Annotated in this window: 22 protein-coding genes and 2 tRNA genes (2 of these 24 cut by a window edge); 15 read left to right on the top strand and 9 right to left on the bottom strand. The window is 71.0% G+C overall.

Annotated features, from left to right (window positions below):
- From FOF48_RS26000 to dnaK, 4 genes are all read right to left on the bottom strand, one after another.
- On the bottom strand, window positions 1–2,326 hold the 5' portion of the coding sequence (locus FOF48_RS26000) for an AAA family ATPase (protein WP_143905725.1). The gene continues 206 nt to the left of window position 1, outside the view; 2,326 of the gene's 2,532 nt are visible here — the first part of the coding sequence; its start codon is at window positions 2,324–2,326; the stop codon falls past the left edge of the window.
- 51 nt (window positions 2,327–2,377) lie between these two features.
- Window positions 2,378–2,785, bottom strand: a complete 408-nt coding sequence (locus FOF48_RS25995) for a thiol-disulfide oxidoreductase DCC family protein (RefSeq protein ID WP_143905723.1) — start codon at window positions 2,783–2,785, stop codon at window positions 2,378–2,380.
- A gap of 27 nt (window positions 2,786–2,812) precedes the next feature.
- Window positions 2,813–3,658, bottom strand: a complete 846-nt coding sequence (locus FOF48_RS25990; RefSeq protein ID WP_143905721.1) for a hypothetical protein — start codon at window positions 3,656–3,658, stop codon at window positions 2,813–2,815.
- Between the two features lie 218 nt (window positions 3,659–3,876).
- The gene (gene dnaK, locus FOF48_RS25985; protein ID WP_143905720.1) at window positions 3,877–5,790 is read right to left on the bottom strand and encodes a molecular chaperone DnaK; all 1,914 of its coding nucleotides are present in this window, start codon (window positions 5,788–5,790) and stop codon (window positions 3,877–3,879) included.
- A 407-nt stretch (window positions 5,791–6,197) separates the two neighbouring features.
- Between dnaK and FOF48_RS25980 the strand changes: the two genes are divergently transcribed.
- The gene (locus FOF48_RS25980; RefSeq protein WP_143905718.1) at window positions 6,198–7,286 is read left to right on the top strand and encodes a diacylglycerol kinase family protein; all 1,089 of its coding nucleotides are present in this window, start codon (window positions 6,198–6,200) and stop codon (window positions 7,284–7,286) included.
- A 57-nt stretch (window positions 7,287–7,343) separates the two neighbouring features.
- Here FOF48_RS25980 and FOF48_RS25975 read toward each other — a convergent pair whose 3' ends face one another.
- From FOF48_RS25975 to greB, 5 genes are all read right to left on the bottom strand, one after another.
- Window positions 7,344–8,105 (bottom strand): cyclopropane-fatty-acyl-phospholipid synthase family protein, encoded by a 762-nt coding sequence (locus tag FOF48_RS25975; protein ID WP_143905716.1) that lies wholly within the window; start codon window positions 8,103–8,105, stop codon window positions 7,344–7,346.
- Window positions 8,106–8,192: 87 nt separating this feature from the next.
- Window positions 8,193–8,510, bottom strand: coding sequence for a YbeD family protein (locus FOF48_RS25970; protein ID WP_143905714.1), 318 nt, complete (start codon window positions 8,508–8,510; stop codon window positions 8,193–8,195).
- 35 nt (window positions 8,511–8,545) lie between these two features.
- Window positions 8,546–9,865, bottom strand: a complete 1,320-nt coding sequence (locus tag FOF48_RS25965) for a PhoH family protein (RefSeq protein WP_143905712.1) — start codon at window positions 9,863–9,865, stop codon at window positions 8,546–8,548.
- 176 nt (window positions 9,866–10,041) lie between these two features.
- Window positions 10,042–11,037, bottom strand: coding sequence for a deacetylase (locus FOF48_RS25960; protein ID WP_143905710.1), 996 nt, complete (start codon window positions 11,035–11,037; stop codon window positions 10,042–10,044).
- 9 nt (window positions 11,038–11,046) lie between these two features.
- Entirely contained in the window at window positions 11,047–11,583 is a 537-nt protein-coding gene (gene greB, locus FOF48_RS25955) for a transcription elongation factor GreB (protein ID WP_143905708.1), read from the bottom strand.
- Between the two features lie 170 nt (window positions 11,584–11,753).
- Here greB and FOF48_RS25950 point away from each other — a divergent pair.
- The 14 genes from FOF48_RS25950 to FOF48_RS25885 form a co-directional block, all read left to right on the top strand.
- Window positions 11,754–11,826, top strand: a tRNA-Lys gene (locus FOF48_RS25950).
- 12 nt (window positions 11,827–11,838) lie between these two features.
- Window positions 11,839–11,911 (top strand) — tRNA-Glu (locus tag FOF48_RS25945).
- 591 nt (window positions 11,912–12,502) lie between these two features.
- Window positions 12,503–12,886, top strand: a complete 384-nt coding sequence (gene acpP, locus FOF48_RS37790; RefSeq protein WP_143905707.1) for an acyl carrier protein — start codon at window positions 12,503–12,505, stop codon at window positions 12,884–12,886.
- A gap of 656 nt (window positions 12,887–13,542) precedes the next feature.
- Window positions 13,543–14,586 (top strand): patatin-like phospholipase family protein, encoded by a 1,044-nt coding sequence (locus tag FOF48_RS25935; protein WP_143905705.1) that lies wholly within the window; start codon window positions 13,543–13,545, stop codon window positions 14,584–14,586.
- 77 nt (window positions 14,587–14,663) lie between these two features.
- Window positions 14,664–15,845, top strand: coding sequence for an ArsA family ATPase (locus FOF48_RS25930; protein WP_143905702.1), 1,182 nt, complete (start codon window positions 14,664–14,666; stop codon window positions 15,843–15,845).
- Between the two features lie 75 nt (window positions 15,846–15,920).
- Entirely contained in the window at window positions 15,921–16,160 is a 240-nt protein-coding gene (locus tag FOF48_RS25925; RefSeq protein ID WP_143905700.1) for a hypothetical protein, read from the top strand.
- Window positions 16,161–16,218: 58 nt separating this feature from the next.
- Window positions 16,219–23,985 carry a type I polyketide synthase gene (locus FOF48_RS25920; protein ID WP_143905698.1) on the top strand — a complete coding sequence of 2,589 codons (7,767 nt, stop codon included), beginning with the start codon at window positions 16,219–16,221 and terminating at the stop codon, window positions 23,983–23,985.
- Entirely contained in the window at window positions 23,985–28,343 is a 4,359-nt protein-coding gene (locus FOF48_RS25915; protein WP_143905696.1) for a type I polyketide synthase, read from the top strand. The genes FOF48_RS25920 and FOF48_RS25915 overlap by 1 nt, the downstream gene beginning before the upstream one ends.
- Window positions 28,340–33,223, top strand: coding sequence for a type I polyketide synthase (locus tag FOF48_RS25910; protein WP_143905694.1), 4,884 nt, complete (start codon window positions 28,340–28,342; stop codon window positions 33,221–33,223). Before FOF48_RS25915 ends, FOF48_RS25910 begins: the two co-directional genes overlap by 4 nt.
- A 9-nt stretch (window positions 33,224–33,232) precedes the next feature.
- Entirely contained in the window at window positions 33,233–37,942 is a 4,710-nt protein-coding gene (locus FOF48_RS25905; protein ID WP_143905692.1) for an SDR family NAD(P)-dependent oxidoreductase, read from the top strand.
- 10 nt (window positions 37,943–37,952) lie between these two features.
- Window positions 37,953–43,979: a type I polyketide synthase gene (locus FOF48_RS25900; RefSeq protein ID WP_255442723.1), complete on the top strand. Its 6,027-nt coding sequence runs from the start codon at window positions 37,953–37,955 to the stop codon at window positions 43,977–43,979.
- A gap of 32 nt (window positions 43,980–44,011) precedes the next feature.
- Window positions 44,012–48,868 (top strand): type I polyketide synthase, encoded by a 4,857-nt coding sequence (locus FOF48_RS25895; RefSeq protein WP_143905688.1) that lies wholly within the window; start codon window positions 44,012–44,014, stop codon window positions 48,866–48,868.
- A gap of 17 nt (window positions 48,869–48,885) precedes the next feature.
- The gene (locus FOF48_RS25890) at window positions 48,886–55,524 is read left to right on the top strand and encodes a type I polyketide synthase (protein WP_143905686.1); all 6,639 of its coding nucleotides are present in this window, start codon (window positions 48,886–48,888) and stop codon (window positions 55,522–55,524) included.
- On the top strand, window positions 55,521–57,671 hold the start of the coding sequence (locus FOF48_RS25885) for a type I polyketide synthase (protein ID WP_143905684.1). Its footprint extends 3,477 nt past the window's final position; the window shows 2,151 of its 5,628 coding nt (coding positions 1–2,151); its start codon is at window positions 55,521–55,523; the stop codon falls past the right edge of the window. Before FOF48_RS25890 ends, FOF48_RS25885 begins: the two co-directional genes overlap by 4 nt.

The following is a 57,671-nucleotide window of genomic DNA, read 5'->3' as shown; positions in this document are numbered from 1 at the left end:
AGGTGCGCTCCGCGTCGGCGCGACCATTCAGCGCCTCCGGGGCGGGCAGCGCGGACAACAGCTGCGTCAGCCAGCTGCGCAGGTACTTGATGCGCGACTGGAGGAAGGACAGCTCCGCCTCGGCCACCGCGGCGCGCACCGTGTCGGAGAGGAAGGCCGCCGCCGACGGGGGACGCGCCGCCATCAGCTGTCCATCCAGCCCCACCAGCGCCGCCATCTCGCCATCGGGGGCCTGCGCGGACAGCTCGCCCCGGTAGTAGGTGTACGCATCCCCGTTGAGCACGGCGTTCGGGGCGGGGGGCGGGCTGGCCACCTCGCGCGACAGCACGCGGGCATGCTCGCGCAGGCGCGTCTCCATCAGGTCGCGGCACTCGGCCAGCACCGGCTCGGCGGTCACGCCCTCGCGCCGCAGGTTCTCCGCCACTGCCTGCACCGCGCGGCCGTACTGCTCGATGCGCTCGAATGGGGTCGCCCCCAGCACCTCGCGCGCGTACGCCACGCTCAGCGGACGCAGCAGCTCCTGCTTCAACCCGACCTGCGCCGGGTCCAACGCCGTCAGCGCTTGCTCCAACTGGGAGAGGCGCCGCGAATCCGCGGAGAGCGCATCCAGCGGATCCTTGCGGCCCCGGGGGGCGCCCGCGGGGAATGCCGCCGACACCCTGCGCCGGAGCGCGGCCACCACCCGCTGGCGCGTGTCCCGGTCGGCATCGCGCAGCCGCTCGTGGAGGGAGGGGACGGCCTCGGTGATCGTCGCGGCCAGCGCCCCCATCACCCCCAGCTCCTCCTCCAGGTTCTCCGCGAGCCCGGCCAGCCACTCCATCTTCACGCTGTCCTCGAAGGCGAGCCCCTCCGCCGCGGACGCGCTCATCTCCAGCGCCTGCTCCAGGAACCGCGCGGACGCCTCGCACAGCGCGGAGTATCCCGGCCGCAGCTCGGGGACCGTCCGGCTCAGCTCCAGGACATCGCGGATGGCGACGAGGAGCGCCACGCCTCCTCGCCCTTCGCCCTGCCCCACCGTCATGCCCCGCGACAGCCGCTGCTCCAGCGCGGCCACCAGCGCGCGCGCCGCCACCAGCAGCGGGGCCCGGTTCTGGCCGTGGCGCGGCCCCGGCACCAGCTTGCCCAGGACGCCGCGCGCGGTGCTGGACACCACGCCCGCCTGCCAGTTGCGACTCAGCCCCTCCGCGGCGTTCACGTCATCGGCCGCCGCCAGCGCCGTCGCCTCGCGCTCCACGCCGCCGCCCAGCTCCTGGCGCACCTTGCCGAGCACTTCGTCGAAGGTGCGCTGCTCCAACCGGACGATCTCCAGCTGCGCCCGCTCGCGCGGGTCCACCGCGGCCTTGAGCAGCGCGTCCGCCTCCGCCGCGGGCGGGCCGCCCAGCAGGAAGAACCAGCGCAGCGCGTCCAGGTCCTCCACCGTCGCCTCGAGCGGCCGGTCCGGGCGGCGATAGATTTGATCGCGCACCACCGCCGCCTTCAGCGTCCACAGCGCCTTCACGATCGAGCGCTGCGAGAAGTACTTCGTGGGCACGTAGTCCGGCAGCTTCGACACCTGCGCCACCAGCGCGCGCTCCAGCGCGTCCGTCAGCATCTCCACGCCCTCGAGCACGTGGCCGGGCACCCGCACCTGGGCCACCGCGTCCTGGAGCAGATCCAACTGCTGGAGCGTCAGCGTGGCGCGCAGGTCCGGCCGCGTCCCGTGGACGAAGCGGTGCATCATCGCGGCCCGGCTCTCCCGCCGCGCGAAGGCCTTGGGCACGAAGCTGATGAAGCTCAACCGGTCCGCGAACGCCAGGAGCAGCTCCGGCGAGCGCGCGAGCACCTCCGTGAGGTACCGGTTGCTCGTCATCACCACGCACTCGGTGCGCCCGGCCGTCACCTTCCGGCCGTGCTTCAGCTCCCGCTCGTACATCACGTTGAGGATGGAGCGCAGCAGCATGTCCCGGCCGTCGAAGACCTCGTCCAGGAACGCGTGCACCGAGCCCAGCATCCCCTCGTCGGTGAGGTATTCGGTGCGCCCCGTCTCCGTGAGCACCTTGAAGTCCACCGGGCCGATGAGGTCCGTCTGCAGGGTGGTCTCCGCGATCTGCTTGGAGAACAGCGAGGGCAGCCCGGACACCTCGTCCGTGATGCGCCCCAGGACGGCGCTGGCGACCGCGCTCTTCGCCGTCCCGGGTGGCCCCACCACCAGCACGTGCTCGCGGCAGAGCAGCGCCAGCTCGATCTGCGTGAACAGCGTTTCCCGCTCCAGGTACGTCTCTCTCAGCTCCCCGAAGAAGCGGCGAAAGGACTGGGCGGCCTGCAGGTTGGGAGGAGGCGAGGTCACGGAGGGCCAGGAGCGAACGGGGAAGGACGCATGCTACCCGCCCCCCTTCCCCTATTTGAAGTGCACCGCGCAGGCCTCGTCGGGGCAGTTGCGACCCGCGATGCGGAAGCGGTAGCGGGCCACCACCCCATACACCGCATCCGCGAGCTGGCGCAGGCCCGGCACGTAGTACACGTAGAGGAGGCGGCCCAGCGGCCGCCGGCCCAGCGCGCGAACGATGGCCTCCGCCCCTTCGAAGACGCGGCCGTCCGCCTGGATGAGCTGCATGGCCTTCTCGCACCGCTCCAGCGCCACCCCTGGAAAGGCGTCGAGCACGCCCTCGTCGCGGAACGAGAGCAGCCGCGTGCCCTGCCCGCCCACCAGCTTGCGCATCTCCCGTGCAGCCCCGCTGCAGATGCGGCAGTGGCTGTCGTAGAGGACCACGTCATGTCCCGGCGGTGTCGTCTGGAGCGTCGTCACGCGTCACCTCCCCACGGACCCAGTATGTCAACGCGGCCGGAGCATCTCATGCAGTTGTCCGTGCACCGCGCGCCAGATGTCGTGTTGCCGCTCAATGGGATCCATCAGCGCGAGCCCCACCGACGTCGCCGGGGAGCTGCCCTGGAAGGCGGAGTACTGTCGGATGCGCGTCCCTCCGGTGCCGTCATCATCGAAGATGAACTGGTTGGTGCCGCGCAGCGGGTGGCCGTCCAGGGTGGTGATGTGGACCGTGCGCTGGGTCTCGTTGAGCTTCACGGTGATGGGGGCCCACACCGGCGGCGGCCCCTGCTCCTCCAGGAAGAGCCGGGCACCATCGGTCAGCGCGCTCGCCGCCGGCCGCAGGGAGATGCCCGCCGCGCCGAAGAGCAGCTCCGGGTTGCTCACGAACGCGGCGTAGGCCTCCCGCGCCGACACGCCGGGAATGCTGCTGGCGTAGTCGGTGAGGGATGTGGGGGCTCCCGGGATGGGCGGGCTCGGATCCAGGTGGCCCAGTTGCTTGCGCGCGTACGTGTCCATCGCCGTGCCCTTGTCCAGCGTCACGCTGAAGGCGGCGGCCTGGGTCTGCTCCAGGAGCAACGCCCCCTGCTTCACCTGCTCCTTCAGGGAGCCGGTGGGCCTCGGTGGGAACGCGCCCCCCACCCCGAAGTCGAAGCCATTGCCCTCCCGCGCCCGGGCCGGCCGCGCGGGAGGCGTGGCCGGCGCGCTGGCGCCCTGGAACACCTCCACGGAGTTGGCTGGGGCCGCGGGCGCACGGGACGCCGCCTCCGGGCGCATGGGCAGGGGGCTCAAGCCCACCTCGGAGGCGCCGAGGTCGGGGAGCACACCGGACAGCAGGGATTCGATGCGGGACATGGCGGGACACCTTCTGGAGACAGCGAGGAACCCGCCGGCTCCTTGCAGTGCCTCCGCCAATGGCCGCGCACGTGAAATCGCGCGGTTGCCTCCGCCCTGCATCCCGCATCCGGAACGCCCGTCCAGCGGCGCGGAAGAAAAGAGAAGGGCCGGCGCCCCTCGTCGGAGCACCGGCCCTGGAGTCTCAGCCCCCGCCTCGCGGTGGGGACCTCACGGCCTTACGACTGGCGGAACTCGGCGTCCACCACGTCGTCCTTCGCGGACGGCTGGGCGCTGGAGCCCGGCGCCGCGGAGGGCTCACCGCCCGGAGGAGGCGTGGCGCCCGGCGCGCCGCCGGTGGCGCGGTACATCTCCTCCGCCGCCTTGTAGCTGGCCTGCTGGAGCTTCTCGAGGGCCGCCTTGATGGCGTCCTTGTCCTGGCCCTCGCGGACCTTGTTCAGCTCCGCCACCCCGTCCTCGATGGCCTTCGCCACGTCGGGGGTGAGCTTGTCCTTGTTCTCCTTGACCATCTTCTCCGCGGCGTAGGCCTGGCTCTCCGCCTGGTTCTTCACCTCGACCAGCTCGCGGCGCGACTTGTCGGCGGCCTCGTTGCTGCGCGCGTCGGTGACCATCTTCTCCACTTCGTCCTTCGACAGACCGGACGAGTGGCTGATGGTGACCTTCTGCTCCTTGCCGGTCGCCTTGTCCTTGGCGTTGACGTTGAGGATGCCGTTCGCGTCGATGTCGAACGTCACCTCAATCTGCGGCACGCCGCGCGGCGCCGGGGGCATGCCGGTCAGGTGGAAGCGGCCGAGGCTGCGGTTGTCGCCCGCCATCTCGCGCTCACCCTGCAGCACGTGGATCTCCACCTGCGTCTGGCCGTCCGCCGCCGTGGAGAAGGTCTCCGACTTGCGCGTGGGGATGGTCGTGTTGCGCTCGATGAGCTTCGTCATCACGCCGCCCAGCGTCTCCACGCCCAGCGACAGCGGCGTCACGTCCAGCAGGAGGATGTCCTTCACCTCGCCGGAGAGCACGCCCGCCTGCACCGCGGCGCCCACCGCCACGACCTCGTCCGGGTTCACCGTGCGGTTCGGCTCCTTGCCGAACAGCCGCTTCACCGCCTCCTGCACCATGGGGATGCGCGTGGTGCCGCCCACGAGCACGACCTCGTTGAGGTCCTTGGGCTCCAGGCCCGCGTCCTTCAGGCACTTGCGGCACGGCTCCAGCGAACGCTCCACCAGAGGGCCAATCATCTGCTCGAACTTGGCGCGCGTGAGCTTCACGTTCAGGTGCTTGGGACCGGACGCGTCCGCCGTGAGGAACGGCAGGTTGATGTCCGTCTGCATCGCGCTGGACAGCTCGATCTTGGCCTTCTCCGCCGCCTCCTTCAGGCGCTGGATGACCATCTTGTCCTTGCTGACGTCGAGCCCGGTGTCCTTCTTGAACTCGCTGATCAGCCAGTTCATGATCTCCAGGTCGATGTTGTCGCCGCCCAGGTGCGTGTCGCCGTTGGTGGCCAGCACGTCCACGACGCTCTCGCCCACCTCCAGGATGGACACATCGAAGGTGCCACCGCCGAAGTCGTAGACGGCGATCTTCTCATCCTTCTTCTTGTCCATGCCGTACGCGAGCGCGGCCGCGGTGGGCTCGTTCACGATGCGGCGGACGTTGAGGCCGGCGATCTCACCGGCGTCCTTGGTGGCCTGGCGCTGGGCGTCGTTGAAGTACGCCGGGACGGTGATGACCGCCTCCGTCACCTTCTCCCCCAGGTAGTTCTCCGCGGCGCGCTTGAGCTTGAGCAGCACCTGCGCGCTGATCTCCGGCGCGCTGTACTGCTTGCCGCTGATGTCCACGCGAGCGTCGCCGTTGGGGCCCCGGGCGACCTTGTAGGGGACGAGCTTCGCCTCCTCGCTGGTCTCCTCGAACCGGCGGCCCATGAAGCGCTTCACCGAGTAGACGGTCTGCTCGGGGTTGGTGATGGCCTGGCGCTTCGCCACCTGACCGACCAGGCGCTCCCCGTCCTTCGTGAACGCGACCACGGACGGCGTGGTGGGGGCGCCCTCTTCGTTGACGATGACCTTGGGCTCGCGACCCTCCATGATCGCCACCACGCTGTTCGTGGTGCCCAGGTCGATTCCGATAATCTTGCCCACGGTTCCCATCCTCCGGAAATGACTGCGTTTTTCCTACGAAATCCCGATGTAAGCCCAACGTAACCACCCCCCCCGACGTGTCAAACGCCAGGACGGGTTTCCCCGTAGGCCCGGGCACCCAATGCAAAGGTGATGACGCCCCCTGCGTAGCGCAGTGCGCAGCGGCCCTCCGAGGGCCCGTCACCTGAACGCCATCTCCACGCCACGGGTGCGTAACGCGCTCTACACCGCCGTCACCCCGCGGTAGCAACCAGGCGGTCGCAGTGGGGACCAGCTGACCGTTCAACCCCTTGGAATCACATCAAGGTGCGGCGCTGACGCCTCGCGTCAGGGGTTGGCGAGAAAAGTGCACAGTCCCCACCGCGTCAGCGCTGTCATACCGCTCCCCGCCCCTTTGGAGTCGTCCCATGCTGGTTCAGCCCCTCCGTTCCACGGACTTCCGCCGCTCGCCGACGGCGCTTCCGTCCGCGGAACCGAAGGTCGCGGTGCTGCTGAACGCGAACGCCCGCAAGGTGGACGCCCGGGTGGTCAAGCTGATGTCGCACGTGGTGCCGGAGGAGGACCTGTTCCTGTCCCGCTCGCCGCTGGACGCGCGCCGCATCGCGCAGACGGTGCTGGAGCGGGGCTACCCCACGGTGTTCACCGGCGGCGGCGACGGCACCTTCATGGGCTTCGTCAATGAGGTCCTGCAGCAGGTGGGTCCGCGCGGGAAGTTCGCCGGCCAGACGGCGCCGCGCTTCGGCATCCTCAAGCTGGGCACGGGGAACGGCATCGCGGCGTTCGTCAACGCCTCCAGCACCCGGGGTGATGGCATCCTCAACGACGTGGTGCGTGCCCGCGCGGCGGAGGTCCCCGGCGTGCGCACCATGAACCTGGTGCAGGTGAACGGGCAGCGCGCGCCGTTCGCGGGCCTGGGCGTGGATGGCAAGGTGCTCAACGACTACATCGCCGTGAAGGAGTCGCTGGGCAAGGGCCTGTTCAAGCGGGTCATGTCCGGCGGTGGCGGCTACTTCTCCGCGGTGGCCTTCAAGACGGTGCCGCACTACCTCACCAGCTCCGTGCAGGTGGAGTGCGAGGTCGTCAACGGCGCGTCGGAGGCCTACCGCCTGGGCGCGGAGGGCCAGACGGTGGGCGCGCCGCTGGCGCCGGGCGCGGTGCTCTTCCGGGGCAAGCTGATGATGGCCGCCGCGGGCACCATGCCCTTCTATGGCTACGGCTTCCGCATGTTCCCCCACGCCAATGATCGCCAGGGCTACCTGCAGCTGCGCCTGGGCCAGGTGACGCCCACGCAGGTGCTGGCCAACCTGCCCCGCCTGTGGAGCGGCCGCTGGGCGCCGGAAGGCCTGCACGACTTCCACGCCCGCGAGGTCACCATCCGCTTCGCGCGACCCATGCCCTTCCAGGTCGGCGGCGACGCGGCCGGCTATCGCGAGCAGGTCACGCTGTCGGTGGCGCCCGAGTCCATCGAGCTGCTCGACTTCAACGGCGTGCAGTAGCGCCCGGCGGTTGAAGGGCCCTATCTTCCGGGCCCTCCCCCACGCCCAAGCACCGGCTCAGCCGCGGTCGCGCGACGCCGGGGGCTTCTCACCCGGTTCCTTGCGGCGTCCCACCGCGAACGCGTAGCTGACCCCTGGCTTCTGGTTGTGCTCGCGGTGCAGGGCCAGCTCCTCGCGCAGGGAGGCGCTCTCCTGCGAGGCGCCCTCTGGCAGGTGCGCCTCCAGGTCCTTGTAGAACGCGTCCAGCTCCGTGTCGTGCAGCGACTCCACGGACTCCGGCTCGAAGCCGGCGGTCTCCAACGCCTGGAGCAGTTCGCGGGGCAGCAGCAGCGGCGCGCCCAGGCGCTTCTCCCAGAAGTCCAGCACCGGCTTGGGCGTGAAGCGCCCCACGCGCGCCGGGAAGGTGAAGCCCACCCGTCCGCGCTTGCCCAGGAGCGGGCGGAACACACGCAGGGAGACGTCCAGCGGGTACTGCACCCGCCCCGGCACCAGGATGCCGTGGAACGGCCCATCCAGCATGCCCAGCGCGTCCGGCGCCACGCGGCGCACCTCGATGCGATCGGAGAGGCCCTGGGAGCGCACGCGCTCGCGCACGGGGGACACGAGCGCTTCGTCCGTGTCCACGGCCACCACGGAGCACTTCAGCTCCTGGGCCAACAGCACGGCGGCGCCGCCCTCGGGGCCACTGCCGAGCACCAATACCCGCGAGCCCGGCTCGAGCTGGGCCACCTTGGCGAAGCGGCGCGTGGCGTCGTCCGAACCGAACGCGCGCTGCGCCCCCGGCGGGAGGTACAGCGGGAAGTGCTCGGCGGGACTCATTCCACCCTCATATACGCACCCCGGCCGGACTTCCAGCCGCCGGAGGGCTCCAGCCCACCCTGGGGTGGTGCCCGCGCACCGCCTGCCTCACAGGTAGTAGACGATGCGGGGATCCTGGTGCAGCTCCGTGTAGATGGCCCGGCGCTGCTCCTCCGACAGCAGCAGCACCGACACGCTCAGGGACACGAACTTCCCCTTGCGGCTGTGCTGCACATGGATGGAGTCCGGGGACACCTCCGTCCCCATCTTCCGGCGGAAGAGCGAGCGCACGTGCTCCTCGAATTCGGCGGTCTCCTCGACCGTCGCCTTGCCCATCACCTTGTACTCGTAGACAGCGGGGTACTCGATGAGGGGCTTCTTCTCTTCGCCGGGAGCCTCGGGCTTGTCGGTGCCGTCCTGGGTCATGACACGTCTCTATCAGGCGGAGGGCGTCGGGCGCCTCACAACAGGTTGGCCGCCAGCTCGGCCAGCATGCTGCGCTCGCCCTTGGCCATGGTGATGTGGCCGGCGATCTTCTCGTTCTTGAAGCGGTTGACCACGTGAACGAGCCCGTTGTTCGTCGAGTCCACGTACGGGTTGTCGATCTGGAACGGGTCGCCGGTGAGGATGATCTTCGTGTTGTCCCCCACGCGCGTGAGGATGGTCTTCACCTCGTGGGGTGTGAGGTTCTGCGCCTCGTCCACGATGATGAACTGGTTGGGGATGCTGCGGCCGCGGATGTACGTGAGCGGTTCAATCTCCATCAGCCCCAGGTCGATGAGTTCGTGGTGGCCGCGCCCGGCCTTCTTGTCCGCGCGGCTCAGGTTCATCAGGAACTCCACGTTGTCGAAGATGGGCTGCATCCACGGATTGAGCTTCTCCTCGACGCTGCCAGGCAGGTAGCCGATGTCTCGGCCCAGGGGGAAGATGGGACGGCTGACCAGCAGCTTGTGGTACAGCCCCTCCTCCGTCACCTTCTGCAGGCCCGCGGCGATGGCGAGGAGCGTCTTGCCCGTGCCCGCCTTGCCCACGATGGTCACGAGCTTGATCTCGTCGTTGAGCAGCAGGTCCAGGCAGAAGGCCTGCTCCATGTTGCGCGGACGGATGCCCCAGGTGCCCTCCTTGCTCTGGCGCGCGAGCGGCACGAGCCGCGCCTTGGCTCCATGGAAGCGGGCCATGGCGGTGTGGGACGGGTTGAGTTCGTCCTTCAGCAGCACCAGCTCGTTGGGGAAGAGCCGGTCCTGGGCCGGCACCTCCACCTCGCCACCGGGCTTGTAGAGCTGATCCACCATGTCCCTGGGCACGAGCAGTTCGGTGAAGCCCGTGTAGAGGTCGGTGATCTCCACGCGCTCGGTGTCGAAGTCCTGGGCGGACAGGCCCAGGGCGTCGGCGCGGATGCGCAGGTTGGTGTCCTTGGTGATGAAGACGGCCTGGGTCTCCGGCTCGGTCTCCATCAGGTCCAGGGCGACCGCGAGGATGCGGTTGTCCACCAGGTTGCTGTCCGCCATGGACGACGGCAGCGCACGGTCGGTGAAGGCCACCCGGAGCATCCCACCGTGCGGCAGCGGGACGCCCTCCTTCAACGAGCCTTCCGCGCGGAACGAATCCAGGTAGCGCGCCACCAGTCGCGCGTTGCGCCCCAGCTCGGAGAGATCGCGCTTGAACTGATCGATCTCCTCGATGACGTAGATGGGGATGATGACGTTGTTGTCCTTGAACCCGTAGATGCTGCGGGGGTCATGGAGGAGGACGTTCGTGTCGAGGATGAAGTTCTTTCGCATCGAGGGCTTCGCGACCTGACCTGGTTCGGGTGCGATTGCTGACGGCGAGCGACGACCTTGGAGGACTGCTTCCTCCAATATAGACACCGAACGAGGGGGCACCAGCCGCATTCCCGCCCGGAACGACGAAGCTCCGTCCGATAGAGCACGGCCGGGACGGGCCTCGCCAAGAGGCGTCAGGAGGTCGCGCTGGCCCGGAGGAAGGATGACCCAGGTTCTTCCCCGTCCAGCCCCGGCGATGGGGGCGACAGCGGATCATATCCGAGCATCTCCACCACCCTTTCGGGCGGAGGGCCGGAGGGCATCCGGGCCCAGGGGAAGCGCGCCTGCAACGCCTCCTCGTCGAGCGTCATTCCCTGCTTCGCCTGGAAGCGCTGTGCCCGGTGCCAGCCGCGCGTGTCCAACCGCCGCGCCAGCCGCCGCGACAGGGGGCTGATCATCGGCGAGGGCGCGTAGAGGGCGGGCTCGCCCTGCGCATCCCGCATGCAGCCCAGCTCCACCGCCCAAGCCAGCAGCCAGCGGGGCCAGCCACGTCCGGAGCGGCGCATGGCGCTGAAGCGGCCCTGGGCGGCGCCGTCCACGAAGGTGAAGCGCGGCTCGTAGATGCACGCGGCGGCGAACGTCGCGGGCATCAACGCCACGGCCTCCGCGCCGATGCGCCGGGCCATCAGGTGCAGCAGCTCCAGGATGTCGCGGGACAGCGAGAGGCCGGGGTGGAGCTGCCCGGGCAAGGGGGGACGGTTCCAGTCGAAGGGGCGCCCCGGATGCTGGAGCAGGAGGCTGTCCAGGTAGAGCAGCGGCGCCTCCGCCGCTGCATGGGTGAAGCCGACCTCCGCGCCCGTGGCCCGGCGCAGGGACAGGTCTGCGACGGGCGCGTGGTAGCGGCGGCTCAGGAAGGTGATGCGCGGCTGGAAGGGGTCCTGGCAGGACAGGCGCAGCTCGAAGGGGCCCACCCGCTCTCGCAGACGCTGGGCGAAGCCGTAGGCGTGGAGGGCGCGCTCCAGGCCCTCGCGGCTGTAGGTACCGAAGGCCAGGCCCACGCGGTCGCCCCCCGCCTCCAGGCCCAGGTCATCCAACGAGAGGGACTCGCCCGCGGAGGCGGAGAGGTCCAGGCCGCTCAGACGCGAATAGGTGCGGCGCGAGTGGGGACTGAGCGGTGGCGGCCGAGGCATGGGTGCGTCCTAGTCGTAACGGATGTCCACCAGGGTGAGCTCGATCTCCCCCCGGGGGCGCCGCACCTCCACGGTGTCACCCGGTGCCTTGCGCAGGAGCGCACGGCCCATGGGTGATTCGACGCTGATGCGGCCACCTGAAGCGTCGATCTCGTCAGAACCGACAATCTGGTAAGTGCTGCGAATTCCGCCCTCGTCCTCCAGGGTGACGGTGGCGCCGAAGTAGACTTTCGAGCGGTCCACCTGTTCGGCGGGGGTGACGATGGTGGCGGTGTCCAGACGCTTCTGGAGGAAGCGGATGCGACGGTCGATCTCCCGCAGGCGCTTCTTGCCGTAGATGTATTCGGCGTTTTCTGAACGGTCGCCCTGCGCGGCGGCGGCGGACACCTCTGCGGTGACCTTGGGGCGGGCCTCGTTGAGCAGTTGGAGGAGCTCGCGGTGCATGCGCTCGGCGCCCGTGCGGGTGAGGTAGCGGCGGAACGGCGCCTGCTCCCCTGCCTCGTCGTCCTCGGGGGTGTCAGGCGGGTCGTGAACTTCCTGGGACATGCTCCTGTGTATAGCCCCGGACGCTGACAGGCGGATGTTCACCGAGGGCCGGCACCGGGGGTGTCAGGAAGCAGCGGCTGCGATCGCCAGTGGAACTCGCCCGGCGCTGCTGGTAGGAAGCGCGTCGCGGGGCCGCGTGCGGGGCTCAGAGCTGTGAAAAAAAGAATAGCGAGTCGCTAGCTCAGCTGGTAGAGCACCGGCCTTTTAAGCCGAGGGTCGGGGGTTCGAGCCCCCCGCGACTCAAGCAGTGACGACGTCCCCGTCGTCTAGAGGCCCAGGACGCTGGCCTTTCAAGCCGGTAACACGGGTTCGAATCCCGTCGGGGACATGCAGGAACACGGGGTTGGACGGATCAAACCGTCCAACCCCGTTCGTTTTTTGGCCGCATGCCACGGCTTGATGCCGGTTGGCGTCAGGCCGACACCCATGGCGCTCGCGCGAGATGCGGCCCGCAAGTGGACGTGCGGACTGATCCATGGACCGTTCGACGGCGCGGCGCCCTGCGCGCGAACACCGTGCCCGCCACCCCGCCTGGGTCGACCCGCGAAGCTCCCAGACGATTGGGACGCTCTTGAAGACGCCGCCCGCCCTCGAGGCCAACGCCGCGAGGACGACCGAACGGTGTCGCGAGCCGCCAGATCGCTCGAGCGCATGTGATTGAGAGCCACGAGCGAGCGCAGGCCGCGGAATTGCCCAAGCAACCAGGGCTGCTTCCTTCGCGACCTCCAATCACTCCCTAAACGCAATCAGCACCACCCCTCCAAATTCCAATCCATCCCTCAATTCTTCATCACCACCAAAACACCACACACACCGCGAAAGCATCGAACAAGGCGAGCGCGCCAACTCCCAATGAAAGACCTTGACGAAACAGACCGACCCAACAAAGGCTCACACTCCCCTCAACTCCAGGAGCCACATGCATCTCCCTGCTGGCCGTCGGGCCCTGCTTGGCTGTCTCTTTCTCGCATCGGTGCTGGCCTCGGCCGAAGGACTGGCGTCACCCAGTCAAACTGCTTCCCCGAAGCCGTGCGTTCAGCCTCCATCACAAATCGCGCCGCTCAACGCCCCCGTCTGCCTGACAGTGAAGGCGATTATCGAATCGCTCATTGGAATCGAGCGACAGCACATCACCGAGGACGCCAGCCTTGTCGACGATCTGGGCATGGACTGGCTCGACCTGGTTGAGTTCACCATGGCGCTGGAAATGGAGTTCGGGATCGAAATCCCCGATGAAGACAGCGAGCGATTCATCACCGTCGGCGGAGTTTGCGACTACATCACGTGGCGCCAGAATCCTTAGTCTTGCGGCTGTCGTTTGAGTCGTCGCCTTGAGCTTCTCAATCGCCGCGGACGAGGCCAGCTGGGACTCGTCCGCGATGCCTCCTGCTCCGCGGCCCGTGGCGGCCTCCGTCCACGGCCCTTGCGGCCGCAGGCCCCACCCTCCATTGAGCGCCACCCCGCTCGATGAGGCGCATCCCGTCCGAGCGACAGGCACATCAACATTTTCCTGAAAACAAAGTACTGACGTTTCAGACTCGTAACAATGGGTTTGAATCCCCGTCGGGGCCTTCCTGGTTCGCTCCGGACCTGTGGTTTTCCACGATCTTCCCCGCAAGGTCCGAGGCAACACGCCTCCGCCTCTTCCTGGGGCTGGAAAACCTGCTCATGGGTAGGCCATGGGCTCCGCGCCAATCCCTACCCTCTCAATAGACCCCGCCCTTATTTCCAAGCAACCACGGGCACTTGGCGCGCGACTCGATTCCACGCCACCACAACAAAGCGGCGTTCCTGCCGAATCGTTCACACAAATCATTCCGCGCTATCGCCCGGCAGTTCCGACTCAACCCATGGCATTGGTCCGCCAAACCCAACGCATCACAATCTGGTTCTGGTCTACGCGAATGGGTAGGAAACCCACGCTCAGTATTGAAATCCCGCCGCCCACTAGGACTCTCAATGACACCTGCCGGTCTCAAGGTCCTCTGTCTGGACGGAGGAGGGTTGCATACGCTCTTCAGCCTGCGGCTGATCCAGCGGCTCAATGCGATGTTCCCCTTCCTCAATGACGTCGATGCGTTCTCGGGAACGTCCGCCGGCGGCATCTCCGCGCTCATCCTGGCCGCGGGAGACCGGCCCGCGGAGCGGATCCAGGTCGCCATCGATTTCTGGTCGGACTCGCGCTACTTCACGCTGAACCTCCCTCAGCACGCGTTCAGTCCGCTCTCGACCGCGACCTACACCAACCACGAGGCCAAGAAGGCGCTGGAGGCCCTGCTGGGGGATGTGACCCTGGGCCAGCTCAAGCGACAGGTCGTCATCCCCAGCTTCGAGTTGGACAACGAGGGCCGCGCGGGCCGCCCTCGGAGCTGGGCTCCGAGGATCTTCAGCACCCTCTCCACCCGCGAACCCAACACCGATCACAAGCAAGTCGCTGTCGACGTGGGCCTGCGGACCGCGGCCAGCCCCATGGGCTTCCCCATCTACGAAGGCTTCGTCGATGCGGGCATCTACGCCAACAACCCGAGCATGTGCGCCCTCGCGGAGGCCCTGCGCGGCGACATCTTCGAACCGCCCGACATCCAGCTGTTCTCCGTGGGCGGCGGCCTGAATCGGCGCTACGTCGCCTCCGAGGACGGTGACTGGGGCCCGCGCCAATGGGTCCTCGACCTGAAGGAGCCCGGACTGCTCCTGGAGATGGTGTTCGCCAGCGGCGTCGAGGCCGTCAGCTTCCAGTGCCTCCAGGTCCTCGGGGAGCAGAACTTCTTCAGGCTCAACCCCGCGTTCCAGGACACCGTCCCCATGACGAACGCGTGGCTCCCCGTGATCCCCGTCGACCTGATGCCCAATGTCGTGGAGAAGCTGCTCGGCCTCGCCGATGCCGCGGACCTGAGCAAGGCATTGCTCTGGATGGAGAGCAACTGGGGCCGCCAGCCACGCTCCCATCAGACGTCGGCCCAGGCCGAGCGCTCGCGGATCGTGACGGACCTCACCCCGCCCTGACACCGCGTCAGGACACCGGCACCGGCTCACACCGTCTTCTTTTCCAAGTCGTCTCCCGTGACCCAAGGGGTATCTGAATGGCTCGCATCATCATGATTTCAGGGAAGGGAGGCGTCGGGAAGACCACCGTCGCCGCGGCGACCGGGCTGGCTGCCTCCAAGAAGGGCTCCCGCACGCTGATCCTCTCCTTCGACCTGGCGCACAGCCTCGCGGACTCCTTCAACCTCGATCTCAGCCTGTTCGATCACAACAAGGGCCGCCCCACCCAGGTGGCCGAGAACCTGGAGATCCAGGAGATCGACGTCGCGGAGGAGCTCGAGCGCGAGTGGAGCACCATCTACCAATACCTGGCGTCGCTCTTCGCGTCCGCTGGCGTCTCCGAGGTGGTGGCCGAAGAGGTGGCGATCCTGCCCGGCATGGAGGACGTCGTCGCGCTGATCTTCATCAACCGCTACATCAACAAGAACCTCTACGACACCATCGTGGTGGACTGCCCTCCCACCAGCGAGTCGCTGAGGTTCGTCAACATCACCGCGACGCTCGAGTGGTACGTCAAGACGCGCTTCAGCTTCGACCGGCAGGTCGGCAAGCTCGTGCGCCCCCTGCTGGGAAAGAGCTCCTCCAAGATGGGCATCCCCGAGGATGACTACTTCAACAGCCTCAAGGGGATGTTCTCCGAGCTGAACGGCATCCAGAAGCGCCTGCTGGACCCCACCCAGACCACCGTGCGGCTGGTGTGCAATCCCGAGAAGATGGTGATCCGGGAGACGCAGCGCGCCTACATGTACTTCAACCTGTATGGCATGACGACGGAGATGGTCGTCATCAACCGCGTGATGCCGACGTCGGAGGGCTACTTCTCGCGGTGGGCGGAGAACCAGGCTCGCTATTGCCAGGAAGTGAACGAGTATTTCAGCCCCGTGCCGGTCGTCCCCGTCCCCTACTTCGCCAACGAAGTCCTGGGCATGGAGCGCCTGAGCGAGGTGGCGGACGTCCTCTACAAGCAGGAGGACCCCACCCAAATCTATGTCAACCAGCCGTCCTATGCCTTCGCCAAGGAGGGTGACGGTTACGTCCTGAAGATGAACCTCCCGTTCGTGGACAAGCGCGAGCTGACGATGACGCGTTCCGAGAACGACCTGGTCATCCGCATCGGAAACTTCAAGCGCTACGTCCCGCTGCCGACCGCGATGCTCCACTACTCGTCGGTGACCGCGAAGAAGACGGCCAACGAATTGCAGGTCATCTTTCAGAAGTAATGGAGACTCTCACTTTGTCAGAGCTCCACGAATCTGGCGAGAATACACGGCAACACCCCAAACACAGGAGCTGTCATGACCACGCAACGCGAGCTTCCCAAGTCGTTCGGAGCCAGGCTGATGACGGCGATTCAAGATCAGCTCGTCACCACTCTCGAAGCCGACCGCGCCATCTACTTCTCCCTGCGCAAGAGCATGCTCCTGGCGAACGCCGAGATCCTCAAAGGCTTCATGGAGGTCGTCCAACACCAGTTGAAGCAGGTCGAGGCGTCCTCCGCGCCGAAGCCGCAGAAGCTCAAGATTCAGGTCGAGTAGCGAACAGCGGCCCTCGGCGTCACTCGCCGAGCGGGTCCGAGCCGTCCTGGACAAGCCCATGAGTAACAGGGCTTCGTACGTCCTGGACGCAGCCAGGGCGGGCCTGCTGCCAAGGCCAGGGCGATTCCAGGAGCTTCTCGAGGCGCCCCTCCCCCTCCCGGAGGAGCTCTTCGAGAAGCGTGGCTACGTCATCCGGCATCCCGTCGGGGATGACCTCCCGGCCCTGGTGCGGCTGGAGGAGGCTTGCTGGCCCGCGCCCCTGCGGATGACGGTGGAGACGCTGCGCCACCGCGTGGAGCACACGCCACGGGAGCACTGTGTGCTCGTGGTGGAGGGACGTGTGCTGGGCGTGATCTACGCCCAACGGATCCTGGACACCCCCTCGCTGCTGTCCACCACCAGCACGGACGTGTGGCGGCTGCATGGTCCGGGCAGGCCCGTCGTTCAGTTGCTCGCGCTCAATGTCCTGCCCGAGGCCCAGTCGCAGGGGCTCGGGGATCCGTTGCTGGAGTTCATGCTCCAGTGGTGCACCGTGCGGCCGGACGTGGAGCGCGTCGTCGCGGTGACGCTCTGCCGCGACTACGAGCGACACTCGGACGTCCCTCTGGAGCTCTACATCCAGCAGCGGGAGGCATCCGGACTCCCGCGCGACCCCATCCTCCGCTTGCACGCCAGCCACGGCGCGGCGATCCGCGGGCTCGTCCCCGGATACAGGCCGGGTGATGTCAGCAACCTGGGCCACGGGGTCCTCGTCGAATACGACCTCCGGCACCGGCTGGAGTCACTCCACCCGGCGCCCGCCCTGGCCGATGCGCCAGTCTCCATGGCCTGGAGCCTGGAGGCGGTGTCCGCCGCCATCGCGGACTCCGTGCGCGAGGTGCTCGGCGAACGCGCAAGGGAGTTCACGTCCACGCGTGCGTGGGCGGACCTCGGTCTTGATTCGCTGGATCTCCACGGTCTGCGCGCGCACCTGGGCCAGCAACTGGGTGCCTCGCTCGACGTGACGAGCTTCTTCCGCTTCGGGACGCCTCTCACCCTGGCGGAGATGCTGCACCGGGCGGCATCCGGTGGGCGTGTCGCCGAGCCCACGGGCCCGGCGCGATCCAGCCCGGTCGCGGAGGCGGACCGGCTAACTTCGCGCGCCGGACCAGAGCGACGAGGCGAGCCCCACGACGAGCCGGTCGCGATCATCGGCATGGCGGTCCGGCTGCCCGGGCAGGTGGACGGTCTCGAGCGCTACTGGCAGGTGCTGCGCGACGGCGTGGACGCCATCACTGAGATCCCCCGCGAGCGCTGGGACGTCGAGCGCTTCTACGCTCCGGACCGCGACACGCCCGGCAAGATGGTGAGCCGGTACGGCGGGTTCCTCGAGGGCGTGGACCGGTTCGACGCTCGGTTCTTCGGGATCTCACCGCGTGAGGCCGCGGCCATGGACCCTCAGCAGCGGCTGCTGCTGGAGGTCACCTGGGAAGCGCTGGAGCGCGCGGGCATCGCACCGGGTTCGCTCGCGGGGAGCGCCACCGGCGTCTTCGTCGGCATCTCCACCCATGACTACGAGCTGCTTCAGGTGCGCGCCGGGCGCTACCAGGAGCTGGACATCCACTTCGCGACGGGCAACGCCCCGTCCATCGCCGCCGGGCGGGTGGCGTACGCGCTCGGACTGCAGGGCCCTGCCCTCTCCATCGACACGGCGTGCTCCTCGTCGCTGGTGGCCGTCCATGCCGCGTGCCAGAGCCTGCGCACCAGTGAGAGCCATCTGGCCCTGGCCTCGGGCGTGAACCTGCTGCTCTCCCCGGAGCTCAGCATCACCTTCTCCAACGCCGGCATGCTCGCGGCGGACGGCCGGTGCAAGACGTTCGACAGCGCCGCGGATGGCTACGTGCGCAGCGAGGGCTGCGGCGTCGTGGTGCTCAAGCGGCTCGCCGATGCGCTCGCGGACCGCGACCCCATCCTGGCCGTCATCCGGGGCTCCGCCATCCGCCAGGACGGCGCCAGCAACGGCCTCACCGCGCCCAACGGGTTGTCCCAGGAAGCGGTCATCCGCGGTGCGCTCGCCATGGCGGGCGTCCGCCCGGACGAGGTCTCGTACGTCGAGGCACATGGCACGGGGACCTCGCTGGGAGACCCCATCGAAGTCAAAGCCCTGGCGAACGTCTACGGCGAGGGACGCTCCCGCACCTCCCCGCTTCGCATCGGCTCCGTCAAGACGAACCTCGGTCATACGGAGGCGGTCGCTGGACTCGCGGGCCTGGGCAAGGTGGTGCTCTCCCTCCAGCACGAGCGGATCCCCGCACACCTTCATCTCGAAGAGCCCAACCCGCTCCTTCAGCTGTCGACCCTCCCGGTGGAGATCACACGCGAGGGCGCGGACTGGCCCCGCGACCCGGAGCGCAGGCGCCTCGCGGGGTTGAGCTCCTTTGGCTTCAGCGGGACGAATGCACACCTCGTCCTCGAGGAGCCGCCGCTCGTTCCGTCCGCGCCCGCGACCGAGGATCGGGCGCACCACCTGCTGGTGCTGTCGGCCCGCGACGAACTGGCGCTCCGCGAGCTCGCTGGGCGCTATCAGCGCCACCTGGACTCGCAGCCGGCATCGCTGGCGGACGTGTGCTTCACGGCTGGCGCGGGACGCGACCACTTCGCGCACCGGCTGGCGGTGGTGGGCAGCACGGCGGCGGAGGTGAGCGCCCAGCTCGGCGAGTTCTCTCGCACGGGCCAGCACGAAGAGGCACCTGTCCCGGGGCCCGTGCTGGCCCGGAAGGCAGGACGGGACCGGGCGAAGGTGGCCTTCCTGTTCACCGGACAGGGCTCGCAGTACGCGGGCATGGGACAGCAGCTCTTCCAGACCCAGAAGACCTTCCGCAGCGCACTCGAGCACTGTGATGCGCTGCTTCGCCCGCTGCTGGAGCGCCCGCTGCTGGAGGTCCTCTTCCCCCTGGACGGGCCTTCTCCCCTGCTGCACGAGACGCTCTACACCCAGCCGGCGCTCTTCGCTTTCGAGTACGCCCTCGCACAGCTGTGGCGCTCCTGGGGCATCGAGCCCGACGTCGTCCTGGGCCACAGCGTGGGCGAGTACGCCGCCGCGTGCGTGGCGGGGGTGTTCAGCCTGGAGGATGGGCTGAAGCTCATCGCGACTCGCGCGAGGCTGATGCACGCGCTGCCGCCCGGCGGCGCGATGGTGGCCGTGCTCGCGGAAGCGGCGCGTGTCCAGGAGGCGCTTGCCTCCGCGGGGAGCGACGTCGCGATCGCCGCCGTCAATGGCCCCAAGAGCGTCGTCATCTCGGGCCTGGAGGCGGCGGTGGAGGTGCTGGTCCGGGACTTCACGGCCCGCGGCATCACCTCCCGCCGACTCCAGGTGTCCCACGCCTTCCACTCCCCGCTCATGGACCCGGTGCTCGACCCGTTCGAGCAGGCCGCCGCCACGCTGACCCTTTCGCCCCCACGCATTCCGCTCGTCTCCAACCTCACGGGGGCGCTCGCCAGCGCGGAGCTCACGCGCCCCTCCTACTGGCGCGAGCATGTCCGCCAGCCCGTGCGGTTCATGGCGGGAATGGAGGCGCTTGGCCGGCTCGGCTGTGAGCTCTTCCTGGAGGTGGGTCCGCAGCCCGTGCTCATCCAACTGGGCCGCACCTGTCTGCCCGAGCCCCACCGGCGCTGGCTGCCCAGCGTCCGTCCCGGCATCCCGGACTGGGAGCCGATGCTGCGCGGCCTCGGCGAGTTCTATGTGCGCGGCGCGGACATCCCGTGGGCGCGACTCGACGAGGAGTCGCGACGCCACAAGGTGCCGCTGCCCACCTACCCCTTCCAGCGCGAGCGCTTCTGGTTCACCCGGAAGGGCCCCTCTGAAGACGCTCGGACTGGGGCGCGTGGTACGGGCCGCGCCTCCCATTCGTTGCTCGGTCGGCTCGTGCGCTCCGCGGTTCCTCGCGAGGAGCGGATCTTCGAGAGCGTCCTCTCCTCCCACGCGCTGCCGCTCCTCGAGGACCACCGCGTCTTCTCCGTCCCCGTGGCGCCAGCCGCCGCGTACCTCGAGATGGCCCTCGCGGCGGGCCGCATCCACCTGGGTGCTCAGGCGCTCGAGGTGGAGGACCTGACGGTCCAACAAGCCCTGGTGCTCCAAGAGCAGCAGCGGACGGTACAGCTCGTCCTCCAACCGACGGGGGAGGGCTCCACGTCCTTCCAGGTGTTCAGCCTGGACGGTGACGGGACCGAGGGTGGCGGCGAGGACGCGGGGAACTGGGTGCTGCATGCCTCCGGTCGCCTGCGGACCGGTGAGGCTGCGTCCGAGACTCCCCGGGTGGATGTCCCTGCGTTGCGCGCACGGCTTTCGGAGAACGTCTCCGTCGAGCAGTACTACGCCCAGTGCAGTGCCCGCGGCATCGACTATGGCCCCGCGTTCCGGGCAGTCGAGGCGCTGTGGCGCAAGCCTGACGAGGTGCTCGGCCGGATCCGCCTGCCCGCGGTCCTGGAGGATGCGGACGAAGCGGGCCGCCGCACCGTGTTGCTCGACGCGGCCTTCCAGGTCGTCGGCGCGGCGCTTCCCCGCGACGCCGAGGAGATCACATACCTGCCGGTGGGCTTGGAGCGGATGCGGCTCTCGGGTCCCCTCGAGCAGTCGCTGTGGTGCCATGCACGGCTGCGCACGGCGGGGGGCCGCGAGGCATTCTCGGCCGACATCCTGCTCGTCGACAGCACAGGGCTCGTCGTGGCGTCGCTGGAGGGATTCGCCCTCAAGCGCGCGGCCCGTGGCGCCGTGCGTCCCTCCGAACCGGAGTGGCGTCGCTGGCTGTACCAGGTGGAGTGGCGTCCCCAGGACCGCCGCCCCATCCCCCAGGAGCCGGGCGGACTGCTGTCACCCGCGGAGCTCGATGCGCGGCTCTCAGCGGAGGCGGCCATGGCGAGCACCGCGGAGGGTCGCGCCCTCGCGCCGCTCGCGCAGCGCATGGAGGCGCTGTGCGCCACGTTCTCCCTGCAGGCCCTCCTCCAGTTGGGTTGGAAGGGCGAACCGGAGCGGCCGTTCACCCGGGATGAACTCGCCACCACGCTGGGGATTGTTCCGCGCCATTACCGGCTGCTGGGCGCCCTCCTCTCGCTGCTGACCGAGGAAGGACTCCTCGCGCGCCAGGGCGAGGGTTGGGTCGCCCGGGTCCCTCCCGTGTCCACCGACGCCGCCGTGGAGACCGCCGCGCTTTTGCGCGACTTCCCGCAGGCCTCGACCGAGCTCGAGGTGCTCTCGCGCTGCGGAAACAACCTGGCGGGCGTGCTTCGGGGCGACGTGCAGCCCCTGCAGCTGCTGTTCCCCGAGGCGGACACGTCGACGCTGACGCGGCTGTATCAGGAAGCACCCACCTTCCGGGGCATGAACGCGCTCGTCGAGCGCACCGTTCGGCTCGCCCTCTCACGCCTGCCTCCGGGGAGGCCGCTGCGCGTGCTGGAGATTGGCGCGGGCACCGGATCCATCACCGCGCGACTGCTGCCGCTGCTGCCCGCGGATCAGACGACCTACGTCTTCACAGACGTCAGCACCCTCTTCACCAGCCGGGCCGCGGAGCGCTTCAGCGCGTTTCCCTTCGTGCAATACAAGCTGCTCGACATCGAGTCAGCCCCCGGCGCGCAGGGCTTCCAGCCGCACACCTATGACCTGGTCCTGGCCGCCAACGTGCTGCACGCCACGGCGGAGCTGCGTCAGACGCTGCGACACGTCCTCCAGCTCCTGGCACCGGGCGGTGAGCTGGTCCTGCTCGAGGGCACGTCGAAGCGCCGGTGGATCGACCTCATCTTCGGATTGACCGAGGGCTGGTGGCGCTTCCAGGATCCAGAGCTGCGCGGATCCCATCCCCTGCTGTCAGCGCCGCGCTGGACGGCCCTGCTCGAAGAGGAGGGCTTTGAGCAGCCCGTGGCGCTCAGCCTGGAGGATGCCGTCCTCTTTCCTCAGTCCGTGCTCATCGCGCGGGCACCCAGCCTCGGTGCCCAGGCGGACGTGGCGCGGCGCTGGCTCATCCTCGCCGAGTCCTCGGGCACCGGCCGTGCCCTGGCCGAACGACTGCGGGCCCGGGGACAGTCGTGCACCCTGGCCCTTCCGGGGCCGGAGTACGCCCAGGTCGACGCGGAGACCTTCTCCGTGTCACCCGAGCGACCTGACGACATGCGCCAGCTGCTGCGCACGCTCGGCCCCCAAGCGCTGCGCGGTGTGGTCCACCTCTGGAGCCTGGAGGCCGCCGACCTGCGGTCGCTCACGCCCGAGTCGCTGGAGGCTGCCTCGCGCCAGTCTTGCGGCAGCGCCCTGCATCTGGTCCAGGCGCTTCTCGAAGCCGAGCCGACGCAGCCTCCCGCGCTCTGGCTCGTGACCCGTGGCGCCTCCGCCGCGGGCCCCGTCCCGGAGCTCCCGGGCATCGCTCAAGCCCCCCTGGCTGGGCTGGCCAAGGTCATCGCGATGGAGCACCCGGAGCTGCGCTGCGCCTGGGTGGATCTGGATCCGCGCGCCTCTGAGTCTTCCGGAGCGGATGAGCTCGCAGGAGAGCTCCTCGCCGAGGAGGGCGAGTCGCAGGTCGCGTTCCGGGGGCCATCACGCTTCACCGCCCGGCTCGTGCCCAGCCGCCAGCCGTGGAGCCCGGAGGGCACACCGCGATTCCTGCCGGACGCGGCGTATCTCATCACTGGTGGCTCGGGCGGATTGGGCCTGTTGGTGGCGCGGTGGCTCGTGGAGCGCGGTGCGCGCCATCTGGTGCTCCTCGGGCGCCGGGACATGGGACAGCTCCAGTCCGACGTGTCGGAGCTGGTGCGCGCTGGCGCACGCATCGACCTGGTGCGGGCGGACGTGTCCGATGCCGCCGCGTGCCGGGAAGTGGTGGCCCGGCTGACTCGCGAGGGCATCTCCCTGCGCGGTGTCATTCACAGCGCGGGGGTGCTCGAGGATGGGGCCCTGCGACAGCAGACGTGGGCGCGCTTCGCGAGCGTGCTCGCCCCCAAGGTGCAGGGGGCCTTCAACCTGCACGAGGCGACCCGGGATCAGCCGCTGGACTTCTTCGTCCTCTTCTCCTCCACGGCCTCGCTCATTGGCTCCGCCGGGCAGGCCAACCACTCGGCCGCCAATGCCTTCCTCGACGCGCTCGCCCATGCGCGCCGCGCCCAGGGGCTGCCCGCCCTGAGCATCAACTGGGGCGCCTGGTCGGAGGTGGGCGCCGCGGCCCGAAAGCAGGTGAGCGAGCGCTGGCGGGTCAAGGGGATTGGCACCATCGCTCCGGAGCAGGGACTCGCGGCGCTGGCGCACTTCTTCCTCCAGGGGGCGAGCCAGGTGGGCATCGCGCCCATCGACTGGCCGCGCTTCCTCTCTCAGCACGCACCGTCGCGCTTCTTCTCCGAGATGACTCCCACGACGGCGCGTGAGGAGCCCGAGGCGCGCGGAGAGGCGCTGCGCCGGATCCAGACGGCCGCCGCGCATGAGCAGCGGGATCTGCTCAAGCACCACGTGCAGGTTCAGGTCGCGAAGGTGCTCGGGTGGAGCTCGTCGGATCAGCTCCCTTCGGAGCAGGGCTTCTTCCAACTGGGCATGGACTCGCTGACGTCGGTCGAGTTGCGCAACCGCCTGCAGGCCAGCCTCGGATGCAAGCTCGCGGCGACCCTGGTCTTCGATCATCCGACGGTGGATGCGCTCGCGAGTCATCTGGCGGAGCGCGTGCTCGCGATGAAGGAGCCGTCCACTCCCGACCCGCGACGCTCGCCGGAGCCTCGGGAGGACGCCGGGCAGCTTGCCCTGGAATCCCTCTCACAGGATGAGCTCGCCGCGCTGCTGACCTCGAAGCTGGCATCGATGGAGCAGGGGGGGTGATGGAAGGGAAAGCCGCGGGCCCCGATTACGGGACGCTCATCAAGAATGCCCTGCTGAAGATCGACAGCCTCGAGGGCAAGCTCCACGAGCTCCAGCAGAGCCGGACCGAGCCCATCGCCATCGTCGGGATGGGGTGCCGCTTCCCCGGAGGCGCCGATACGCCCGAGTCCTTCTGGCGCCTGCTTCGCGATGGCGTGGACGCCATCACCGAGGTGCCACCGGCGCGCTGGCCCGTTGACGCGTACTACGACCCCAACCCCGAGACTCCGGCGGCCATGTACACCCGCCACGGGGCCTTCATCGGGGGCGTGGATCAGTTCGACGCGCCGTTCTTCGGGATCGCCCCGCGAGAGGCCGCGATGATGGACCCCCAGCAGCGTCTGCTGCTGGAAGTGGCCTGGGAGGCGCTGGAGCGCGGCGGCATCTCTCCCGCCTCGCTCTCCGGGAGCCGGACCGGGGTCTTCGTCGGCCTGATGAACGTCGATTACCTCCGGCTGACGAACCGTCCGGAGCTCGTCGACCTGTACTCCGCCACCGGCTCCTACCCGAGCGTGGCCGCGGGGCGGCTCTCTTATGTCCTCGGACTGAGAGGGCCGAGCCTCGTCGTCGACACCGCCTGTTCTTCGTCCCTGGTGGCGGTCCACCTGGCCTGCCAGAGCCTGCGGGCCCGGGAGTGCCAGCTGGCGCTGGCTGGCGGCGTGAACCTCATCCTCTCTCCCCTGCCCTACCTCCTCGAGTGCCGCGCCCGGATGCTGTCCCCCGACGGGCGGTGCAAGACGTTCGACGCCTCCGCGGACGGTTTCTCCCGGGGCGAGGGGTGCGGCGTCATCGTCCTCAAGCGGCTGTCGGACGCACTGGCCGATGGCAGCCCCATCCTGGCCCTCATCCGCGGCTCGGCGGTCAACCAGGACGGCCGCAGCAGTGGGCTGACGGTCCCCATGGGCCCCGCCCAGGAAGAGGTCATCCGGGACGCGCTCGCGAATGCTGGCGTCTCCGCGGCCGACGTTTCGCTCGTCGAAGCCCACGGCACGGGGACTCCCCTGGGCGACCCGATTGAACTCGGAGCGCTGGGGGCGACCTACGGCCAGGACCGCCCCGCGGATCAGCCGCTGCTCGTGGGCTCGGTGAAGACCAACATGGGTCATCTCGAGAGCGCGGCAGGCATCGCGGGCTTGATGAAGCTCGTGGTCTCTCTTCAGAACGCGGCCATCCCTCCGCACCTGCACCTGAGCCACCCCAATCCGCGGATCCCCTGGAGCGAGCTTCCGCTCGAGGTCCCCACGGCGTTGCGCCCCTGGCCGGCCAGCTCTCGGAGACGCCTGGCGGGGGTGAGCGCCTTCGGCTTCAGCGGCACCAACGCGCACGTGGTGCTCGAAGAGGCCCCGGCCCCCAAAGCCCTGGCCGCCGCTCCGCGAAGGGAACGCCCACCGCACCTGCTGGTGCTCTCGGCCGCGTCGGAGCCCGCGCTGCGGGCACAGGCAGACCGGTATGCCCGGCACCTGGAAGCCCATCCCGGCCAGGACCTGGGCGACCTCTGCTTCACCGCGAGCACAGGCCGTGCCCATCTGCCCTTCCGGCTCGGCGTGCGCGGGACCACCTCGGAGGAGCTGCGCTCGCGGCTGGACGCGCTCGCGCAAGGCCGTCAGGCGGAGACCTCGACGCAAGGGCGCGTGCAACCCGGCGCCTTGCCTCGGGTCGCATTCCTGTTCCCCGGTGAAGGCGCGCGTCCGACGGTCCTCGGGCGCGAGCTGTACGCGGGCCAGCCGATCTTCCGCGATGCCTTCGATGCGTGCGACCGGGCGCTGCGCGACGCGACCGGACTGTCCCTGATCGAGGCGCTTCACGCTTCCTCCGGTGAGGCACTCCTCCAAGAGCCCAGGTACGCCCATCCCGCGCGCTTCGCCTTCGAGGTCGCGCTGGCGCGGCTCTGGCTGTCATGGGGAGTTCCCCCCGCCTTCGCGCTGGGGGATGGCGTGGGCGAGTACGCCGCCGCCTGCGTGGCGGGGGTCTTCAGCATCGAGGACGGGCTGCGGCTGGTCGCCGCGCGCGCGGCGTTGGATCCACGGGCAGCGCTCGCTTCGGATGCCCGGGTCCCCGAGCTCGCGCGACTCGCGGCGGGCATCTCCTTCCACCCTCCGAAGCTCGGGCTCGTGTCGCATGTCACGGGCAGCCCCCTCCCCGCCAGCATCGCCCCCTTGGAGTACTGGTCCAGGTATCGCCCCAGCGCGGGTCACGCCGTACAGGGCATCGGGGCACTCGAGCGACAGGGGGCCGGCGTCATCCTCGAGCTGGGCCCTGGGGCCTCCGCCTCGGAGAAGGTCACGTGGCTGTCATGCCCGCGGCCCGCCGAGGAGGAGTCGATGACGCTCGAGCATGTGGCGACGCTCTACTGCCTGGGAGCGCCGATCGACTGGGCGGCGTTCCATCGCGGCGATTCGCGTCGCAAGGTCGTCCTCCCCACCTACCCGTTCCAGCGCCAGCGAAGCTGGTTCCAGGAGCCCGGAGGTTCCGACGCGCACGGCTCCACCACGGAGGTGATGGGGGCGACGGAAGCGGCGGCCACCCGGTTCCCGGGGCCCGAAGTCCTCGTCTCGCGGCTGCCCGCCGACCTGTGCGAGTCCCCTGCCCTGGAGTCCTCGAACGCACCCACCTCCGCGGATGACGGTCCGGTCGCCCAGGTGGAGGCCCTCTGCACCCGCTACATCGCCCGAGCCTTCGAAGCGCTGGGGGCGCCCCTGGTGCCCGGACAGTCCTTCACCTCCGAGGCCTGGGCGGAGCGACTGGGAGTGGTCGAGCGTCACCGCCGGCTGTTCGCGCGGTTGCTTGAGATGCTCGCCGAGGAGGGGCGCGTCGAGCGCAAGGGTGCCCATTGGGAGGTGCTGCGCGCCCCGGATCACGCTTCACCCGAGCAGCTGCTCGGCGCGCTGCGCTCCCGCTTCCCAGGCACCGAGCCGGAGCTGGCGCTGCTCGAGCGCAGCGGAGCACGGCTGGGCGCCGTCCTCGCGGGCCTACAGGATCCGCTGGAGCTCCTCTTCCCTGACGGAAGCCTCGACCTAGCCTCGCGCATCTACGAGTCCTCCGAGGGCGCACTGCAGATGAATCGGCTGGTGCAAGCGGCGCTCACCCCACTCCTGGAGCGACTGTCGCCGAAGCGTTCCCTGCGCGTGCTCGAGGTCGGCGCGGGCACTGGCGGGACGACGGCCGCGCTCCTGCCGCACCTGCCTGCGTCGCTCACGGAGTATGTGGCCACGGACGTCTCCGCCCGCTTCGCCACGCGCACGCAGGAGCGGTTCCACGCGTACCCCTTCCTCCGGTACGTCCCGCTGGACATCGAGCGCCCTCCCGAAGAGCAGGGTGTGGAGTCCCACGCGTTCGACCTGGTGGTGGCCTCGAACGTGCTGCATGCCACGGCCGAGCTGGAGCGGACGCTGCGGCATGTCCGGACGCTCCTGGCTCCGGGTGGCATCCTCCTGCTCATCGAGGCCACCGCGCCGCGCCGCTGGCTGGACCTGACGTTCGGCATGACGCGGGGCTGGTGGCGCTTCACCGACACCGCGCTGCGCCCATCGCACCCGCTGCTCTCGCCTCGGCGCTGGCAGGCCCTGCTCGCGGAGTGTGGCTTCCCCAGCGTCGCCAGCGTCCACCCGGCAGGCAGCGCACGCGCGCTGCTCCAGCAGACACTGCTCGTCGCGAGGACCGACCCAGGCGCCCAGCGCGAGCCGGCGCCAGCACGCGCGCAGGCAGGGCGGATGGCGGGAGGCGTCACCCGCGTTGAAGTCCCGGCCAGCGTCGCCATGCCCCCGCCGGAGCACCTGCTGCGCACCCTCGCGGAGACCCCCGCGCAGAAGCGACAGGCGGTGCTCGCCACGCATGTCCGCGAGCAGGTGGCCTCCGTGCTGGGGCTCGGATCCGCGAGCGCCATCGACCCCCGGCAGGGTCTCTTCGACATGGGCATGGACTCGCTCACGGCGCTGGAGCTGAAGAACCGGCTCGAGCGCGGCACGGGTGCTTCCCTCTCCTCCACGCTGGCCATGGATCACCCGACCGTCGTCGCGCTCACGGAGCACCTGTGGACCGACGTGCTCGGGGTCCAACTGCATCATGAGCCCCGGAGCGAGGCGGGGCCCGTGGCGCCGCCCTCCCCGGCAAGGCGCGCGAAGACGGTGGCGCCCCCACAGGACGCACCGCACATGGCCACCGGGCTCACCCCGGACCTGGACGCCCTGCTCTCCCAGGTCGAGCAGACGTCGGAGCGCGACCTGACGAGACAACTCAAGACCGGGCGCCGATCGACGACGGCACCGGACACGAGCGAGGCGCCACCCGCGCCACCTCGAAATGGAGGGAGCGCGACATGAACCGCTCGCACCGGCTCTCCGCCATGTCGTCCGTCAAGCTCGCGTTCGCGGCCGAGCAGCTTCGGCCAGGGCTCGAGTTGCTCAACGCCACGCCCATCGCGATTGTCGGCATGGGCTGCCGCTTCCCCGGTGAGGCCACCACCCCGGAGGCTTTCTGGCGGGTGCTCCGCGACGGCGTGGACACCGTCACCGAGGTGCCTCGCGACCGCTGGGACATCGATGCCTGGTATTCGCCGGACCCGGACGTGCCCGGGAGGATGCACACCCGCAAGGGGGCGTTCCTCTCCACGCGCTCGGAGTTCGACGCGGACTTCTTCGGGATCTCTCCGCGCGAGGCGGCGAGCCTGGATCCCCAGCAGCGCCTCCTGCTGGAAGTGAGCTGGGAGGCGCTGGAGCGCGCGGGGATGGCCCCGGACCAGCTGGCCGGTTCGCTCACGGGCGTCTACGTGGGACTCAGCACCGGGGACTACGCGCAGCTCCTGGACACTCGCCCGCCCGAGTCCTTCGACGCCTACGCGTTCTCCGGCACCGCGCACAGCATGGCCGCGGGGCGATTGTCGTACCACCTGGGACTTCAGGGACCGAGCGTGGCCCTGGATGCCGCGTGCGCTTCGTCCCTCGTCGCGGTGCACCTGGCCTGTCAGGCCCTTCGCGCTGGCGGGTGTGATCTGGCGCTCGCGGGCGGAGTGAACCGGCTGCTCTCGGCCCAGTTCCACCTCAACTTCTCGCAGGGGCGGATGCTGGCGCCGGATGGACGGTGCAAGACCTTCGACGCCGCCGCGGACGGTTATGTGCGCGGAGAGGGCGCGGGAATCGTCGTCCTGAAGCGGCTCGCGGATGCGCTGAGGGATCAGGATCCCATCGTCGCGGTCATCCGCGGCTCCGCCGTCAACCAGGACGGACGCAGCAGCGGCCTGACGGTGCCAAATGGCCCCGCCCAACAGGCCGTCATCCGGCAGGCCCTGCAGGGCGCCGGCGTGAACCCGGAGCAGGTGGACTACGTGGAGGCCCATGGCACCGGCACCTCGCTCGGAGATCCCATCGAGCTGGGAGCCCTGGGCGCCGTCTTCGGCCCGCGTCCCCCCGAGCAGCCGCTGCTCGTGGGTTCGGTCAAGACGAACATCGGGCACCTCGAGGCCGCGGCCGGCATCGCGGGGTTGATCAAGGTCGCCCTCGCGCTCCAGCACGGGGAGATCCCCGCGCACCTGCACCTGAGCCAGCCCAACCCGCACGTGCCCTGGGACCGGATCCCCATCCGGATCCCGACGCAGCACCAACCCTGGCCCTCGACCCACGGACGCCGCATCGCGGGGATCAGCTCCTTCGGATTCAGCGGCACCAACGCCCACGTGTTGCTGGAGAGCGCTCCCGGCACGGCCCCCGCGCCACAGGAGGAGGAAGAGCAGGAGCCCCCCCTGGAGCGCCCCCTCCACCTGCTCACCCTGTCGGCGCGCGGCGCTCCCGCGCTCCAGCAGCTCGCCGCGCGCTTCGCGGGCCAGCTGCGAGCCGAACCGTCGCTCGCCCTCGCTGATGCGTGCTTCAGCGCGAACACCGGACGCGCGCACCTGCCCCATCGCCTCGGCGCGTTCGCGGGCACGGGCGAGGCGCTGGCCGCACAGCTCGAGGCGTTCGCCTCGGGCGCACCTTCCGCGCTCCTCACCGGTCAGGCTCCGGCGGAGCCGCCCGAGGTGGCCTTTCTCTTCACCGGCCAGGGGTCCCAGTACCCGGACATGGGCCGCAAGCTGTACGAATCCCAGCCCGTCTTCCGCGAGAGCATGGAGCAGTGCGACGCGCTGCTGCGTCCCCTCCTCGAACGCCCCCTCCTGGACGTGCTGTACCACGCGCCCCAGGCACACCCGCTGCTGCACCAGACGGCCTACACCCAGCCGGCGCTGTTCGCGATCGAGTACGCACTCGCGGAGCTCTGGAAGTCGTGGGGCATCGTGCCCGGGGCGGTGCTGGGTCACAGCGTCGGTGAGTACGCGGCGGCTTGCGTGGCAGGGGTGTTCAGCCTGGAGGATGGGCTGAAGCTGATCGCCGAGCGTGGGCGCCTGATGCAGGAGCTGCCCGAGCGCGGCACCATGGCGGCCGTCTCCGCGAGCCCCGCGCGCGTGGAGCAGGCGCTGGGAGCGGACCGGAGCGCGTGTGCCATCGCCGCGCTCAACGGCCCGGAGAGCGTGGTCATCTCTGGCAGCGAGCGAGCCGTCGACGCGGTGGTCGCGCGGCTCACGGCGCAGGGGATCCGCTCGGCGCGGTTGCAGGTCTCCCACGCCTTCCACTCGCCCCTGATGGAGCCGATGCTGCCCGCGTTCGAGCGCGTGCTGCGCACCGTGACGCTCTCACCGCCGAGCCTGGAGTTGATCTCCAACGTCGGTGGCGGGGTCGCGACGGCCGAGGTCGCGACGGCCGGATACTGGTGTCGTCACGTGCGCCAGCCCGTGCGGTTCGCTGAAGGCGTCCAGGCCCTGGTCCAACGCGGGTTCCGCGTGTTCGTCGAGTTGGGGCCCAAGCCCACGCTGTCGAGTCTGGGGCGGCTGTGCGCACCGGATGCAGACCTGCTCTGGCTGGCCAGCCTGAGACAGGGCCGGCACGACTGGCAGACCCTGCTGGAGAGCCTGGGCTCGCTCTATGTGCGCGGGGCGCCGGTGGACTGGGCGGGGTTCGACCAGGGCTACGCCCGCCACAAGCGCGTCCTGCCTACCTACCCCTTCCAGCGGAAGTCCTTCTGGTTCGAGGCGACTGGCGACGCGCGGGTCCGTGCCCCCTCCTCGCGCGATGAAGGTCGGCCAGCGGGACACACGCCGCTCACCTCGCTGCTCGAGTCCGGCGACGTGCGTGGCCTCGCCGAGCATCTGCGCCGTGGCGGCGCGCTCACCGGAGCGGCGCTGGAGACGCTGCCCCAGGTGGCGGAAGCGCTCGTGCGCGAGCACCAGCGCCAGCGGTCGGAGGCGGAGATGGCCTCGACGCTGTACCGCGTCTCCTGGAGTCCCACGCCCCCCGGACAGGTCCTGACCACCGCCCGGAACACGGGGGAGTGGCTGATCCTCGCGGACCGAGGCGGCCTGGGCCGCGCGCTGGCGACCCGGCTGGAGGCGCGGGGCGAGCACTGCATGCTGGCCACCGCGGAGGACCTGCTGGGGCCGTCCTCACAGGAGCCGGGACTGGCGCCGTCCGCCGTGCTCGCGCGTTGGCTCCAGGGATTCGGGACTCCGGGCAGACCGCCCCTCGCGGGCATCGTCTATCTCTGGGCGCTGGATGCTCCCGACCCGGAGGGACTGGACGCCGCCACGTTCGACATCGCGCAGCGCTCGACGTGTGACGGAGTGCTGTGGCTGCTCCAAGAGCTCGGCAAGCGGACCCAGGCCGTGCAGCCGCCGCTCTGGTGCGTGACTCGCGGCGTGCATGCGCCAGGCGGAGAGCCCGGCCCGCGCTCCGTGGCCCAGGCTCCGCTGTGGGGGCTCGCGGGGGTGGCCAGCCTGGAGCACCCGGAGCTGCGGGTGCGATTGATCGACGTGGCCTCCGATGGGACCCATGACGATGTCGCCGCTGGGCTCGACGCCGAGCTGCGCTCCCCTGACGACGAGGACCGCCTCGCCTTGAGGCGCGGGCAACGCTACGCGGCCCGGCTGGAGCCCCTTCCATTCGAGGCGCCTCCCCCGCTCGTATTCAATGCTCGCGCCAGCTACCTGATCACCGGAGGCCTGGGCGGCATCGGGCTGGCCGTCGCGGCCTGGATGGTGCGGCAGGGAGCGCGGCACCTGGTCCTCATGGGCCGCTCCGGATCCGCATCGAGCACGGCGCGGGAGGCCGTCGAGTCGCTGGAGCTCGCGGGTGCCCAGGTCCTGGTCTTCCCGGGTGACGTCTCGCGACCCGAGGATGTCACCGGGGTGCTCGCGGCGTTGAAGGCCCGCTTCCCGCCCCTGCGCGGGGTCGTGCATGCGGCGGCCGTCCTCGACGACGGGACCCTGCGGCAGCAGACCCCCGAGCGCTTCCAGCGGGTGCGGCGACCCAAGGCCGACGGCGCCTGGAACCTGCACCTCGCCACGCGCCACGAGGCCCTGGACTTCTTCGTCTGCTTCTCCTCCGCGGCGGCCCTGCTCGGCGCGCCCGGCCAGTCGAACTACGCCGCCGCCAACGCCTTCCTCGATGCGCTGGCGCGCTACCGGCGCGGACTCGGGCTGCCCGGGTTGAGCATTGGCTGGGGCCCCTGGAAGGACCTGGGGATGGCCGCTGGACTCGACGCGCACAGCCGCCAGCGCATGGCGGACGAAGGGCTCGGAGCGCTCGAGACGGCCCAGGGACTCCAGGCGCTCGGAGCGCTGCTGTCCTCGCGCGAGCCTGACGTCGCCGTGCTGCCCATCGACTGGAGCGCCTTCGCCTCCCGGGCCCGGCCCCGGATGCCGCTGCTGCGGCGACTCCGAGACGGCGCACCCTCCGGCGGTGCACCCGCGGAGGACACGGGGCCTTCCTGGCGACAGCGCTGGGGGTCGACGCCCGCGACCGAGCGCCCCGGCTTCCTCCACACGTACGTGCGCGGTCAGGTGGCCCGCATCCTCAGGTGGGAGCCAGAGCAGCCCATGGACGCGCAGCGGGGCTTCGCGGAGATGGGCATGGACTCACTGATGGCCGTGGAGCTGCGCAACCGGCTCCAGAAGGATCTGGGCCAGCCGCTCTCCGCGGCGCTCATCTTCAACTATCCGCGCATCGAGGCGCTGGCGCAGCACCTCCAGGACGTCCTGCTCTCGGCTGAAAGCCCTCCGGAGTCACCGAGCGCCCCAGTTGGAGCCGGCCCGGAGGACCCCCGCGGCGGCGAGGCCCCCACGCTCTCGCCGGAAGAGCTCATCGCGCGCATCGCCCGGAAGTACCAGACGCACGGCTAGGGGAACGTCATGGGTCAAGAGTCCACGCTCGCACAGCAGAGGGCCCTGGAGCAGGCGCTCTTCGTCATCGAGAAGCTCGAGGCCAACGAGCGCGCCCGCGCCGAGCCCATCGCCATCGTGGGCATGGGCTGCCGCTTCCCTGGCGCGGAGGACCCCGAGGCCTTCTGGCGGCTGCTGCACCAGGGCCAGGAGGCCGTGGGCCCCATCCCCGCGGACCGTTGGGACGTCGAGTCCTACTTCGACCCCGACCCGGAGCGGCCCGGGAAGATGTACACCCGGTCCGGCTCGTTCCTGAAGCATGTGGATCAGTTCGATCCGCTCTTCTTTGGCATCTCTCCCCGCGAGGCCGCGAGCCTGGATCCGCAGCAGCGGCTGATGCTGGAGGTCTGCTGGGAGGCCTTCGAGAACGCGGCCCAGGTCCCCAGCCGCCTCGCGGGCAACCGGATCGGGACCTTCGTCAGCATCGGGCAGAGCGACTATGCGCTGTTCCAGCTCCTCTCTCCGGACCCGACCCGCATCACCGCGTGGGCGGGGACCGGGAGCGGACTGAGCTTCGCGGCCGGGCGGCTGTCTCATGCCTTGGGACTCCAGGGCCCGAGCCTCGTGGTGGACACCGCCTGCTCCTCTTCGCTGGTGGCGGTCCATCTGGCCATCCAGAGCTTGCGCAACGGAGAGTGCCGGCTGGCGCTCGCCGGAGGCGTGCAGCTCATCCTCGCCCCGGAGGTGATGCTGTTCCTGAGCCGGGCCCGCGCCCTGTCGCCGGACGGCCGCTGCAAGACGTTCGACGCCTCGGCCGATGGCTACGGGCGCGGCGAGGGCTGCGGCGCGGTGGTGCTCAAGCGGCTGTCGGACGCACTCCAGGACGAGGATGAGATCCTGGCGGTGATCCGCGGCTCCGCGGTGAACCACGACGGGCCCAGCAGCGGGCTCACGGTGCCCAACGGACTGGCCCAGCAGGCGCTGATCCGCCAGGCGCTCGAGATCGCCCGCGTCGCCCCCAGCGAGGTGAGCTACGTCGAGGCCCACGGCACCGGAACGCGGCTGGGAGATCCCATCGAGTTCGAGGCCCTGGGCGCTGTCTTCGGCCCCGCGCACTCTCCGGAGCAACCGCTCTGGGTCGGCTCGGTGAAGACCAACATCGGCCACCTGGAGCCCGCGGCCGGCATCGCCAGCCTGATCAAGGTCGCCCTGGCGCTGCGCCATGGAGAGATTCCGCCGCACCCGAGCTTCGAGCGCCCGAGCGAACACATCCCCTGGGATCGCTTCCCCCTCCGGGTGCCCACCTCCCCCATCCCGTGGGACAGGCGTGGCAAGCGGATCGCGGGGATCAGCGCCTTCGGGTTGAGTGGAACCAACGCGCACCTGGTGCTCGAAGAGGCGCCAGCGAGGCCCGCGCGCCCGGTCCCCACTCCCCGGGCCTCCCTGCTGATGCTGTCGGCCCGGAGCCCGGAGGCCCTGGATCAGCTCGCGGAGCGCTTCCAGCACCACCTCATCGCGCACCCGGAGCTCTCCGCGCACGACGTCTGCTACAGCGCGAGCACCGGACGCGCCCACTTCCCCTACCGCCGCGCCGTCGTTGGCGCGTCCGCGGCGGAGCTGGCCCAGGAGCTCGCGCGGCGCGCCTCACGCAATGGCAGTCCCCCGGAGCAGTCCGCGCACCTCACCGGGGACGGGCAGGACGAGCCACGGCGGCTCCTGTCCAGCCTGGGCGCGCTGTACGAGCGTGGGGGTGAGGTCTCCTGGGCTTCGCTGCCTGATGCGGCGAAGGGCCGGCGAGTCCCGCTTCCCACCTATCCCTTCCAGCGCATGCGGTACTGGTGCGACCCGCCCACCCGACCGGCAGCGCGTCCCGCGTCCAGCGTGGCGTCGCCCATTCCTGGCCGGCGTGTGCACTCGCCGCTGATCGGCCAGACCCTGTTCGAGAGCCGGATCGGCGTGGAGGAGCTGCCCTTCCTCAAGGACCACATCGTCTTTGGAGAGGTCACGGTCCCTGGCGCCAGCCATCTGGCCCATGTGCTCGCCATCTCCGCGCAGGTGCATGGCGGGCGGGGCAGCGTGCTCGAGCACGTCTCCTTTCCCCAGGCGCTCGTGCTGCCCGAGGGCAGGAGCCGCGACCTCCAGGTGGTGCTGAGTCCCGAAGGCACCGCGAGGGACAGCTTCACCGTGCTGACGCTCGAACCCGACGCGGACGGAGCGCGCGTCGAGTGGACTTCCCACGCGACGGGCCGCGCGCGGGCAGCGAGCGCCCATGACACCGACGGGGCCGCGCTCGAGCGGCTCCCGCTCGCGGAGCTGCGTGCGGGCTTCACCGAAGCCCTCGACCCTGGCTCGTTCTTCAGCTCCATCCGCCGTCGAGGAATCGACCTTGGGCCAGGCTTCCAATGGCACCGGGCGCTGTGGCGGCGCGGCCAGGAAGCCCTCGGCCGCATGGAGGTGCCCGAGGCACTGACTCCAGAGGAGCGCTACCCGCTCCACCCTGCCCTGCTGGACTCCTGCTTCCAGCTCTTGCTGGCGGCGCTGACACCCGACGCGTCCGGCGAGCTGCCGACGTTCGTTCCCTTCAGCATCGAGCGCCTGCGCCTCCATGGCCGCCCCACGCACTTCCCGCTCTGGTGCCATGTGCGGCTGCGCCGGGCGGAGAGCCGCACGGAGGAGACGCTGGTGGGAGACATCCGCCTCGTCGACGCGCGGGGCCAGGAGATCGCCGAGGTCGACGGCTTCGTCGGCCGCCGGGTGAGCCCCGAGCTGCTGCACGGACTCCAAGGCCGGGAGCGCGACTGGCTCCATGAGATGACCTGGGAGCCCGCCGAGCCGTCACCGCGCCCTGCTTCCCCGCGCGAGCCCGGCCGCTGGCTGATCCTCGCGGACCCAGGCGGCGTCGGCCTCCGGCTCGCGGAGGAGCTGCGCGCGCGGGGTGAGGCGTGCGTGCTGCTCTTCGAGCGCGCGGGCCCTCACACCGAGGGACCGGATCGACTCGTGCTCGACCTGTCGGAGCCACGGTCCGCCGAGCAGCTCCTCCAGCGCCTCGTGCGCGAGCACGCACCTCGGGGGCTCGTCCACCTCTGGAGCCTGGACGCCCATGTCGACGAGACTACCTCGAGCGACACCTTGCGCGAGCTGCACCTGCGCGGCTGCGGGAGCGTGCTCCAGTTGCTGCGCCTCCTGGTCGCCGGGGAAGGCGTGTCCCCTCCCAGGCTGTGGCTTGGCACGTGCGGCGCGCAGGTGGTCGGCGCGACGCGCTCGCCGGTGGAGCCCGCCCAGGCTTCCGTATGGGGCCTCGGGCGAGTCCTCGCGCTCGAACACCCGGAGCTGCGGTGCGTGCGCTTCGACCTGGGACCCACCCGGACACGGGAGGACCTGACCGCGCTGGCGCTGGCGCTCGTGGAGCCGGACGAGGAGGAAGAGTTCGCCCTGCGCGAGGGCATGCGTTACGTGGCGCGGCTCTCCCCCGTGGCCCCGGCTGCCGGTGCACGGACCGTGGAGCTTCGCCCGGAGGCCGGCTACCTCGTGACGGGAGGGCTCGGCGCGCTGGGGCTGCACGTCGCACGCTGGCTGGTGGAGCGCGGCGCCCGGCACCTGGCCCTGGTGGGCCGTCGCGCCTCGACCCCTACCGCGGAGCAGCGCCAGGGGCTCGACGCGCTCGAAGCCGCTGGCGCCACGGTGCTGCTCCTGGAGGCGGACCTCTCCCGTCCGGACGCGGTGCAGGACCTCTTCACGCGGCTGGCCGACTCCTTCCCGCCCCTGCGCGGTGTGGTGCATGCCGCTGGGATCAATGACGACGGCGTGTTGCTGCAACTGCCCTGGGAGCGCTTCGAGCGCGCGCTGGCCCCCAAGGTGATGGGGAGCTGGCTCCTGCACGCCGCGACCCGGTCGATGCCGCTCGACTTCTTCGCGTGCTTCTCGTCGGCGGCCGCGCTCCTGGGCTCCGCGGGCCAGGGCAACTACGCGGCGGCGAACGCCTTCCTCGACGGCCTCGTGGCCTACCGCCATTCGCTCGGGCTGCCCGGGCTCGGCATCAACTGGGGGCCCTGGGCTGGCGCGGGGATGGCCGCCAACCTGGGCGTCCGCGACCGCGCCCGCTGGGAGAACCTGGACATCCGCGCCCTGACGCCCGCTGAAGGCATGCGGGCCTTCGAGGTGTTGCTCGCGTCGGAGCGAGCCCAGGTGGCGGTGCTCCCCCGCCAGCGGAGATCCCTCCCGGCCCACGGGGACGCGACTCCTCCGCCACGCTGGCTGTCGCGCTTCGTGCGCACGGCGCCAGCGCCCCAGGGGGCCTCGCCCGCGCAGCCGACGCGGACGCTGGAGGCACGGCTCGCGGGCCTGTCTCCCGAGGAGGCGGAGCGGGACCTGCTCGAGGTGCTTCAGGCCGAAGCGGCGCGGGTGCTCGGGCTGTCCGCGGGACAGGCCGCGCCCACGGACCAGAGCCTCTTCGAGCTGGGTCTGGACTCCCTGATGGCGCTCGAGCTGCGCAACCACCTGCAAGCCCGCGCCGGCAAGCCGCTCTCCTCGACCCTGCTCTTCGATCACCCGTCCATCAACGACCTGATGGCCCACTTGAAGGAACGGCTCTTCACACCGCGGAGCCCAGCCGCATCCACCGTCCCCCAGCAGGTCTCGAAAACCGCCCCCGCGCCGCGCGAGGACGTCGCTCAGCTCTCCGAGGGAGAGCTCGAAGCGCTCCTCCTGAAGAAGATCGCGTCGCTGGAGCGAAAGAGGTGAGCCGTCCGTGATGCCGCCCAACGCCCCCTCCCCGCTGCTGAAGGCCTATCTGGCCATCGAAGAACTCGAGGCGCGGCTCGCCGCCGTCGAGCAGGCCCGGCGCGAGCCCATTGCCCTGGTGGGCATCGGCTGCCGGTTCCCCGGCGGCGCGGTGGATCCCGACTCGTTCTGGGAGCTGCTCCGCGACGGGCGCGACGCGACGTCCGAAGTGCCCGCGGATCGCTGGCGCATCGACGACTACTTCGACGCGGATCCAGAGGCGCCCGGCAAGATGTACACGCGCCGGGGCGCGTTCCTGGACCGGGTGGACGCGTTCGACGCCGCGTTCTTCGGCATCTCGCCCCGTGAGGCGGCGAGCATGGATCCGCAACAGCGCCTCCTGCTGGAGGTGGCGTGGGAGGCGCTGGAGCACGCGGGGATCGCCCCCGACAGGCTGTCCGGCAGCAGGACCGGGGTCTACGTGGGCTTGATGGCCACGGACTACACCCGGCTCCAGGCGCAGCAGGTGGCGGCCGACGCGCTCGACCCCTACGGGGGCACGGGCACCGAGCTGAGCTTCCCCGCGGGCCGGCTCTCGTACCACCTGGGCCTCCAGGGGCCGAGCATGGTGGTGGCCACGGCGTGCTCCAGCTCGCTGGTGTCCGTGCACCTGGCCTGTCAGGCGCTGCGGGCCCGCGAGTGCGACCTGGCGCTGGCCGGCGGCGTCAACCTGATGCTGTCGCCGGACATCTCCCTGCTGCTCTCCCGGATGAGGGCCCTCTCGGCCGACGGGCGGTGCAGGACCTTCGACGCGGCGGCGGACGGCTACGGCCGTGGCGAGGGCTGCGGCGTGGTGGTGCTCAAGCGCCTCTCGGACGCGGTGGCGGGCCGCGATCCCATCCTGGCCGTGCTCCGGGGTTCAGCGGTGAACCATGACGGGCGGAGCGCCGGGCTGACGGTGCCCAGCGGCCCCGCGCAGGAGCGCGTGCTGCGTCAGGCCCTGGAGGCCGCGGGGCTCGGTCCCACCGAGGTGGACTACGTCGAGGCGCATGGGACTGGCACTTCGCTGGGCGACCCCATCGAGGTCCGCGTCCTCGCCGACGTCCTGTGCCCCGGGCGCGATGCGTCCCAGCCCCTGTTGCTGGGCTCGGTGAAGACCAACCTCGGGCACCTCGAGGCCGCGGCGGGCATCGCGGGGCTGATCAAGGTCGTCCTCTCCTTGCGGCACGGCGAGCTGCCCGCGCACCTGCACCTCACCCGGCCCAACCCGCACATCCCCTGGGACACGCTCCCGCTGCGCATCCCCGTGAAGCACACGGTCTGGCCCCGACAGGACCGACCGCGCACCGCCGCCGTGGCCTCGTTCGGCATGAGCGGCATCAACGCGCACGTCCTCGTGGAGGAAGCGCCAGCCGCCTTGCGCATGGCCCCCGCCCCCGAGCAGCCGTACCACCTGCTCACGCTCTCCGCGCACGCCGAGGATGCGCTGCGACAGCTCGCGGGCCGCTACGCGCGTCACCTGCCCCTGTCCGGCCACTCGCTGGGTGCCGTTGCCTCCACCACACGCTCCGGCCGCGCGCATCTGCCGCAGCGCCTGGCGCTCGTCGCGGCCTCCCCGGAGGAGGCATCGCGAAAGCTGGCGGAGGCCGCGGAGGGAACCCTCCCACCGGGCGCCCGCGCAAGGCGCGCATCGAGCGCCGAACGCCCGAAGATCGCCTTCCTGTTCACGGGCCAGGGCTCCCAGTACCCCGGCATGGGCCGTCAGCTGTACGAGACCCAGCCCACCTTCCGGAACGCACTGGAGCGCTGCGCTGGGCTGCTGGAGGGACAGCTCGAGCGCCCCCTGCTCGACGTGCTCTTCCCGGCCGACGGAGCGCGTGGACTCCTGGATGACACGCGCTTCACGCAGCCGGCCCTGTTCGCCTTCGAGTACGCCCTGGCGGAGCTGTGGCGCTCCTGGGGCGTGGTCCCCTCCGCCGTGCTCGGGCACAGCGTCGGGGAGTACGCCGCCGCCTGCGTGGCTGGCGTCTTCTCGTTGGAGGACGGCCTGCGGCTCATCGCCGGGCGGGCGCGATTGATGGGGGAGCTGCCGCGCGACGGGGAGATGCTGTCGGTGCAGGCCTCCCTGGAGGAGCTGGCGCCCAGGCTCGCCCGTCACGCGCACGCCGTCTCCATCGCCGCCGTGAACGGCCCGCGCAGCGTGGTGGTTTCAGGCCCGCGCGAGGTGGTGCGCGCGCTGGCGGAGCAGTGGGAGGCCGAGGGCGTGCGGACCCGGCGCCTGGAGGTCTCTCACGCCTTCCACTCGCCGGGACAGGACCCCATCCTGCGGGACCTCCAGCAGCTCGCGGCCCAGGTGTCCTTGTCGGCACCACGGCTTCGACTCGTCTCCAACCTGACGGGAGCGCTGGCGAGCCAGGAGCTCACCTCACCGGCCTACTGGGCTCGCCACGCCCGCGAGGCCGTCCAGTTCGCCGCGGGCGTGCGGACGCTCCATCAGCAGGGTTGCCGCGTCTTCGTGGAGCTGGGCCCGGCGCCCGTCCTCTCGGGACTGGGGGCGGGCTGTCTGGACGATGCGAGCGCGGCCTGGCTGCCCTCGTTGAACCCGAAGCGGCCAGACTGGCAACAGCTCCTGGAGAGCGTGGCGGAGCTCTACGTCCGAGGTGCCCCCCTCGATTGGGCCGGCTTCGAGCAGGACCCGGCGCGGCACCGAGTGGCCCTGCCCACCTACCCCTTCCAGCGCCAGCACTACTGGCTCTCCCCCTCCGTGGGGTCCACGCACGGCACCCCGGCCGCCAGCGCCGAGCCTTCCTCGCAGGTGGTGCGGTCCCTCGAACAAGGGGACGTCGCGCGCCTGTCGCGCATGGTCGAGGAAGCACAGGTGCTCACGCCCGAGGAGCGCGGCCTCCTGCCCAGGGTCCTCGCGGCGCTGGTCGAAAGGCACCGCGAACAGCGCTCCGAGCCTCCCTTCCAGGACTGGCTCTACGAGGTGCGCTGGAACCTCCAGGCCCTCCAGGGAACAACGCCGCCTCCCGACTTCCTGCCCTCCGTCGAGGCGCTGCGGGCCCAGCTGGACCCGCGCGTGTCCACGCTCCTCGGCCTTCCGGAGATCGCCCCCTACGAGTCCGGGTTGCGAGAGCTGGAGTCGCTGAGCGCCACCTTCATCCTCGAGGCCCTGCGCCGGATGAGCTGGCAGCCGCTCGCGGGAGCCCCTCGTTCCGCTGGGGCCCTGGCGGAGCAGCTGGGGGTGATCCCCTCCCAGCGTCGGCTCTTCGAGCGCCTGCTCGACATCCTCGTCGAGGAGGGAACCCTTCACAGGAGCGCCGACGGATGGGAGGTGCGGAGCCTGCCCGCGCGGCCCGACGCGCGTGGGCAGCTCGAAGCCACCGCGTCCCGGCACCCCTCGGTGCGGGCCGAGCTGGACCTGCTCGAGCGCTGCGGTACGCGGCTGGCGGAGGTGCTCCAGGGGCGCGTCGATCCCCTGCACCTGCTCTTCCCCGGAGGAGACTCGCGCCAGCTCGCGGCGCTCTACCGGAAGACCCCCGCCTCCCGGACGATCCACGCGCTGGTGCAGGACGCGCTCTCCGCGGTGCTCGAACGGCTGCCGCGGCAGCGCAAGCTGCGGATCCTCGAAGTCGGCGGGGGAACCGGCGCGACGACCTCCTACGTGCTGCCCCTGCTCCCCGCGGACCGCGCCGAGTACACCTTCACGGACCTGTCTCCGCTCCTGACCGCCCGCGCGGCGGAGGAGTTCGCGGCGTACCCGTTCGTGCGCTACCAGGCGCTGGATCTGGAGAAGGATCCCGCGTCCCAGGGGCTCGCCGCGGGCGCGTACGATCTGGTGCTCGCCTCCAACGTCCTGCACGCCACGCGCGACCTCCGCGAGTCGCTGCGCCACGTGCGCACGCTGTTGAGTCCGGGGGGCCTGCTGGTGGCGCTCGAGGCCACCGAGCCGACGCGGTGGATCGACCTGACCTTCGGGCTCACCGGCGGTTGGAACGGCTTCGTCGATACCGACCTGCGCACTCGACACCCGCTGCTCTCCGCGGAGCAGTGGCGCGGTGTCTTGCGTGAGTGTGGCTTCTCCGAAGCGGCGGCGCTTCCCCTGGAGCACGAAGGCCTCGCCGTCCTCTCCCGGCAGGCGGCGCTCCTGGCGCGGGCGGACGCGCGGGTGGACACCGCGGTGACATCGAAGCCGCGGCGGCGCTGGCTGCTGCTGGTGGACGCGGGCCCGCTCGGCGAGGCCCTGGCGGCACGACTCCGGCGACAGGGTGACGCGTGCCTGTTCGCCCATCCCGGAGAGCGCTTCGAGCAGCTGGCTCCGGACGCGTTCCGTGTGGACCCCTCCAACCCCGCGGACCTGCGGCGCCTCGTCGAGTTCGCCCAGGCGGCCCCGACCGGCGACACCGCGCCCATGCAGCTCGGCGGTGTGGTGCAGCTCTGGAGCCTGGGAGCAGCCCCCGCCGAGGCACTGGATGAAGCGCTGCTCGAAGCGGCGGCGCTCCGCTCGTACGCGGGCACCCTGCATCTGGTCCAGGCCCTGGCCCGCACGCCCATCGCGACACCGCCCGCGCTGTGGCTGGTGACTCGCGGCGCGGTTCCCGTGGGCCCGCGGCCGGATGTCCCGGGGCTTGCGCAGTCCCCGCTCTGGGCGCTGGGCAGGGCCATCGCGCTCGAGCACCCCGAGCTGCGCTGCACCCGGGTCGACCTGAAGCCGGGCGAACATCCTCCAGAGGAGGAGGCCCAGGCGCTGCTCGAGGAGTTCACCTCGGGACAGGAAGAAGATCAGGTGGCCTGTCGCGCGGAGGGGCGGTTCGTGTCGCGACTGGCGCGCCACTCCCTCGCACCGGCCGCAGCCGTCCGCTTCCGCGACGACGCCACGTACCTCATCACGGGCGGACTGGGCGGGCTGGGGCGGCGGGTGGCCCGGTGGATGGTGGAGCGAGGGGCACGGCACCTGGTGCTCGTCGGCCGCCGCGCCACCGGACCCGAGGCGGACGCGGTCGTGGCGGAGCTGGCGCTCGCGGGGGCTCAGGCGCGCATCCTCCAGGCCGACATCTCCCGGGAGGAGGAGGTCCGCCGGGTGCTGGAGCACATCCGCGCGCACCTGCCCGCGCTGCGCGGAGTGATGCACGCGGCCGGAGTGCTCGACAACGGGCTCTTGAGCCAGCTCACCTGGGAGCGCTTCTCCCAGGTGCTCGCGCCCAAGGTGCGGGGCGCCTGGCACCTCCACACGCTCACGCGCGGGCTGCCCCTGGACTGCTTCGTGCTGTTCTCCGCCTCGGCGGCCCTGCTGGCCAACCCCAGCCAGGGCAACCATGGCGCCGCCAATACCTTCCTCGACATGCTGGCCTGGCATCGGCGGGCCCAGGGGTTGCCCGCGCTGAGCATCAACTGGGGCGGCTGGGCGGAGATTGGCGCCGCGGCTTCGGCCGAAGCGGTGGAGCTGCTGCGCAAGAAGGGGCTGGGGATGATCGCCCCGGAGCAGGGGCTCGCCGCGCTGGAGCGGCTGTTCTCGAGCCCCGTGCCCCAGGTGGGCGTGGTGCCCGTGGACTGGGCGAGGTTCCTCGACGGCGCGGGTCGGCTCCCGCTGGTCCGGGACTTCGCGGGGATGGCCCCTCCCCCGGTGGCGGCGACGGTCGGGATCCTCGACAAGCTCCAGTCGGCGCCGCCCCACCGCCGGCGCGCGCTCCTCGGGGAGCACGTGCGCGGACAGCTCGCGCACGTCCTGCGGCTCGACGGCAGCCGGCCCGTTGACGCGGATCAGGGCTTCTTCGAGCTCGGGATGGACTCCCTCACGTCGCTCGAGCTGCGCAATCGCTTGCAGGGGAGCCTGCGGCTGTCACTGCCGGCGACGCTGACCCTGGACTACCCGACGCTCGACACGCTGACGGGCTTCCTGGCGTCCCAGCTGGGCACGCCCGAGTCCGTGCCTGTGTCCGGCGAGCGACGCGAGGAGACGGCCGCCCCGGACCCGGTACCAGGGCTCGAGGTGGAGGCGCTCTCCGAGGAGGAAGCCGAGGCGAGGCTCTTGAAGCAGCTGGAGACGTTGCGGTTCTGACGCAAGCCCCGGGACGAATGAGGTCGGAGGACATGGTCGAACGAGCCGAAACGAGCAGTGCGCTGTCTCCGGTGAAGCGGGCGCTGAGCGCCCTGGAGGACCTGCGCGCGAAGCTCGATGCCGTCGAAGCGGCGCGCCGCGAGCCCATCGCCATCATCGGCATGGGCTGCCGCTTCCCGGGCGGGGCGCGCTCGCCCGAGGCGTACTGGCGCCTGCTGCGCAACGGGGTCGACGCCATCACCGAGGTCCCCCCGGAGCGGTGGGACGCCGAGGCCTGGTACGACCCCGACCCGGAGACGCCGGGGAGGATCTCCACCCGCTTCGGCGGCTTCGTCGAAGGCATCCAGGACTTCGACGCGCCGTTCTTCGGCGTCTCGCTGCGAGAGGCGCGGAGCCTGGATCCGCAGCAACGCCTCCTGCTGGAGGTGACGTGGGAGGCGCTGGAGGACGCGGGCGTGGCGGCGGACTCGCTGGCGGGCAGCGCCACCGGCGTCTTCGTCGGCATTGGCGGCACCGACTACGGCCAGCTCCTCCTGGCGCGTGGGCCCGAAGAGATTGACGCATACCTGGGCACTGGCAACGCCCACGCGGTCGCCTCGGGCCGACTCTCGTACTGGCTCGGCTTGCAGGGCCCCAGCCTCTCCGTGGACACCGCGTGCTCCTCCTCGCTCGTCGCGGTGCATCTGGCGTGTCAGAGCCTGCGTAGTGCCGAGTGCCGGATGGCGCTCGTGGGCGGGGTGAGCCTGCAGCTCCTCCCGGAGTTCTCGGTCAACTTCTCCAAGGCCCGGATGCTGGCGCCGGACGGGCGCTGCAAGACCTTCGACGCCGCGGCCGACGGCTACGTCCGCTCCGAGGGCTGTGGGGTCATTGTCTGCAAGCGGCTGTCCGATGCCCGAGCGGATGGAGATCGGATCCTCGCGGTCATCCGCGGCTCCGCGGTGAACCAGGACGGGCGCAGCAGCGGGTTGACGGTCCCCAACGGCCCCGCCCAGCAGGCCGTCATCCGCAAGGCGCTCGAAAGCGCGTCGGTCGCGCCCGGGGCGGTGTCCTACGTGGAGGCGCACGGGACGGGCACGTCGCTGGGGGACCCCATCGAGGTGCAGGCGCTGGCCTCCGTCTTCGGCGAGCGCCCCCGGGGTGAGCCGCTGTGGATCGGCTCGGTGAAGACCAACCTCGGTCACCTCGAGGCCGCGGCCGGGATGGCGGGGCTCCTCAAGGTGGTGCTCGCGCTGAGACACCGAGAGCTGCCGCCACACCTGCACTTCCACCGCCCCAACCCGCTCAGCGGTCCGTGGGAGCAGCTTCCCCTGGCGGTGCCGACCCAGTGCACCCCCTGGAACAGCGGTGACAGCCATCGCGTGGCGGGGGTGAGCGCCTTTGGCTTCAGTGGAACCAATGCCCATGTGGTGCTCGCGGAGGCCTCGGAGCCAGGGCCCGTCCCTGGGTCCCCGAAGGCGGAGCCCGCGCCGGAAGTGTCGCGTCCCCTCCACCTGCTGACGCTCTCGGCACGCTCCGAGGAAGCGCTCCGTGCGCTGGCCGACCGCTACGAACGACACCTCGCGGAGCACCCCGATCAGTCCCTGGCCGACGTGTGCTTCTCCGCCAACACCGGCCGCGCCCACCTCTCCCACCGCGCGGCGCTCACGGCCGCGACCCCAGCGGAAGCGCGCGAGCAGTTGGCCGCGCTCGCCCAGGGACAGGTGCCCGCTCACGCCAGCCGAGGCCTGAGCGGCAACCGTCCTTCCGTGGCCTTCCTGTTCACGGGGCAGGGCTCGCAGTGCGAGGGCATGGGACGGCGGCTCTACGAGGCACAACCCGTCTTCCGGAAGACGCTCGAGCGCTGCGCGGCCCTGTTGGAGGGACAGCTCTCCGTGCCCCTGCTCGAAGTGCTCTACCCGGCCCCAGGGCAGCGCTCACCGCTTCACGAGACGGCCTACACCCAGCCCGCGCTCTTCTCGCTCGAGTACGCGCTGGCGGAACTCTGGCGGTCCTGGGGCGTGGTGCCCACCGCGGTGATGGGCCACAGCCTGGGGGAGTACGTGGCGGCCTGCGTGGCGGGCGTGTTCAGCCTGGAGGACGCGCTGCGGCTCGTGGTTGCGCGAGGCCGCCTGATGCAGGCGCTCCCGGAGGACGGGGCCATGGTGGCGGTGGAGACCGGCCCCGCCCATGCCGCGTCCATGATGGAGCGGTGGAAGGACGAGGTGTCCATCGCCGCCATCAACGCCCCGGCCAGCGTCGTGCTCTCGGGGCGTCGCACGGTCATCCAGTCCCTCACCGCCGCGTTCCAGGCCCAGGGCCTCCGGATCCAGCCGCTCACCGTCTCGCACGCCTTCCACTCGCCGTTGATGGAGCCGATGCTCGCGGCCTTCGAGCAGGTCGCGCGCGGGGTCCACTACGCCCAGCCCACCCTCGACTTGATCTCCAACCTCACCGGGGAGCTCGCGGGCCCGGAGATCGCCACGCCCGGCTACTGGACGCGCCACGTGCGCGAGCCGGTGCGGTTCGCCGACGGCATGCGGACCCTGCACCAGCAGGGTCATCTGGTCTTCGTGGAGGTCGGCCCCAAGCCCACGCTGCTGGGCCTGGGTCGCCAGTGCCTGCCTGAATCCACGGACGCGCTCTGGCTCCCCAGCCTCCGTGCTGACCGGGACGACTGGCGTCAGCTCCTCACCAGCCTGTGCGCGCTGTACACGCGCGGAGGAGCGGTCGACTGGCGTGGCTTCGATCGGGGCCTCGCGCGGCGCAAGGTGCCGCTGCCCACCTATCCGTTCCAGCGACAGCGCTGCTGGTACGAGGAGTCCCAGCGCCCTCGAAAGCGCGAAGCCAGGGGCACGCCGAGCGCTCCGTCCACCTCGCGCATCGTGGAGCTGCTGGAGCGCGGAGACGTGGATGGACTGAGCCTGGAGCTGGAACGATCCGGCCCCCTCGCGCCGGAGAAACGCGCGCTGCTCCCCGACCTCCTGCGGCTGCTCGTCCAGCGGCACCGCCAGGAGCAGGTCGGTGGTGTGCTCGAAGACGGCTGCTATCGCCCGAGCTGGAGGGAGTCAGACCGACCCACGCGCGACGCATCCGCGAGCGTCCCTGGCCTGTGGCTCGTCCTCGCGGATCGAACGGGCGTCGGCGAAGCGCTCGCTGGATTGCTTCGGGCACAGGGGCACTCCTGTCTCCTGGCGTCGCAGCCCCCACCGGACACAGCGGCCTCGGAGCTGGAGCGCCTGCTGGTCACGGCGCGCGAACCTGGGCGCCCTCCCCTCGTCGGGGTCCTCCACCTCTGGGGCCTGGACGCGCCCATCCTCGATGAAAGAGGCGCGACGCCGGAGGAGGACTTCGGACGGTGCGGCGCACAGGTCTTCCACCTCGTGCGCGCGCTCGTCGGCGCTCGGAGCCTCGCCCCGCTTCCCCGGCTCTGGCTCGTGACACGAGGGGCCGTGTCGCTCGAAGAGCCCTCGCGGGTCGCGCTCTTGCAGTCGCCGCTGTGGGGCATCGGACAGGTGCTCTCACGCGAGCACCCGGAGCTCTGGGGCGGGCTCGTGGATCTCGACCCCGCGGCACCGGGGCGTGAGGTGCACGCCGCATGGGAATCGGTGCAGGCCCCCGGTGGTGATGACCGGGTGGCGTTCCGCCAGGGGCGCCGCTACGTCTGCCGGCTGGAGCGCATCCGTCCGCCCAGCTCCCGCGTGCGCTCCCTGCGCGCGGACGGCACCTATCTCATCACCGGTGGACTCGGCGCCCTGGGGCTGCGCGTCGCGCGGTGGATGAGCGAACGGGGCGCAGGAGCCCTGGTCCTCCTGGGCCGTGGCTCGCCGGACTCCGCCACCCAGGAGTCCCTGGAGCGACTGCGCGAGGCGGGCACCCGGGTCCACGTGGCGCAGGTGGACGTCACCGATGCGGGCGCCTTGGGGCACCTTCTGGAGTCGGTGCGCGCCACCCTGCCCCCCTTGCGCGGGGTCGTCCACGCCGCGGGCATCGTGGACGACGGGATCCTCCTCCACCAATCGGAGGAACGGCTCACGCGCGTGATGGCTCCCAAGGCGCGGGGCGCGTGGAACCTGCACCTGCTGACGCGCGGCGATCCGCTCGACGCCTTCGTCCTGTTCGCCGCCGGCTCCGCGCTCCTCGGCTCGCCGGGGCAGGCCAGCTACGCGGCGGCCAACACCTTCCTGGACGCGCTCGCGTGGCATCGCCGCGCGCTCGGGCTGCCAGCGCTGAGCCTGGACTGGGGGCCGTGGGCGGAGGCGGGCATGGCGGTCGATGCGCGCTACCGCTCCCGTCTGGAGGCGCACGGCCTCACCCCGCTGTCCACGGAGGAGGGCCTTGGCGCGCTCGAGCGGCTCTGGGACCAGACGTCGCCCCAGGTGGCCGTGCTGCGGGTGGATTGGCCCACCTTCCGGCAGCAGCTCCCGGGCGGGCGCATGCCCTTGCTGGCGGCGCTGGACGCCGCCGCGCCGAAGGAGGCTCCTCGAAAGGACTCGCTCCTGAAGCAGCTCGATGAGGTGCCCGACAGCGACCGGCTCGCGCTGCTGACGCGGCACGTCCGCGAGCTCGCGGCGCGGACCCTGGGGCGTGAGTCCTCGCATCCCCTCGAGCTGGAGCGAGGCTTCACCGACCTGGGCATGGACTCGCTGCTCGCGCTGGAGCTGCGCAAGGGACTCGAGACCAGCCTGGGGCGCCCGCTGCCGCCCACCCTCGTCTTCGAACACCCCACCATCTCGCAGCTGGCCGCCCACCTTCATCGCGAGTGGGTGTCCGGCAAACCGCCTCCCTCCACCGGCGCCCCCCACCGCTCCGAGCCGCGCTCGGACACGCCGCCTGCCTCCGCCGCCCTCGTCGAGCAGCTGTCGGAAGAGGAAGTCGAACGACTCCTCCTCGAGAAGCTGGCCAGGCTTTGAGTTCCGGGACCCGCACCATGTCGCCACCGCAAGGCAACCTCTCGCCGCTGAAGCAGGCATACCTGGCCCTCGAGCAGCTTCAGGCCCGGCTCGACGCCGCCGAGCGCGCCCGGACGGAGCCCATCGCCATCATCGGCATGGGCTGCCGCTTCCCAGGAGGCGCGGACACCCCGGAGCGCTTCTGGCGGCTGCTCCGCGAGGGCGTGGACGCGGTCGGCGAGATCCCCTCGGACCGCTGGGACGTGGACGCGTACTACGACCCGAACCCGGAGGCGCCCGGGAAGATCTACACGCGGCAGGGCGCCTTCGTGCCGGATCCGCACCTCTTCGACGCCTCCTTCTTCGGCCTCTCCCCGCGCGAGGCCAACAGCCTCGACCCCCAGCAGCGGCTCCTGCTGGAGGTGACCTGGGAGGCGCTGGAGGACGCGGGGTACTCCCCCCAGCAGCTCTCACGCAGCCGGACGGGCGTCTTCATCGGCATCGGCCAGAACGACTACACGCACCTCCAGCTCCTGGCGGGAGACCCGACCCGCATCAGCGCCTACGCGGGCACGGGCAACGGCTTCTGCTTCGCCTCCGGACGCCTGTCCCACGTGCTCGGCCTCCAGGGCCCCAACATGGCCGTGGACACCGCGTGCTCGTCCTCGCTGGTGGCGGTGCATCTGGCCAGCCAGAGCCTGCGCACCGGAGAGTGCGAGCTGGCCCTCGTGGGAGGGGTGCAGCGCATCCTGGCCCCGGAGATCACCGTCTTCCTGTCGCGGACGCGGGCGCTCGCTCCCGACGGCCGGTGCAAGACGTTCGACGCCTCGGCGGATGGGTACGGCCGTGGCGAGGGCTGCGGCATGGTGGTGCTCAAGCGCCTGTCCAAGGCGCTCGAAGCGGGCGACCGCATCCTCGGGGTCATCCGCGGATCCGCCGTCAACCATGACGGCCCGAGCAGCGGCTTCACCGTCCCCAATGGAGAGGCGCAGCAGGCGCTGATCCGCGAGGCGCTGCGCACCGCAGGCGTCCCGCCCTCGCGGGTGTCCTACGTCGAGGCCCACGGCACGGGGACCTCGCTGGGCGATCCCATCGAGGTCCGCGCGCTGGCGGCCGCGCTGGGCGAGGGACGCACGCTGGACCAGCCGCTGCTCATCGGGTCGGTGAAGACGAACATCGGCCACCTCGAGGCCGCGGCCGGCGTGGCGGGGCTCATCAAGGTCGTGCTGGGACTCCAGCACCGGCTCATCCCCCCGCACCTCCACCTGAAGCAGCCGACGCCGCACCTGCCCTGGGCGGAGCTTCCCATCCGGATCCCCACCACGCCCACGCGCTTCCCCGTGAGCGGGGAGCGTCTCGTCGCGGGCGTCAGCTCGTTCGGAATCAGCGGCACCAACGCGCACGTCCTCCTGGAGGAGGCGCCGGAGCACGCCGCCCCGCGAGCCGGCCCCGAGCGGCCCTTGAACGTGTTGACCCTGTCCGCGCGCGGCGAGCCCGCCCTGGACGCGCTCGTGGCGAGGTACGCGACCCACCTGGAGAACACCCCCGATGCACCGCTCGGGGACCTGTGCTTCACGGCCAACGCGGGACGCGCGCACTTCCGCCATCGACTGAGCGTGGCGGCGGGCTCCTCCGAGGAGCTGCGCGCCCGGCTCGCCGAGCTTCAGCGCGGAGGGTCCGCACAGGGCAGCCTCCGGACGCATGTCCCGGAGACCGGCGCCCCGCGGATCGCCTTCCTCTTCACGGGCCAGGGCTCGCAGTACCCGGGCATGGGACGGGAGCTGTACGAGACGCAGCCGGTCTTCCGGCGCACGCTCGAGCAGTGCCAGGAGCTGCTCCGCGACGAGCTGGATCGGCCGCTGCTGGAGGTGCTCTACCCGGCTCCTGGCGCGACGTCTCCCATCGACGAGACGGCCTACACGCAGCCGGCCCTCTTCGCGCTCGAGTACGCGCTGGCGGCGCTCTGGCGGTCGTGGGGCGTCGAGCCATCCACGGTCGCCGGGCACAGCGTGGGCGAGTACGTGGCCGCCTGTGTCGCGGGGGTGTTCAGCCTGGAGGAGGGGCTGCGACTGATTGCCCGGCGGGGGCGCCTGATGCAGGAGCTGCCCCGGGATGGAGCCATGGCCGCGGTGTTCGCGGACGAGGCACGGGTGGCCGAAGCCCTCCGGCCCCATGCCCGCGAGCTGGCGATCGCCGCCGTGAACGGGCCTCGCGACGTGGTCCTCTCGGGTCGGCGCGAAGCGCTCCAGCAGGTGCTCGCGGAGCTTGGCCGCCACGGGGTGGGCTCGCGGCCGTTGAACACCTCCCACGCCTTCCACTCGCCGCTGATGGAGCCGATGCTGGCGGCCTTCGAGCAGGCGGCGGCGCGGGTGACCTTCTCACCGCCGCGAATCACGCTCATCTCCAACCTCACGGGACTGCCGGCGACGAAACACCAGCTGGGCCGCGACTACTGGGTCCAGCACGTGCGGGCTCCCGTCCGCTTCGCGGCGAGCGTGGCGGCGCTGCGGGAGCGCGAGTGCGAGCTGTTCCTGGAGCTGGGCCCCAAGCCGGTCCTCTCGGAGCTGGGCCGCCAGCTGGACCCGGACGGGCGATGCGCATGGCTCCCGTCGCTGTCCAAGGGAAGGCGCGATTGGCAGGTGACGCTCCAGAGTCTCCAGGAGCTCTACGGCCGGGGTGTGCCCGTGGACTGGGTGGGCTTCGACAGCGGCTACTCGCGCCGCCGGATCGCGTTGCCGACCTATCCCTTCCAGCGGCAGCGCTTCTGGGTGGAGTCCCCGCCCTCCGCGCGCCCGGGAAGGTCCACCGCCCCGCACGCCCCCCGAACGGCCCACCCGCTCCTGGGCCAGCGCGTGCCCTCCGCCCTGCGGCAGCGGCTGTTCGAGGCCCGGGTGGGCCCGGAGACCCCAGGCTTCCTGGGCGATCACCGCGTGCTCGGGACCCCGGTCTTCCCCGGGGCTGGCTATGTCGAGCTGGCGCTGGCCGCGGGGGCCTCCTGGCTCGGCACACCCCGTCTGGAGCTGGAGGACGTGTCCTTCCAGAAGGCGCTGCACCTGGGCGGTGAGGTGACGCTCCAGCTCATCCTCACGCCCGAGGACGACGCGACCGCCTCGTTCCAGGTCCACAGCACGCGGGCCGAAACACCGGACGACGAGCCCACCTGGACGCTCCACGCGAGCGGACGGCTGCGCGCGCTCCATGAGGCAGCGCCCCCCGCGGTGAACGTCGCCGCCTGGGAAGCGGACGCGGGACAGCCGCTGGACGTCAGCCGCTACTACCAGACGTGCCGCGAGCAGGGCCTCGACTACGGCCCGGGCTTCCAGGCGCTCGAACGGCTCTCGCGCAATGACGTGGAGGCCGTGGGACGGATCCGCCTTCCGGAGGTGCTCGCGCTCGACGCCGAGCCCTACCTCCTGCACCCGGTGCTGCTGGATGCGTGCCTGCAAGTGCTCGGTGCGCCCATGGCGGACCGGGGTGCGGAGGGGACCTATCTCCCGGCGGGATTCGGACGGCTCCGCCTCCACCACCGTCCTGGCACCAGCCTGGTGTGCAAGGCGCGCGTGGGGCGGGTGGAGGAGGCCGGTCCCTCCCGGCTCGTGGCCGACCTGCACCTGGTCGCCTCCGATGGGACTCCCATCGCGGAGATCGAACGGCTCTCCATCGTTCGGGTGGAGCGCGACACGCTCACGTCCCAGCACGCGGAGACAGAGCGCTGGCTGCACGAGGTCCGCTGGCAGGAGAAGCCACCCGAGGCACGCCTTCCGACCACCGCGCACGGCCGCTGGCTGCTCTTCAGCCATGGCGCCATCGGGCTGGAGCTCCAGCGGCGGTTGCGAGCCCAGGGCGAAGCCTGTGTCCGTGTGGAGCCAGCGGGCGCATGGGAACAGGTCGGTCCGGAGGACTACCGCGTCGACCCCTCGCGGCCGGAGGACTTCGCGCGGCTGCTCGGGGAGCTCACGGCGCCCGGCCTGCCGCCCCTGCGTGGGGTGGCGTACCTCTGGCCCGCCGACGCGTCGGGGCCCGAGCCGCTTCCCCAGTCGCTGGGCTGCGAAGGACTGCTGCACCTCGTGCAGGCGCTGGTCGCCGGAACCCGGGCGCCTCCGCGCCTGTGGCTGGTGACGTGTGGCGCCCAGGCCGTGTCCCAGCAGCCTCGGGCGCTGCATCCGCATCAAGCGACGTTGTGGGGCATGGGGCGCGCGCTCGCGACCGAACACCCGGAGCTGAAGTGCACCTGCGTCGACGTCGAACCCGGCACCGGCGACGAGCAGGCGGAGACGGCGCGGGCCCTGTTCGACGCGCTTTGGAGCCCGGATGAAGAGGACCAGCTCGCCCTGTGCGAGGGCCGGAGGTATGTGGCGCGACTCGCGCGCTACCGGCCGGAGGAAGCCCCCCTGCCCTCCGCGCCCGTGGACGGCCCGGTCCAGCTCCGCATCCCCCGCACGGGCGCGCTGGAGGCCCTTCGCCTGGAGCCGCTGACCCGGCGCGCTCCAGGTCCTGGCGAGGTGGAGCTCGCCGTCCGCGCCACCGGGCTCAACTTCCGGGACGTGCTCCAGGCGCTGGGCATGGTCACTCCGGTCTCGGCGGAGGGCCGCGCGCTGACGGCGGGCGAGCTGCACTTCGGCTTCGAGTGCGGCGGCACCGTGGAGCGCGTCGGCGAGGGCGTCTCGCACCTGCGGCCCGGCGACGAGGTCATCGCGGCCCAGGCGATTGGCAGCCTGGGCAGCTTCGTGACGGTGAACGCCGCGTTCGTCATCCACAAGCCCGCGGCGCTGAGCCACACCGACGCGGCCACCCTCCCCATCGCGTTCCTCACCGCGCACCATGGGCTGCACGGACTGGCGCGGCTGGGCCCTGGGCAGACCGTGCTCATCCACGCGGCCGCTGGCGGGGTGGGCATGGCCGCCGTCCAGCTCGCGCTGCGGGCGGGTGCCCAGGTCTTCGCCACCGCGAGCCCGAGCAAGTGGGAGGCCCTGCGCGCGCTCGGGGTGAAGCACCTGATGAACTCGCGCACGCTCGACTTCCGCGAGCAGGTGATGACCCTCACGGGTGGGCGCGGCGTGGACGTCGTGCTCAACAGCCTCAACGGCGACTTCCTCTCCGCCAGCTTCGCGCTCTGCGCGCCCGGCGGTCGCTTCATCGAGATCGGCAAGCTGGGGATCCTCGATGCGGCCGAGGCCCACCGGCGCAGGCCCGACGTCGACTACCTGCCCTTCGACCTGGGACAGGTGGCCCAGGAAGACCCCGCGCGAATCGCCTCCATGCTGCGCGACCTGATGGAGTGCTTCGAGCGCGGCACGCTCCAGCCACTCCCTGCTCGGGTCTTCCCGCTGAGCGAGGCCGAGGGCGCGTTCCGCCACATGGCCCAGGCCCGCCATGTCGGCAAGGTGGTGCTGGAGCAGCCCGTGACCACGGCTCCGCGAGCCTCCGGATCGCCGGTGCGCTCGAGCCCAGGCCACGGGAGAGGCGTGGGTCCGGAGGGCACGTACCTCATCACCGGCGGACGGGGTGCGCTCGGCATGGAGGTGGCGCGGTGGATGGCCCGTCAGGGTGCCCGCCATCTCGTGCTGGCCTCCCGGTCCCCACCCTCGCAGGAGAGCCAGGACCTCGCGGCCCGGCTCGCGCACGAGGGCGTCACCGTGCGGCTGGAGCGGATGGACGTGGCCCTGCGCCCCGACGTCGACCGCGTCCTGGAGTCCCTCCGCGCGTCGATGCCTCCGCTGAGGGGCGTGATCCACGCCGCCGGAGTCCTCTCCGATGGCGTCCTGCGCCAGCAGGACTCCGAGCGGCTGGGGCGCGTGCTGGCCCCCAAGGTGGCCGGAGGGTGGAACCTCCACCAGTCGACGGCGGAGGACCGGCTCGACTTCTTCGTCTGCTTCTCCTCCGCGGCCGCGCTGCTCGGCTCACCGGGACAGGGGCTCTACGCGGCGGCCAATGCCTTCCTCGATGCCCTGGCCGGAGCGCGGCGCGCGCAGGGGCTCCCGGGGCTGAGCATCAACTGGGGGCCCTGGGCGGAGGTGGGGATGGCGGCGGGCGTGGGTGGCGGACAGCAGGAGCGCTGGAAGAGCCATGGGCTGGGGACCCTCCCGACCGCGCAGGCGCTCGAAGTGCTGGAGCGGCTGCTCCGGCAGGAGTCTCCCCAGGTGGCGGTGCTGCCCATGGACTGGGCGAGGTTCGCGCGAGAAGCGCCCCACCGCGCCCGAGCCCCCTTCCTCGAAACGCTCACCCGAGGCTCCAGGCCCGCGGGGGAGCAGCGCCCCAGGCTGCTGAAGCAGCTCTCGGAGACACCGTCGAGCGAGCGCCGCTCACTGTTGATGACCTACGTCCGAGTGCAGGTGGCCCGCGTGCTCGGCCTGGGCGAGCGGGCCCTCATCGAACCGCGCCAGCGCCTGTTCGACCTGGGGCTCGACTCGCTCACCGCGGTGGAGCTGAAGAACACCCTGGAGGGTGACGTGAGCCAGCACCTGGGCGCCACCCTGCTCTTCAACCACCCCACCGTCGAAGCCCTGACGGAGCACCTGTCCGGGTTGCTCGGGCTGGAGACCGAGGCCCCCGCGCCACGGGAAACCCCGGCCCACGAAGAGCTGGATGCCTTCCTCGATGGCCTCGACGGCATGTCGGACCAGGAGATCTCGCAACGACTCCTCGGGCGCCCCGCGCACGAGAAGGGGACGCCATGAGCAGCCTCACCCAACGCATCTCGCAGATGTCCCCGCTGAAGCTCGCCTTCGCGGCGCGGGAGCTGCGCTCCAAGTCCGCGCTGCTCAACGCCGAGCCGATCGCGATCACCGGCGCCGCCTGTCGCCTTCCTGGCGCCAGGGACCTGGACTCCTTCTGGGGCCTGCTGCGCGACAAGCGCGACGCCATCCGCGAGGTGCCCGCGGACCGCTGGGACATCGACGCCTGGTACGACCCCGACCCGGATGCGCCCGGGAAGATGAGCAGCCGTCACGGCGGGTTCCTGGAGCGGGTCGACGGCTTCGACCCGCAGTTCTTCGGCATCACGCCCCGGGAGGCGGTGAGCCTGGATCCCCAGCAGCGGCTGCTGCTGGAGGTGACGTGGGAAGCGCTCGAGCACGCGGGACAGGCCCCCTCGCGGCTCTTCAAGAGCCAGACGGGCGTCTTCGTGGGCATCGGCAACTCGGAGTACGCGCAGCGCCTGCTGGGCACGCAGGACGCCTCGCGCATCGACGCCTACCTGAGCACGGGCAACGCGCTCAGCGTCGCCGCGGGGCGCCTGTCGTACACGCTCGGGCTGGTGGGCCCCTGCATGGCGGTGGACACCGCGTGCTCCTCGGCGCTGGTGACGGTGCACCTCGCCTGTCAGAGCCTGCGCAGCGGAGAGTGCTCGCTGGCCCTGGCCGGCGGCGTGAACCTGCTGCTGTCACCGCAGCTCTTCGTCAACTTCTCGCGGGCCCGCATGCTGGCCCCGGATGGCCGCTGCAAGCCCTTCGACGCCGCGGCGAACGGCTACGTGCGCAGCGAGGGCTGCGTCATGGTCGTGCTCAAGCGCCTGTCGGATGCGCTGGCGGACGGCAGCCCCATCCTGGCCCTCATCCGCGGCTCCGCCGTCAACCAGGACGGGCCCAGCGGCGGCATCACCGTGCCGAGCGGCCCCGCGCAGCAGGCCGTCATCCGTGGCGCGCTGGAGAGCGGCGGGGTGGATCCTTCGCAGGTGCGCTTCGTGGAGACGCACGGCACGGGCACCTCGCTGGGGGACCCCATCGAAGCGGGGGCCCTGGGCGCGGTGTTCGGAGCGAGCCACACCCGGAATCGGCCGCTGGTGATTGGATCCGTGAAGAGCAACGTCGGGCACCTCGAGAACGCCGCCGGAATCGCGGGGCTGCTCAAGGTCGTGCTGGCCCTCAAGCACGAAGCGCTCCCGCCGAGCCTGCACTTCCAGCGGCCCAGTCCGCACATCCCATGGGAGCAGCTGCCCCTGGATGTCGCCACGGAGCTGCTGCCCTGGCCTTCGGGGCAGGGGCGCCGGCTCGCGGGGGTGAGTTCCTTCGGCTTCAGCGGAACCAACGTCCACGTGGTGCTCGAGGAAGCACCGTCACCCGACGCCATCCCAGCGCGCCCGGTGGAGCTCTCCACGGGCGGGGAGCCGACGCAAGAGCGCCCCGCGCACCTGCTGCCCTTGTCGGCGCGCACCGAGCCAGCGCTGCGTGAGCTGGCGCGGTCCTACGCGGCGCATCTCGGCGCGCACCCGGACCTGCCCCTGGCGGACGTCTGCTACTCCGCGGGCACCGGCCGCTCGCAGTTCGCGCACCGGCTGGCCATCACCGCGGCGACGTCCGCCGAGGCTCAGGAGGCGCTGTCCGCGTTCAGCGAGGGACGGGAGGCCGCATCCGCGGTCGCGGCCGATGGCGCGACGCCGCCCAAGGTCGCCTTCCTCTTCACGGGCCAGGGCTCGCAGTACGCGCGGATGGGCCGCCAGCTCTACGACACCGAGCCGGCGTTCCGCCGGACCGTGGACGAGTGCGAAGCCTTGCTGCATCCGCACCTGGGAGCACCCCTGCTGCCCGTTCTCTTCGCCGAGGGGGCGGAAGCCTCGCGGCTGGATGAGACGCGCTTCACCCAGCCCGCGCTCTTCGTCCTGGAGTACGCGATGGCCTCGCTGCTGAGGTCCTGGGGCATCGAACCCGCGTTCGTGATGGGCCACAGCGTGGGCGAGTACGCCGCAGCGTGCCTCGCGGGGGTGTTCAGCCTCGAGGACGGCCTGAAGCTGATCGCGGCGCGGGCGCGGCTGATGCAGGCCCTGCCACGCGATGGCGCGATGGTCTCCGTGACGGCCAGCGTCCAGCGCGTGCAGTCCGCGCTGAGG

Origin of the sequence: Corallococcus sp. Z5C101001, from assembly GCF_007352635.1 — a bacterium.
Lineage (GTDB): Bacteria > Myxococcota > Myxococcia > Myxococcales > Myxococcaceae > Corallococcus > Corallococcus silvisoli.
This window is presented reverse-complemented; position numbering and strand designations above follow the sequence as displayed.

Excerpts from the sequence above, each read along its gene's own strand:
- FOF48_RS25970 (WP_143905714.1), bottom strand. The coding sequence starts at position 8,510 with ATGACCCAGGACGGCACCGACAAGCCCGAGGCTCCCGGCGAAGAGAAG.
- FOF48_RS25920 (WP_143905698.1), top strand. The coding sequence starts at position 16,219 with ATGAGTAACAGGGCTTCGTACGTCCTGGACGCAGCCAGGGCGGGCCTG.
- FOF48_RS25935 (WP_143905705.1), top strand. The coding sequence starts at position 13,543 with ATGACACCTGCCGGTCTCAAGGTCCTCTGTCTGGACGGAGGAGGGTTG.
- FOF48_RS25910 (WP_143905694.1), top strand. The coding sequence starts at position 28,340 with ATGAACCGCTCGCACCGGCTCTCCGCCATGTCGTCCGTCAAGCTCGCG.
- FOF48_RS25930 (WP_143905702.1), top strand. The coding sequence starts at position 14,664 with ATGGCTCGCATCATCATGATTTCAGGGAAGGGAGGCGTCGGGAAGACC.
- FOF48_RS25980 (WP_143905718.1), top strand. The coding sequence starts at position 6,198 with ATGCTGGTTCAGCCCCTCCGTTCCACGGACTTCCGCCGCTCGCCGACG.
- greB (WP_143905708.1), bottom strand. The coding sequence starts at position 11,583 with ATGTCCCAGGAAGTTCACGACCCGCCTGACACCCCCGAGGACGACGAG.
- FOF48_RS25915 (WP_143905696.1), top strand. The coding sequence starts at position 23,985 with ATGGAAGGGAAAGCCGCGGGCCCCGATTACGGGACGCTCATCAAGAAT.
- FOF48_RS25990 (WP_143905721.1), bottom strand. The coding sequence starts at position 3,658 with ATGTCCCGCATCGAATCCCTGCTGTCCGGTGTGCTCCCCGACCTCGGC.
- FOF48_RS25890 (WP_143905686.1), top strand. The coding sequence starts at position 48,886 with ATGTCGCCACCGCAAGGCAACCTCTCGCCGCTGAAGCAGGCATACCTG.
- FOF48_RS25960 (WP_143905710.1), bottom strand. The coding sequence starts at position 11,037 with ATGCCTCGGCCGCCACCGCTCAGTCCCCACTCGCGCCGCACCTATTCG.
- acpP (WP_143905707.1), top strand. The coding sequence starts at position 12,503 with ATGCATCTCCCTGCTGGCCGTCGGGCCCTGCTTGGCTGTCTCTTTCTC.
- FOF48_RS25905 (WP_143905692.1), top strand. The coding sequence starts at position 33,233 with ATGGGTCAAGAGTCCACGCTCGCACAGCAGAGGGCCCTGGAGCAGGCG.
- FOF48_RS25975 (WP_143905716.1), bottom strand. The coding sequence starts at position 8,105 with ATGAGTCCCGCCGAGCACTTCCCGCTGTACCTCCCGCCGGGGGCGCAG.
- FOF48_RS25895 (WP_143905688.1), top strand. The coding sequence starts at position 44,012 with ATGGTCGAACGAGCCGAAACGAGCAGTGCGCTGTCTCCGGTGAAGCGG.
- FOF48_RS25900 (WP_255442723.1), top strand. The coding sequence starts at position 37,953 with ATGCCGCCCAACGCCCCCTCCCCGCTGCTGAAGGCCTATCTGGCCATC.
- FOF48_RS25965 (WP_143905712.1), bottom strand. The coding sequence starts at position 9,865 with ATGCGAAAGAACTTCATCCTCGACACGAACGTCCTCCTCCATGACCCC.
- FOF48_RS25925 (WP_143905700.1), top strand. The coding sequence starts at position 15,921 with ATGACCACGCAACGCGAGCTTCCCAAGTCGTTCGGAGCCAGGCTGATG.